Here is a 57,671-nt window from a genome sequence, read left to right as displayed (position 1 = left end):
GGCGGCTGCCTAAGGTGAGCGGATGGCCACGCTCGACTTCCCTTCCCCGCCCACGCCGAACGGGTTCAGCCACGTCGTCGCTGTCGCGCCGGACAGCCGTCTGATCGTCACGTCCGGCCAGGTGCCGGTCGCCGCCGACGGCAGCGTGCCGTCCGGCTGGGCGGTTCACCGAGTGGGGCCGGAGCCGGTGGTCGCGCGAGCGATCGCGACCACCGGCGACCTGGTCAGCCGGCTCACCGCGGGGATCGAGCCGTTCGAGACGGCGGCCGCGGCGAGACTGGCCGCCTACAGCGGTCAGCCGTAGCTGAGCAGCTTGGAGTTGATCTCTTCCCACTTCGCCCGGAGCTCGGCGACGATCTCCGGGTGCTTCGCGGCGAGGTTGGCCTGCTCCCGCGGGTCGGCCTCGACGTCGTAGAGCGCGTCGCTGGTGGAGAGCCGCAGGTACTTCCACTTGCCCCGGCGCAGGGCGCGATTCGCACGGGTACGCCAGAACAGGTCCCGCTCCGGCGCGTCCGCGCCACGCAGCAGGTAGCCGGCGAAGCTCGCGCCGTCGAGCGGGTACTCCGGGCTCGGCGCGGCGCCGGCGATCTCCAGCAGGGTGGCCGTCCAGTCGTGCGTGACCACCGGCTCGTGGCTGACCTGACCGCTGCGGACCCGGGCCGGCCAGCGCAGGATCGTCGGCACCCGGATGCCGCCCTCCTGCAGGCTGCCCTTGTTGCCGGTGAGCGGCCAGTTGTACGAGAAGCGTTCGCCGCCGTTGTCGCTGGCGAAGACCACCAGGGTGTTCTCCTCCTGGCCGGTCCGGCGCAGCGCGGTGAGAACCTGGCCGATCCGCTGGTCCAGGTTCTCCACCATCTTCGTGTAGGTTTCCAGCGACCCGCCGTCGTAGTGGAAGAGCGCGCGCCCGTCACCGGCCTTGACCCTCGCGGTGATCTCCTCGCTCAGCGCCCGGTCGCCGGGGGCCTCCCACGGCCAGTGCGGGCTGGTGAAGTTGAGGTTGAGCAGCCACGGCTTGCGGTGCTCGCGCCGCACGAACTCCTCGGCGCGGTCGGCGATCAGGTCGGTGTAGTACTGGTCCGACTGCACCGGCGTCTCGCCGTCGTAGAGGTCGTGACCGTTTCCGCTGATCTTGGAGTAGTAGTCGAGTCCGCCGGAGTAGTTGCCGAAGAACTCGTCCCAGCCGGCCCGCAGCGGGCTGAAGTAGGGCAGGAAACCGCCGTGCCACTTGCCGATCAGCGCGGTGGTGTACCCGGCCTTCTTCAGCAGCGAGGCGAGCGTCGGGTGGGTGGACGGGATGCCGTCCCGCTCGTTGGCGCTGCCGATCGGCTCGGGCAGCCCGCCCGGGGTACGGCCGGGAAAGCGGCCGGTGTAGAGCGCGACGCGGGTGGGTGAGCACACCGCGCCGGCCGAGTACGCCTGGGTGAACCGCACGCCGCCGCGCGCCAGCCGGTCCAGGTTCGGCGTCTTGATCTCCGGTGAGCCGTAGCTGCTCAGGTCGGCCCAGCCGAGGTCGTCGGCGAGGATGAACAGGATGTTCGGCCGCTTCGAGGAGCCCGGCTTGGCCCGGAACGGGGTCTCCGCGGCTGCCGCGTTCGCGGAGGCGGTCTCGGCGGGCAGGGCGGTCACGGCGGCGGCGCCGGCGAGCGCGCCGATCACTCCACGCCGGGTGGTCCCAGAATTCGTCACATCGTCTCCAGTGGATCGCGGAAGGCGATGGCGACATTATCTATCGGTTCGATGGGAGTAAAGGGCTATCCCATTTCCGGGGTGCGGGCGGTTCTGGGGTGCGGGCGGTTGTCGCGTGCCGGGTGTGCTGTCGTGCCGGCGGTTGTGGCATGCCGGCGGTTGTGGCGTGCCGGCGGTTCTGTCGTACCGGCGGTTCTGTCGTACCGGTGTGCGAGGCTGCGGGCATGCGAGTCGAGTTCGAGGCGAAGTTGTGGATCTGGGACGCGCGGCCGGGGGAGAACTGGACGTTCGTGAGCCTGCCGGTGGAGGAGTCGGACCTGATCCGGGACGCGACGGAGGGGGTGCGGCGCGGGTTCGGGTCGCTGCGGGTGCGGGCCACGGTGGGCGGCAGCACGTGGACGACGTCGATCTTTCCGGGTGGCGGAGAGGGCGCCTACATTCTGCCGATCAAGCGCCAGATCCGGACGGCGGAGTCCATCGAGGCGGGCGACCCCGCCGCGGTGACCGTCGAACTCCTCGACGTGTGAGCTCTGCGTCGCGCCTGTCCCCGGCTGGGTCGCACCCGGGTTCCAGGTGAGTTGAGTCGCATCGCGCGGCGTCCGGCCGTAGCTCAGGGCTGGGATCAAGGGTGGGTAGCCGTCACGGTGTACGGCTCGTGCCGGCCGGCCGTAGCTCCGGGCTGTGATCAAGGGCGGGTAGCCGTTGTGGCCTACGGCTCGCGTCGGCCGGCCGTAGCTGAGCGCTGTGATCAAGGGCGGGTAGCCGTTGTGGCCTACGGCTCGTGCCCGCCAGCCGTAGCTCAGCCATGTCATCGAGCGCGAGTGGCATGCGTGAGCTACGGCTGGCGGGGCAGGGGCGGCGGGATACCTGCGTGGGCTAAGGCTCGCGTGGGGTTGGGGCGCCGGATGCCTGCGTGGGCTACGGCTCCCGTGGGGGTGGGGCGGCGGGATACCTGCGTGGGCTACGGCTCCCGCGGGGGTGGGGCGGGATGCCTGCGTGGGCTACGGCTCGCGCGGGGGTGGGGCGGCGGGATGCCTGCGTGGGCTACGGCTCGGGGGTGAGGGCTTGCGGGGGCGCCGGGGCCGGCGGCGGGGCGCGCCGGGGGGAGGGGCGTCAGGGGTGGGAGCGGCGGGACGGGTGGGGTTGCCGGGGGCGGGGAGGGGCGTACCGGAAAAAGGGGAGTGGGGGAACGCCTGGCTGGACCGGCGGGGGTGGGCGAGCATGAGGGCATGACGAAGCTGACGGCACGGGAGATCGTGGAGCGGGCGCCGGAGGGGTGGGTCTATCTGCTGGGTGTGCTGCGGACGCGGCTGCGGACCGGGGATTTCGCCACCGGGCTGGCGCTGGTCAACGCGATCGGGGCGGCGGCCGAGGCGGCTGATCACCATCCGGATCTGGATCTGCGGTATTCGTGGGTGGACGTCGGGCTGGTCAGTCACGATGCCGGCGCGGTGACCGAGCGGGACATCCGGATGGCTCGGACCATCACCGATCTCGCGGGGCAGGCGGGGGTGGCGCTGCGGCGGGACGGGCTCAGCGCGCTGGAGCTCGCTCTGGACAGTCCGGAGATCGGCGCGGTGCTGCCGTTCTGGGCCGCGGTGCTTGGCGGGAAAGCCGGCGAGGACGATCTGAAGGATCCGAGCGGGGTGCTGCCGACGGTGTGGTTCCAGAAGTCCGGTCGGGAGGAGCCGCGGCAGCGCTGGCACCCGGATCTCTGGGTGGACCCGTCCGAGGTGCGGGGGCGGATCGAGGCGGCCGTGCGGGCCGGCGGGACGCTGGTCAGTGACGAGCAGGCGCCGAGTTTCTGGGTGCTCGCCGATCCGGAGGGCAACAGGGTGTGCCTCTGCACCTGGCAGGACCGGGCGTGAAAGCCCGGCAGGACCGGGCCGGAAACATCGGGCCGGACCGGGCGTGAAGAGGCGGGGTGGCTCGAGCCACCCCGCCTCCCTTCACCGCGTCAGGCCGCGACAGGAGCCTGAGTGGTGACCGGAGCCGTCGCCCCGCCGGACAGGTGCCGAAGATAGGCCGGCAGGGTGAGGAACTCCGGGCAGGTCCGCTCGGTGAGCAGGACGGTCAGCAGCGTCCGGGCCTGGCCGTAACACCGGGCCGCGTCCTCGTCCAGCGCGCCGGTCTCGCTGAGCACGTCCAGTTCCTCGCGGAGCATTCTGGTGACCAGGGCGGCCGTGACCGGCACGCCGTAGTCGGTGAGCGTTCCCGAGGAGATCCACTGCCAGAGCTGTGCGCGGCAGATCTCCGCGGTGGCGGCGTCCTCCATCAGCCCGCCGAGAGCGACAGCGCCGCGGCCGCCGAGCCACGCCGCGATGTAGCGCAGGGCGACCGAGGCGTTGGTACGCAGCGCGACCTCGCTGACCGTGACGTCCGAGTTCCTGACCTCCAGCAACTCGGCGGCGGTGACCCGCACGTCCTCGCGCTTGCGCACGATCTGGTGCGGCTCGTCGCCGAGCCACTGGTCGAACACCTCGCGGCAGGTCTCGACGAGACCCGGGTGCGCCACCCAGGAGCCGTCGAAGCCGTCGCCGACCTCCCGGCGCTTGTCCTGGCGCACCTGGTTGAGCGCGCGCTTCGCGGCGACCGGGTCACGGCTCGGGACGACCGCGGCCATCCCGCCGATCGCGTGGGCGCCGCGCTTGTGGCAGGTGCGGACCAGCAGTTCGGTGTACGCCCGCATGAACGGCGCCGTCATGGTGACCTGCGACCGCTCGGGCAGCACGACGTCCGGACGGTTCTTGATCATGCTGAACAGGTAGTCCCAGCGGCCCGCGTTCAGGCCGGCCGAGTGCTCGCGCAGCTCGTAAAGGATCTCCTCCATCTCGAACGCCGCGTTGATCGTCTCGATCAGCACGGTGGCCCGGATCGTGCCGCGCGGGATGCCGAGGTACTCCTGCGCGAAGACGAAGACGTCGTTCCAGAGGCGGGCCTCCAGGTGCGACTCCAGCTTCGGCAGGTAGAAGTACGGCCCGCTGCCCCGGTCGATCTGCTTCTGCCCGCAGTGGAACAGGTACAGGCCGAAGTCGAACAGGGACGCGGAGACCGCCCGGCCGCCGATCCGCAGGTGACACTCGGGCAGGTGCCAGCCGCGCGGCCGGACCATGATCGTCGGCAACGACGCGCCGATCTGATAACGACGCCCGTCAGCAGCGGTGAAATCGAGCCGGCCGTCCAGCGCGTCGCGTAGGTTGGCCTGGCCGAGGACCACGTTCTCCCAGGTGGGGGACGTGGCGTCCTCGAAGTCCGCCATCCACACCTTGGCGCCCGAGTTCAGCGCGTTGATGGTCATCTTCCGTTCCGGCGGCCCGGTGATCTCGACCCGCCGGTCGGTGAGGTCCGGCGCGGCCGGGGCGACCTGCCAGGACGGGTCGTCCCGGATGTGCCGGGTGGAGATCAGGAAGTCCAGATCGGTGGTCCGGGTGGCCCGGCGGCGCCGGCGGCGCTCCAGCAGCTGCACCCGGCGGGCGCCGAACTCGCGGTCCAGCGCCACGATGAACGCCACGGCCTCGGGGGTGAGGATCTCGGAGTAGCGGCCGTCGGTGGTGCCCGTGATGGTGACCTCTTCGCCGCCCATGTCAGAACTGCTCCGCCTCGGTGCTGCCGGACAGGGCCGTGGTGCTGCTGTCCGGGTTCAGCGCCGTGGAGACGGCGTCGAAGTACCCGGTGCCGACCTCGGCCTGATGCTTGGTCGCGGTGTAGCCGTCGGACTCGGCCGCGAACTCGGCCTCCTGGAGCTTCACGTACGCGGTCATGCCGGTCTCGGCGTAGCCCTTGGCGAGCTCGAACATCGAGTGGTTGAGCGCGTGGAAGCCGGCCAGCGTGACGAACTGGAACTTGTAGCCCATCGCGCCGAGCTCCTTCTGGAAGCGGGCGATGTCGGCGTCGTCCAGGTTCTTCTTCCAGTTGAACGACGGCGAGCAGTTGTAGGCCAGCATCTTGCCCGGGTGCTTGGCGTGCACGGCGTCGGCGAACTTCTTCGCGAACGCCAGGTCCGGCTTGCCGGTCTCCACCCAGAGCAGGTCGGAGTAGTCGGCGTAGGCGACACCGCGGGCGATCGCCGCGTCGTCGCCGGGACGCACCCGGAAGAAGCCCTCGGAGGTGCGCTCGCCGGTGAGGAACGGCTTGTCGCGCTCGTCCACGTCGGTGGTCAGCAGGTCCGCCGCGAGCGCGTCGGTGCGGGCGATGACCAGCGTGGGCACGCCGGCGACGTCCGCCGCGAGGCGGGCGGCATTGAGGGTACGGATGTGCTGTTGCGTGGGGATGAGGACCTTGCCGCCGAGGTGGCCGCACTTCTTTTCGCTGGCCAGCTGGTCCTCCCAGTGCACGCCCGCGGCGCCGGCCGCGATCATGCCCTTCATCAGCTCGAACGCGTTGAGCGGGCCACCGAAGCCGGCCTCCGCGTCGGCGACGATCGGGGCGAACCAGTCACGCTCGTACCGGCCGGCCGCGGTGTCGATCTGGTCGGCGCGCAGCAGCGCGTTGTTGATCCGGCGGACCACCGCGGGAACCGAGTTCGCCGGGTAGAGCGACTGGTCCGGGTAGGTGTGGCCGGAGAGGTTCGCGTCGGCCGCGACCTGCCAGCCGGAGAGGTAGATCGCCTTCAGGCCGGCCCGCACCATCTGGGTCGCCTGGCCACCGCTCAGCGCGCCGAGCGCGTTGATGTAGTCCTCGGAGTGCAGCAGATCCCAGAGGCGGGCGGCGCCACGCTCGGCCAGCGTGTGCCGCTCCTGCACGGTGCCCCGCAGCTTCACGACGTCCGATGCGGTGTAGTCGCGCTTGACGCCGGCCCAGCGGGGGTCACTGGCCCATTCCCGAGTGAGGTCCTCTGCGGTACCGCCACGGTTGTCGGTCAGCTCAGTCATGACGAAGTCCCTTTCCTGCCCTGTCGCGTTCTTCCGGCGTGTTCCGGGGGAAGAACTTCACTCTCAGGGATACGTCCACGGGTCTTGAAGGCCTTTGTCGTGGAAAGAAACGCAGAAATTCTGTTAGGGTCAAATCCGTGACCGCTTCACCTTCTTCCGAGTCCTCCGTCGACCTGGTGACCCTCGGGCAGCGCCTGCGCCACCAGCGACGCACCCGCGGGATGACGCTGGATCAGCTCAGCGACGCGGTCGGTCGGGCGCCGTCGCAGCTGTCGCTGATCGAGAACGGCAAGCGGGAGCCGAAGCTCTCGGTGCTCCAGGCGATCGCGGGCGCTCTGGGCGTACCCCTGCAGGATCTTCTCCGCCCGGAGGCGCCGAGCCGGCGCGCCGGGCTGGAGATCGAGCTCGCCCACTTCCAGCAGAACCCGGCCTACCAGGCCCTCGGCCTGCCCGCGGTGCGTGCCGGGCGGCGGCTGCCGGCCGACGCCCTGGAGGCGCTGATCGGCATGCACCGCGAGCTCAACCGGGTGCTCACCGAGCAGAGCGCCACCCCCGAGGTGGCCCGCCGGGCGAACGCGCAACTGCGCGCGGAGATGCGCAAGCGCGACAACTACTTCGCCGAGATCGAGCAGGCCGCGGCGAAGGTCCTGCGGTCGGTGCGGCACACCACCGGCCCGCTGTCCCAGCGCGGCATCCTCGACATCGCCGCGCAGATCGGCTTCACGCTCCACTACGTGAACGACCTGCCCAGCTCCACCCGGAGCGTCACCGACCTGAAAAATCGGCGAATCTTCCTCCCGCAGGTGGCCAGCGGCAAGGGACACGACCCGCGCGCCGTGGTGCTGCAGACGCTCGGGCACTTCGTGCTCGGCCACAACGACCCGGCCGACTACGGCGATTTCCTGCGCCAGCGGGTCGAGGTCAACTACTTCGCGGCGGCGCTGCTCATGCCGGAGAAGTTCGCAGCCGAGTTCCTCGGCGCGGCGAAGGCGGACAAGGCGCTCGCCATCGACGACTTCCGGGACGCGTTCGGGGTCTCCTACGAGACCGCCGCGCACCGGTTCACGAACCTGGCCACGCATCACTTCGGGATCCCGGTGCACTTCGCGCGGGTGCACGAGAGCGGGATCGTCTACAAGGCGTACGAGAACGACAACGTGCGCTTCCCGTCCGACGTGACCGGGGCGATCGAGGGCCAGCCGGTGTGCCGGAAGTGGGCGTCCCGCACGGTGTTCGAGGCGGACGACCCGTACTCGTCGTTCTACCAGTTCACCGACACGACGGCCGGGACGTACTGGTGCACGGTCCACGTGGAGTCGACGAGCGCCGGGTTGTTCTCGGTGACGGTGGGGACGCCGTACGAGCATGCCCGGTGGTTCCGGGGCGGGGACGTCACCGGGCGTACCGTCTCGAACTGCCCGGACCCGGACTGCTGCCGGCGGCCGCCGGCCGAGCTGGTGGACCGGTGGGCGGGGAACGCGTGGCCGAGCGCGCGGGTGCACTCGCATCTGCTGGCCGCGCTGCCGCCGGGCACGTTCCCGGGCGTGGACAACCGGGACGTGTACGACTTCCTGGAGCGGCGCGCCTGAGGCGGGGTTGAAGCAGGGTTGAGGCGGGGTTGTGCGAGGGGCGCTGACGACCAGTTGGTCCGGCTGGTGCTGGGTGCTGACCCCGCTGGCTAATTAAGAACGTCCCGCTACCAGCAGATATTCGGCTGGGCCTCCGCGCCCCCTTTGCCCCGCCGACCCCTTTTGTCCCAGACACCCCATGTGCCTCTCGCATACCCCGTGTGCCCCGCCGACCCCGCGCTGGCGTCCTACGGCTGGCACCTTGCACCTGGCGCCTGGCACCTCCCGCCTCGCCGATCTTGGAACCCGCGGTCCCGGCCGTAGTTCAGGCGTGTGATCAAGCTCGGGTAGCCGTTCTGGTCTACGGCTGGCGTGGCCCGGCCGTAGTTCAGGCGTGTGATCAAGCTCGGGTAGCCGTTCTGGTCTACGGCTGGGGTGGCCCGGCCGTAGCTCAGGCATGTGATCAAGCTCGGGTAGCCGCTCTGGTCCACGGCTGGCGTGGCCCGGCCGTAGCTCGTGCTGGTTGCTAGCGGAAACACTCCCGTCTTGATCGTTGACACAGTGTTTCGGCTACACGGCTGTCGCGAGGTGGCACCCCGCGCCCTCGCGGTGGCAGTCGATCTGCCGAGCAGGGCCGACGGCAGCACTGGGAGCCAGCTCATCTCGTCCGGCTGGTTGCTAGTGCTGTCGCGCGTTCGTTTCTGAACACTGAGCGCCAGCCCGCATCGACGTTCCACGATCCGCAACCCGGAGGGGCCGCCGACCACCTGCGGGCGTGGAGGGATCGGCAACGCCCGCGGATCCACCCGTACCGAAGATCCCTAAAGAATCCTTAACACTATTTACTGTTAACAAGACTTAATTTACGTTGATGAGCACGCTCCCCATTGATCCCCGAGCTAGGAGCAGTTCATGAAGCGTAGGTTCTCCCTGCCCGCACTGACCGTCGCGGCCGTCACCGGATCGATGTTCGTGGCCGTCTCCCCGGCGTCCGCGCACGGATACATCTCGTCCCCGCCCAGCCGCCAGGCCAACTGCGCGAGCGGCGCGGTCTCCGGCTGCGGCGACATCGTCTACGAGCCGCAGAGCGTCGAGGCGCCGAAGGGCTCCACCCAGTGCAACGGCGGCACCAGCCGGTTCACGGTCCTCAACGACTCCGGCAAGTCGTGGCCGGCCGCGAACGTCGGCAGCAGCGTCACCTTCAACTGGGTGCTCACGGCGCGGCACTCGACGTCGACGTGGGAGTACTTCATCGGCAACAAGCTGGTGGCGTCCTTCAACGACAACGGCGCGCAGCCGGGCGCCAGCAAGTCGCACACGGTCAACTTCTCCGGGTACTCCGGCCGGCAGACCGTGCTCGCCCGGTGGAACGTCGCGGACACGATCAACGCGTTCTACTCGTGTGTCGACCTGAACTTCGGCGGCGGGACCTCCAACCCGGCGCCTAATCCCACCACGCCCACGCCTGCTCCGACCAGCAGTCCCACTCCCGCTCCGACGGCGACCACCAACCCCGGTTCGACGACGTGGGCGGCCGGGGCGGCGTACAAGGTGGGTGACCGGGTGACGTACTCCGGCAAGACCTACCAGTGCCGCCAGGCGCACACCGCTGTCACCGGGTGGGAGCCCCCGTACGTCGCGGCGCTGTGGACCGCCGTCTAAGGCCGGATCTTGCGGCCCGGCGAGCAGCGGGAGGCCTCCTCCTGCTGCTCGCCCTGCTGCTCTCCGGGTGCGGCGCCGAGCCCGCCGCGCACAACGACACCGACGTCATGTTCCTGCAGATGAGCGTCGCCCAGATCGCCGAGGGCGAGCAGGTCGCGGCGGTGGCCGAGCGGTCCGCCGTCCAGCCGGAGCTGCGCGCGCTGGCCACCGAGCTGCGCGGTCAGTGGCAGACCGAGTCCGCCACGATGAAGCAGTGGCTGACCGATTGGGATCAGCCGATGACGGCCCCCTCCGCGTCGTCCCTGCACGCCGGTCACGGTGATCTGCACGCGCTCCAGCCCGGTGACGTCGAGGGGCTGCGGGCCGCGAAGGGCTCCGACCTCGACCGGATCGCGGTGGCGCTGCTGCTCGGCAACCTGCACAACGCCATGGAGACCCTGCGCCTGGAGGCGAGCGGTGGCGCGCACCCGGACGCGAAGAAGCTGGCCGAGACGATGACCACGAACCGCCAGGCCCAGGTCCAGCGGCTGCTCGCGATGGCCGCCGGTTAAATCGCATGATGGGCCCAGGCCCCGATAGTACGGTCGGAGCATGCCTGAGCTGATCAGTCCGACCGTTCGCCTCCACTCGTCATGGCTGGCATCCCGTGACGAGTGGGGGCACGGCGTGCACCAGCCGGGTTCCGGGCTGCGCCCGAAGGACGACGTGGTGTCCCCGGCCGGGTTCGCGGCCTGGGTGAGCCGGCTGCTGGCCGAGGAGGACACGTCGATCCCGGCCGCCGCGGGGCTGGTGCACTGCACGTACCGGTGGATCGTGGACGGCGACGACTACCTGGGCGCGATCTCGCTGCGGCACACGCTCAACGACTTCCTGTTCCGGGCCGGCGGTCACATCGGGTACGGGATCCGCCCCTCGGCGCGCCGCCGCGGCCTGGCGAGCTGGGCGCTCGGCGAGATGCTCGGCGTGGCCGGCAAGCTCGGCATCGACCGGGTGATGATCAGCTGCGACGTGACGAACGAGGTGTCGGCGCGGGTCATCGAGGGGGCCGGCGGCGTTCTGGAGGACATCCGCGACTCCGAGATCGGCCGGGTGAAGCGCTACTGGATCACGCTCTGACGCCCAGCGCCGTCACGGTGTCCGCCAGGAGGCGCATCACCTCGGTGACCAGGGGATTGGGGGAGCGGCGCCGGGGCGTGACGATGCCGACGAACCGGCACGGGCCGGGCGGGGTCAGCCGGATCGCGGTCAGGCCGCTGCGGTCCGCCGTGAGCGCCACCTCCGGGATCATGCTGATCCCGACGCCGGCCCGGACCAGCGACTGGGCGAACTGGTAGTCGGTGCCCCGGCAGGCGGCCCGGACCTCGAACCCGGCCATCGCCGCGTAGTGGTCGAGCATGTCGCCGACGGTGAGGCAGCCGTGCACCCAGCGCTCGCCGGCGAGCTCGGCGATGGTGATCGACGACCGGCCGGCGAGCGGGTGCCCGTCCGGGAAGACGATCCACATCGGATCCTCCACCAGCGGCGTCCAGACCAGGCCCGGCGGCACCGCCGGAGGCCCGTCGTAGTGGTAGGCGAGCGCCATGTCGGCGGCCCCGGTCCGGACCAGCCCGAGGCTCTCCTCCGGCTCGCTCTCGATCACGGTGAGGTCGGCGCCGGGGTACGCGGCGGTGAACCGGGTGAGCGCCGGGGGCAGCAGCCGCTGGCCGCCGCTGGTGAAGGTGGCCACGGTGAGCCGCGCGGTCCGGGCCGCCGCGATCTTCTCGATCTCGCGCTGGGCGCAGAGCAGCTCGGCGGCGATCGACTCGGCGGTCTCGACCAGGACCCGGCCGGCGTCGGTCAGCTCGACGCCCCGGGTGCTGCGCCGCACCACGGACGTGCCGACGGCCCGCTCCAGGGCGCTGATCTGCTGGGAGACGGCGGACGGGGTGAGCCGCAGCTCGGCGGCCGCCCGGTTGAAGCTGCCGTGCCGGGCGACCTCGGCCAGCATCTGGAGGCGACGTGCGTCGATCATCAGTTTTCCTTAACACGCCAACAGAAGGTCGTCACTACCGCTTACCACCGTACGGGGTGAGGCTGAGATCGTGAATCGTCTCGCATGGTTGCTCTTCGTCCTGGTCTCCGTCCTCTGGGGAATCCCGTACTTCCTCATCAAGATCGCGATCGAGGACCTCTCGCCGGTCGTCGTGGTCGCCGGGCGCACCGCGATCGCGGCGGCCGTCCTCATCCCGATCGCCCTGGCCCGGGGCACACTCGGCGCCCTGCGCGGCCGGCTGCGGGTGGTCATGCTGATCGCGATGGTGCACATCGTCGGCCCGTTCCTGCTGATCACGTACGGCGAGCAGCACATCTCCTCGTCGCTGACCGGCATCCTGATCGCCATCGAGCCGGTCGCGATCGCGCTGCTGATGTCCCGCGCCGAGCCGCTCACCCCGATCCGGAGCGCGGGCCTGGTGCTCGGCTTCGCCGGCGTGGTGGTGCTCGTCGGGCTGGACGTCTCCGGCGACAGGTACGGCCTGCTCGGCGCCGGGATGGTCCTGCTCGCCGCGATCAGCTACGCGGTCGCCACGATGCTGGTGCAGCGCAAGGCCTCGGACATCCCGCCGGAGACGCTGACCGTCGGCACCACAGTCATCGCCACGGTGGTGCTGCTGCCGTTCGCCCTGATGCGGCTGCCGTCCGGGCCGGTCAGCGCCGACTCCTGGTCCGCGCTGGTGGTGCTCGGCGTGCTCTGCACCGCGGCGGCGCTGCTCGCCTTCTACCGGCTGATCATCCTGGCCGGGTCGAACCGGGCGGGCCTTGTCACGTACGTCAATCCGGTCGTCGCCCTGCTGCTCGGCGTGGTCCTGCTGAACGAGGAGATCGGTGCCGCGACAGTGGCCGGCTTCGCGCTGATCGTGATCGGCTGCTGGCTCTCCACCCGCCCGGCGCGTGTCCCGGCCAGGGATCTGCACCTTGTCGGTCAAGATTGACAGGTAATTCTCAGCGTCGCGACAGCGTGTGCATCCGCCCTGCACAGACTCTTTGCGAAATCTTTTCCTAGTCCTCAAGATCTTCTGGGTGGCCGGGAAAGGAGCATCATGGCGTCGCGGGGCGGGATAGCACCTATTTACGGTGGTCGTCATGTCCAGTGACCGACCGATCTTCGTGGTTGGCTGTCCCCGGTCGGGCACGACCATGCTCCAGCTGATGCTGCACGCGCACTCGCGGATCGCGATCCCGCCGGAGACCCGCTTCCTGCTGGCCGGGTACGGCAAGCGCGCCGAGTTCGGCGACCTGACCGACGCGGCCCGCCGCCGCGAGCTCGCCGGCTGGATCGTCCGGACGTCGCAGTTCGGCGACCTGGGCCTGGACGCCGACGCCGTGGTGGACGCCATCGTTGCCGCGCCGCCGACGCTCGGCTCCGCGTTCGGCACGGTCTTCAAGATGTACGCGGACCGGTTCGGCAAACCCCGCTGGGGCGACAAGCGGCCGCTCTACCTGCGGCACCTGCCGACCATCCTGCGGCTCTTCCCGGACGCGCAGATCATCAACATCATGCGCGACGGCCGGGACTGCGTCTCCTCGCTGAAGGAGACCCCGTGGAAACCGGCCGAGTTCGACACGCTGATCGACTACTGGTCGCAGTCCGCCGACGCGTCCCTGCTCGCCGCCCGCCGCTACCCGGCGGACGTCTTCCACCAGGTCCGCTACGAGGACCTGGTCGCCGACCCGGAACCCTACCTGCGGAAGATCTGCGCGTTCCTCGGCGAGGAGTTCGAGCCGGCCATGACCCAGCCGAACCAGCTCGCCTCGGTCGCCGTCCCGGAGTGGAAGACCTGGCACACGATGACCCACAAGGCGCCGACCACCGAGCGGGTGGCGAGCTGGCGGTCCCGGCTCAGCGAGGAGGAGGTGCGCCGCTGCGAGACCGCGTTCGGCGACCGTCTCGCCAAGTTCGGCTACCTGCCGTCGCTGCCGGTGCCGCGCAGCGCCAGGATGCGCGCCGAGGCCCGGCTGATCACCCGGCACCGGCTGGGGCCGGCCCGCAACGTCGCGAAGGAGCTGTGGACCCAGGTCCGGACCGGGCACGGCGAGCCCCCGGTGGCGGCCCGCCTGACCACCCGCCAGCGGGGCGGTTAGCGCGCGGGGTGGCCGGCCGCTATCTCCGGACCCCCGGAAAGAGGCCGGCGGCGAATTCCTGTCCCCACGACCGATTCAGCCGAGGAGACGGCGTTCCCAGGCCCAGGCGGCTATCTCCACCCGGTTCCGGGTGCCCAGCTTCGCGTGGACGCTGCCCAGGTGCGTCTTGACCGTGCCGATCGAGATGAAGAGCTCGTTGGCGATCTCGGCGTTGGTGGCGCCGCGCGCGGTCAGCCGCACCACGTCCAGCTCGCGCGGCGACAGCCCGCTGTCGTCCGCCGGTTGCGCGGGCGTCGCCAGGTGCTTGAGCAGGCGTACCGTCACCGACGGGCTGATCAGCGCGTCCCCCGAGACGGCCGCCCGCACCGCCTCGACCAGCAGCGCCGGACCGGAGTCCTTGAGCAGGAAACCGGCCGCGCCGCCGCGGAGCGCGGCATGCACGTACTCGTCGAGGTCGAACGTGGTGACCACGACGACCTTGACCGGCTCGGCGACGCCGGGCCCGGCCAGCAGTTTCAGCGCCTGCAGGCCGTCCATCTTCGGCATCCGGATGTCGAGCAGCGCCACGTCCGGCCGCAGTCGGCGGGCCGCGGCGACCGCCTCCACCCCGTCGGACGCCTCGCCGACGACCTCCATGTCCGGCTGCGCGCCGATGATCATGCCGAAGCCGGTGCGGACCATGGCCTGGTCGTCGGCGATGAGTACGCGGATCACGATTCACTCTCTCCCGGTCAGGGGCAGCGCCACGTCAACGACCCAGCCGCCGTCCACTCCCGGCCCGGCCGAGATCTGCCCGCCGACCGCGCGCACCCGCTCGGTCAGCCCGGCAAGACCGTACCCCGGACGATCACGCGGGCCGGCCGGACGCGGCGGGGGACCGTCGTTCGCCACCCGGACCAGCAACTGGGAGCCGGTTCGGCGCAGCCAGACGTCGACCAGGGTGGCGTGCCGCGCGTGCTGGCGGGCGTTGGTGAGGGCCTCCATCACCACCCGGTACGCCGAGGTGGAGACCTCCACCGGCAACCCGGCGCCGTCGTCGCCGCCGGTGTCGAGCCGGGCCGGCAGACCGCCGGCCGCGGTGAACTGCTCCACCAGCGCGGGCAGGTCGCCGACTCCGGCGACCGGGGCGAGCGGCGCGTCCGGCTCGGATGCAGGGTCGCGCAGCACGCCCACCATCCGCCGCATCGACGCCATCGTCTCGGCGCCGGCCTGCTCGATCTGCTCGAGGGCGACCATCGCCCGTTTCGGGTCCTGCTCGGCGATGAACCGGGCGCCCTGTGCCTGCACCACGATCCCGGTGACGTGGTGGGCGATGAAGTCGTGCAGGTCGCGGGCGAACTCGGCGCGCTGCTCCGACCGTACCGTGTCCAATGCCCTTCGCCGGTTGCCCTCCATGGTCCGCAGCGTGACGCCGGCGCCGATCGCGCCGGCGATCCCGAGCGCCTGGATCAGCCCGAACGTCACATAGATGCTGGACTGCCCGGAGCGCAGCGGCATCAGGCCGGCCGCCAGGCCGACCGCCGCGCAGGCGAGGACCGCCCACCGGGGCGGCGCGTGCCGGGCCACCACGGCGGCGACTCCGAGGAACGCGGCCGCCTCGGCGAGTCCCCAGATCCCGCCGTAGAGGTTCCGGTGCAGCAGCAGCGCGGTGAAACTCAGCGAGAGGCCGGCCGCGAGCAGCGCGGCGATCGGGAGGGTACGGGAGCCGTGCCGGTGCCGGGGCAGCCACACGGCCGCCACCGCCATCGCGACCAGCACCTGGACCGGCACCAGCGCGGACTCGAACCGGCCGCTGGTGATGTCGATGACGCCGAGCAGGGCCAGCAGGCCGAGGGCGGCGATCTGGCCGGCACGGACGAGGAACGTGTTCAGCATCGTGACCCAGCGTAAGCGCCGGCCGGGGCGTCCCCATCGGCCGAAAGGCAGACTCCGGCCCGGCCGGAACCCGGTCCGCGGGCGGATGCCGTGGCCGAACGTATCGATCAAGCTGCGTCCCATGCAGATGAAGGTGGTAGGACACACGGCGGTCGCGGCCGTGGACCTGGTCAAGGTGTACGGCGACGGCGACACGGCGGTGCGCGCGCTGGACGGGGTCACGGTGGGCTTCGACCGGGGCCGGTTCACCGCGATCATGGGACCGTCCGGGTCCGGCAAGTCGACGCTCATGCACTGCCTGGCCGGGCTGGACACCGCCTCCTCCGGGCAGGTGCTGCTCGGCGAGACCGACCTGACCCGCCAGCCGGACCGGGTGCTGACCCGGGCGCGGCGCGAGCGGATCGGCTTCGTCTTCCAGTCGTTCAACCTGTTGCCGCAGCTCACCGCGGCCGCCAACATCACGCTGCCGCTGGACCTGGCCGGGCGGACTCCGGACCCGGAGCTGTTCGACCGCCTGGTGACAGCGCTCGGCCTGGCCGGCCGGCTCACCCACCGGCCCAGCGAGCTCTCCGGTGGCCAGCAGCAGCGGGTCGCGCTGGCCCGCGCGCTGGTGTCGCGTCCCGAGGTGGTCTTCGCCGACGAGCCGACCGGCAACCTGGACTCGCGGTCCGGCGCCGAGGTGCTGCGCCTGCTGCGCGACTCGGTGCGGGACCTGGGCCAGACCATCGTGATGGTCACTCACGATCCGGGCGCGGCCGCGTACGCGGACCGGGTGGTGCTGCTCGCCGACGGCCGGCTGGCCGGTGAGATCGACCGCCCGGACATCGCCTCGGTCACCGACGCGCTGCAGAACCTGGCGGCCGCCCGATGAACGCGGTGCTGCGTACCCAGCTGGCCGGGGTGGCCCGCCGCCCGGCGCGGATGCTGCTCACCGGGCTCGCCGTGCTGGTCGCCGCGTTCGTGGTCTACGCGACGGTGCTCGCCCAGCAGATCACCGAGCGCAGCGTGCTGAACGGCCTGAGCGGCACCCCGGAGGCGGTCGGCCTGGTGGTCCGCAACGGCACGATCACCACCGCGCAGCTGGACCGGATCGCGGCGCTGCCGGGTGTCGCCGAGGCGGCCGGCCGCGCCGAGGCCGGCCTCGAGGTCAGCGGCGGCTACCTCGGCCTGATCGCCGATCCGGGCAGCGGCCCGCTCAGCGTGGTCAAGGTCGAGAAGGGGACGTTCCCGGACGGTCCCGGCCAGATCGCCGTCACGCCGCGCACCGTCGAGCGGCTCGGCCTCACGCTCGGCGCGAGCGTGAGCGCCGACGCGGGCACCGGCACGGCGGCGCGACTCACGGTGGTCGGCATTGTCGCTCCCCGCGACGATTTCGGATCCCAGGGGTACGCCCCGACGAGCACCGTGGCGACGCTGACCGGAAGTGATCTCCTCAATCAGATCGACCTGCGCCTGAACGGCGGCGCCGACCCGGGTGTCGTCAGCGACCGGGTGGCGACGCTGGTAGCGGCCGGTGGGAGTCCGGAGACGCGGCCGGAGGTGGTCACCGGGGCCGACGTCCGGCTGGACGAGGCCCGCACGGCGGCGAGCGAGGTGGACCAGGTCTTCGCCGTGGTCGGCGCGTTCGTCGCGGTCGCCGTGATCGCGGCCGGCCTGATCGCCACGTCCACGTTCCGGATCGTCTTCGCCCAGCGGATGCGCCAGCTCGCGCTGCTCCGGGCGGTCGGCGCCGGCCGGTCCGCGCTGGCCCGCGCGCTGGCCGCCGAGGGGCTCCTGACCGGCCTGATCGCGGGTGTCACGGGTGTGCTCGGCGCGCTCGCGGCCGGCCACGCGCTGCCGGCCCTGCTCGGGGTGTTCGGCTGGACCGTCTCGGCGCCCGGCTTCCCGATCGCCGCCGCCCTCGGCACCGTCGCCCTCGCCGTGCTGATCACCCTCGTGGCCGTCGGCGCGCCGGCGATCTCCGCCTCCCGGGTCGCGCCGCTGGAGGCGCTGCGCAGCGCCGCGACCACCGGCGCCCGGACCGGCATCGGCGGCCTGCGCTGGCTGACCGGCCTGCTGCTGGCGCTGGTCGCGGCGGCCGTGGCCGGGCTGGTCGCGGTCAACCTGCCCGGCCCGGACCCGGAGGACTACGACCCGATGCCGCTGCTGCTGGCCGTGGTCGGCTCCGGCGGCCTGGCGTTCCTCGCGCTGATCGCGCTCGGACCGGCCCTGGTCCGCCCGGTGCTCGCGATCGCCGGCTGGCCGCTGCGCCGGCTCGGGCCGGTCGGCCGGCTCGCGGTCGGCGGGGTCGGCGGAAGCGCCCGGCGGGCCGCCGCGGTGGCGGTGGTGGTCGCGCTCGGCGTCACGATGATCGCCGGGGTGCTGGTCGGCGGCGCGTCGGTGCGGACCCTCGCGGAACGGGAGCTGGCCGCCTCCGCCCCGGCCGACTTCGAGCTCGCCGCGGCCGAGGGTGAGTCGCTGCCCGCGGGGCTCGCCGACCGCCTGCGGACCAGCGCCGATCTGACAGGGGTCACCCCCTACCGGCGGGTCGCCGCGGTCCGTGTCGCCGGCGCCTCCGAGCTGGCGGACGTGGCGGCCACCGACGTGGCGGTCGGCGCGCTGCCCCGGCTGGGCGAGCTCGCCACCGCGTCCGGGTCGATCGGCGATCTGCGGCCCGGCAGCGTCGTGCTCGCCCGGTTCGTCGCCGACCTGGCCGGGCTCTCCGCCGGCGACACGCTGGTGGCCTCCGCCGGCGGCCGGGAGGTCCGGCTGCGGGTCGCCGCGGTGCTCACCGACATGGCGCCGCTGCACGCCGGCCTGCTGCTGGACCCGGCCGACCTGACCGGGCTGGGCGCGCCGGCCGCGCCGACCGGGATCCTCGCCGACGCGGCCCGCGACGGCGAGCGGGCGCGGACCGCCGGTCTGCAGGCGCTGCGCCAGTCCTCGGCGGGACAGCCGGGCCTCGGCGTCGCGGTGCTCGCCGACGAGCGTGACCAGATCAACAGCGCTCTCACCGTGCTGCTGGCGATCGCGCTGGTCCTGATCGGGCTGACCGTGCTGATCGCGATCGTCGGCGTCGGCACCACCACGGCGCTGTCGGTGGTGGAACGGGTCCGGGAGTCCGGCCTGCTCCGGGCCGTCGGGATGTCCCGGGCCGGACTGCGCACGATGCTGACCACCGAGTCGGCCCTGTACGGGGTGATCGGCGCGGCTCTCGGGATCGTGCTCGGTGTCCCGTACGCATGGCTGGCTCTGGAGACCACCGGCGTGAACGCGCCGCTGACGCTGCCGGTGTGGCAGCTGGCCGCGGTCTTCCTCGTCCTGGTGGCGCTGACCGCGCTGGCCGGAGTGCTGCCGGCCCGCCGTGCCGCGCGGGTGAGCCCGGTGCGCGCGCTCGGCACGGAGTGAGCGTGACGTCACAGATAACGATCCCTCGATCAGGGGAGGTACGCGAGCGGACGGTCCGGTAGCGTTCACGCCCGCAAGATCTTCAACTTCATGGGGGACCGGGCTGATGAATCGACGGCTGGCTATCGGGGTGGGCGCCGCGGCAGCGGTGCTCGCCGCCGGCGGGGGAGTGGCCGTGCTGGCCTGGCCGGACAGCGGCACGGGCGGTGCCACGGCGGCCGCGGCGGAGCAGGTCGCCGTGCTGCCGCCCGACCCCGCCGCGGCTCCGCCGAAGGTCAAGACCGAGTTCGCCACTGTCGATTTCGCGGCGCCGTCCGGCGGTGGCGACGCGGAACTGCCGGAGCGCAAGACCAAGCGGTTCAGCATGGTCGGCGTCAGCTGGTCGGATCCGGCCGCGGTCCCGCAAGGCGAGATCCAGGTGAAGACCCGGAGCGTCGCCTCCGGCGCGTGGAGCGGCTGGAAGACCCTCCAGCGCGAGTCCGACGGCCCGGATGGCCCGGAGGCCGGGAACCCGGGGCTCCGCGGTGGCACCGTGCCGCTCTGGGCCGGCCCGTCCGACGGCGTGGCGGCGCGGGTCACCGGCAGCGGATCGGGTCTGCCGGCCGGCCTGCGCCTCGACCTCACCGATCCGGGTGAGGAGAGCGGCGGCCAGGGTGGCGGCGCGGCGGTGACCGAGAGCCCGTCCGCCGAGCCGAGCGACACCCCCACCGTGGATCCCACCACGACGGCCCCGCAGGCCGAGCCGACCACGGACGCCACCACCACGGCGCCGGCGGCCGAGTCCACCCCGACCACCGCGCCGGTCACCACCACGACGCCCGCGCCGGCGGCGACCACTGCCACGAAGGCGACCACGGCGCCGGCCGCGACGAGCGCGAAACCGTCCTCGGCCGGGGTGACCGCGAACGCCGTGCCGACCTCGACCACCCCGGTGAAGGCGCAGTTCCCGTCCTACGTCTCCCGGGCCGCCTGGGGCGCCGACGAACGGATCGTCGGATCGATCAGCGTGGCCGGCGAGGTCCGGGTGCTCTGGGTGCACCACACCGGGTTCGGCGACAACAACTACTCCTGCGCCGACTCGGCGGCGATCGTGCGGAGCATCCAGCTCAACGACGTGAACGGCAGGAAGTACTCGGACATCGGCTACAACTACCTTGTCGACAAGTGCGGCAAGCTCTTCGAGGGCCGTAAGGGCGGCGTGGAGAACGCGGTCATCGGCGCGCACGCCAAGGGCTTCAACACCAACTACGCGGGCATCGCGGTGATCGGCAACTTCGATACCGACCTGGTGTCGAACGCGGCGATCGAGAAGACCCTGGCCCAGGTGGCGGCGGCCCGGCTGGGCAAGTACAACTACAGCCCGACCAGCACCGTGACAGTGGCCGCCGGATCGGACAACGACAAGTTCAAGCTCGGCGACAAGGTGACGCTGAACCGGATCGCCGGGCACAAGGACGGCGACGCCACGGCCTGCCCGGGCAAGAACCTCTACCCGCGCCTGCCGGCCATCCGGGCCCTCGCGTCCGAGCAGATCACCGGTCTCGCGCTGAGCAAGGTCACCGGCGCCACCAAGCTGGGCAGCGTCTACTACACGAAGAAGACCGTGGGCCTGACCTGGTCGGTGAGCACCGCGAACGCGAAGATCGCCCGCTTCGAGATCTACGTCGACGGCAAGAAGGTCGCCTCTCCGGTCAACACCGCCCGGTCCGCCGCTGTCACGCTGGCCGCCGGCAAGCACAGCGTGATCGTCCGTGCGGTGCACACGCTCGGCAGCACCGCGCAGGTCGGCGCCACCGTCGTCGGCGACCCGACCGCGCCGACGTGGACCGCGGGCATGGCGGTCAACCTGCGCCCCGGCACGTACAGCGCCACGTCGGTGCCGGTCACGCTGACGCTGTCGGCGAAGGACAACGCGGCGTTCGCCGGGTTCACCGTGACCAAGCCGCGGGCCGCGACCCTCGGCGCGTCCGCCAAGGGCTGGAACGTCAACGTCAAGCCGGGTGCGACGACGTACGCGGTCACGGCCAGGGACGTCGCCGGCAACACCAGGACCGCGCAGATCGGCCGCAAGCTGGCGATCGTCCCGGAGACCTCGGCGAAGAAGACCGGCACGTGGACCACCGTCAAGAACAAGGGGCACCTGAGCGGCAAGGCGCTCTCCGCGTCCACCAAGGGGCGGAAGCTGACCTGGTCGTTCACCAGCCGGACCGCCGCGCTGGTCTTCCTGAAGACCCCGAAGTCCGGCAAGGTGGCGGTCTACGTCGACGGCAAGAAGGTCAGCACGGTGGACCTCAAGTCCGCCAAGAACACCTACCGCCAGGCGGTCTGGACCCGCAACCTCGCCAGCGGCAAGCACAAGATCATGATCGAGGTGCTGGGCACCAAGGGCCGCCCGACGGTGATCTCCGACGGGCTGGTCGTCGGGAACTGAGCCCGCTCACCCGGAGCGGCGCTGATTGGCGCGCCGCTCCGGCCCGGTGTGCTCCGGGGCCGGGGGCAGGGTGAACCAGAACGTGGCGCCCTTGCCCTCGGTGCTCTCCGCCCAGATCTCCCCGCCGTGCCGCTCGACCGCCCGGTGCACAGTGGTCAGCCCGATGCCGGTACCCGGGAAGTCGCGGGCGTCGTGCAGCCGGGCGAACGGCCGGAACAGCTGACCGGCCTGCTCGGACGGGAAACCGGCGCCGTTGTCGCGGACGTAGAACCGGTCGTCCTCGGCGCCCACCTCGACCGCCGGGTTCTCCACCTTGCGGCTGAACTTCACCGCGTTGTTGATCAGGTTCTCCAGGATCACCCGGACCAGTCCCTGGTCGCCGTCGGCGGTCATCCCCTCGATCACCGTGAACGCGACAGCCCGGTCCGGGTCGCGGGCCGCCAACTCGCCGATCACCTGCCGGGCCGTGGCGGTCATGTCGAACGTCTCCCGCCGCAGCTCGCCGCGACTTGCCCGGGCCAGGATCAGCAGCGACTCCACCAGGTCGGCCATCCGCAGCGCGGCGGCGTGGATCCGGGTGATCCGGTGCCGGGTCGCCTCACCGAGCGGCTCGCCGTCCTCCTCGTCCAGCACGTGCTCGGCGAAGCTGCTGATCACCTGGAGCGGCCCGCGCAGATCGTGCGACACCGATCCGGAGAACGCCTCCAGCTCCCGGTTGCGCCACTCCAGCTCCTCGACCAGCGCGGCGCGGGTCTCGGCGAGGTGCCGGGCCGCGCGTTCCTCGGCGGCGTCCAGCTCGCGGCGCATCAGCTCCTCCCGGATCCGCCGGGCCTCGTCGTGCGACTGCTTGCGGCGGATCTGCGCCCGGACGTGCACCCGCAGGCCCTCCGGCACGTCACTCTCGCCGACGTAGTCGTCGGCGCCGGCGGCCAGGCAGTCGAGCATCTTGTCCTCCTGACCCGTCATGATCAGCGGCAGCTCGCCGACCAGCGGCACCTCGCGGACCCGCCGGCAGGTCGCCTTGGCGTGCTCCAGGTCGCCGTCGAGGCCCAGCACGATGCAGTCGACCGGCTGGGCGGCCAGCAGGTCCAGGGCGTCGTCGATGCCGCTGGCCTGCACGATGTCGTACGCCTCGGTGCGCAGCGAATCCGCCCACCGTTCCCGCTCGGACCGGTCCGGGCTGACCGTCAGCACCTTGCCCGGACCGTGCAGGCTGCCGATCGACTCGATCGGCAGCTGTTCCGCGCTCTGCCGCAGCACCGCGGCCAGCTTCGCGAGCACCACCGCGAGGTCCTGCTGCTTGCGGACGAACGCGTCGGCGCCCGCCTCCAGCATCTGCATCTCGGTGGCGTAGTCGTCGGCGGCCGTCATCAGGATGCACGGCGTGTCCCGCAGCGCCGGGTCCAGGCGGATCCGGCGGATCACCGTCGCGCCGTCGATGCCCGGCATCACGCCGTCCACGATCACCGCGTTCGGCCGCCGGTCGGCCGCCATCCGCAGGCCGTCCTCGCCGCTGGCCGCGGTCAGCACCGCGTACCCCTCCGGCTCCAGCAGATCACGCAGCTGCTCGCGGAACGTGACGCTGTCGTCGATCACCAGCACGGTGGGGTGCCCGGCCGACTGCGGCGCCTCGCCCAGCAACTGCCGGGTACGCGCGACCACGTAACCCGCGTCGTAGGGCTTCCCCACGTACTCGTCCGCGCCGATCCGCAGCCCGGCCAGCCGGTCGGCCACCTCGTGCTCGCTGGAGAGCAGCATGATGACCACGCCGGCCCGGGCGTCGCGCAGCTCGGTGAGCAGTTCCAGCCCGTCCGCGTCGGGCAGGACCACGTCGAGCACCGCCGCGTCGAAGACCGCCGCCGCGAACGCGGCCCGGGCCTCCGCCCCGGTGGCGCAGAGGATGGTGGTGAAGCCGTCGTCGGAGAACGCGTCGTTCAGGTCCATCCGCACGGTGAGGCTGTCGTCGACGATCAGCACGGTCGGTGTCATCGCCGGGACACCGCCGGATGCAGTTCGGCGATCCGGGCGGCCATCCGCCCGGGCGGCAGCACGTGCGCGGCCGCGCCGATCAGCGCCGCCTCCCGCGGCATGCCGTAGACGACACAGCTCCCCTCGTCCTGGGCGAACGTGATCGCGCCCCGGCTGCGCATCTGCAGCAGCCCGGCCGCGCCGTCCCGGCCCATCCCGGTGAGCAGGCAGCCGGCCGCTGTCGAGCCGAACTCGGCGGCCACCGACTCGAAGAGCACGTCCACGGCGGGACGGCAGGAGTGCCGGGGCGGCCCGTCACTGAGCCGCAGCAGCTTGTCCCGTACGTACAGGTGCCGGTCCGGGGGAGCGAGCAGCACCTGGCCGCCGACCCGGCTCACCGGGGTGCCGTCGGCCGCGTACCGCACGTTGCGGCCGGTCTGCCCGGCGAGCCAGTCGGAGAACGCCACCGCGAACTGCTCGCTGGCCGCGATGTGCTGCACCACCAGGACCGGGGTGCCGAAGTTCGGCGGCAGCTCGCGGAGCAGCGTGGTGAGGGCGCCCGGACCGCCGGTGGACGCGCCGATCGCGACCACGCTCAGCGCCGTGGCGGCGGCCGGCACCGCGGGCGGGGACGCCACCGGCGCGGGCCGGGCCCGGCCGCCCAGCCGGGCCCGCGGATGGGTGATCACCCGGATCCGGGAGACGATCCGCAGGGTGGTGCGCAGCCGCTGGCCCCAGTCCGCGTCCGAGTCGTCGCCGCGCGGCTTCTCCAGCACGTCCACCGCCCCGGCGGCCAGGGCGTTGTACGTGCTGAACAACTCCTGCCGGTCCGCCGACGAGACGACCAGGATCGGCGTCGGATGCTCGGCCATGATGTGCTCGGTGGCGTCCAGCCCGCTGATGCCGGGCAGCATCATGTCCATCGTGATCACGTCGGGCCGCAGCCGGCTGGTCAGTTCGACGGCGCGCTCGCCGTCCGCGGCCTCGCCGACGACCTGCAGCTCCGGGTCGGGGGCGAGCGCCTCCCGCAGGTGGTGGCGCATGGTGAGGGAGTCCTCGACGATCAGAACCCGGATCATGAGCGCACCACCAGTCGACGGATGTGTGCCAGCAGCTCTTCCTGGTCGAACTCGCCCTTGACCACGTAGGCGTCGGCGCCGGCGGCCCTCCCGCGCTGCCGGTCCTCGGCGCTCGCCCGCGAGCTGACCAGCACGCACGGGACGGCCGCCAGCCCCGGGTCGGCCCGGATCCGCTCGACCAGGGTGAAGCCGTCGATGCCGGGCATGTCGATGTCGGAGAGGACCAACCCGTAACGGCCGCCGCGGGCCTTCTCCAGGCCCTCCTCACCGGAGGCGGCGAGCTCGACCTCGTACCCGGCCGACTCGAGGATGCTGCGCTCCAGCATCCGGGTGGTGAGCGAGTCGTCCACCACCAGGATCGGCAGCGGCGCGGCGGCGGAGACCGCCGTCCGGGCGCCGGTGTGCTGGCCGCGCAGCACCACCGCGGCCAGTCCGTCCGGGTCCAGCACCAGCCGGGGGCGGCCGTCGGCCTCGATCGAGACGCTGCTGATCACCGGAGACGCCGGGGCGAGCTCGGGGAGCGGCCGGGCCACCAGGGCCGATGTGCCGCAGAGCCGGTCCACCCCGATCGCGAACGTGCCGGCCGAGCAGTCGACCACGATCGCGGCGCCGGTGCCCGGTGTGTCGGGGACCGTGTCACCGGTGTAGAGCACCTCGGCCAGGGGGAGGAAGGGCGCGGCGCTGCCGTCGTACAGGATCTGGCCGCTCTCGGCGGCGGCCGCCGCCTCCCCGGCGCTCAGCCGCAGGCATCCGCGGACCGTGTCCAGCGGAACCGTCGCGGTGGCGCCGCCCGCCTCCACCATCAGGCCGGTCATGCTGAGCAGGGTGAGCGGGATGGTCAGCTCCACCGTGGCGCCCTCGCCGGGGGTGCTGCGGACGTCGACCTCACCGTGCAACTGGGCCGCGACCTCGCGGACCGCGTCCATTCCGATGCCCCGGCCGGACACCTCGGTGACCTGCGCGGAGGTGCTGATGCCGCCCCGCAGCACCAGGCCGAGGAGTTCCTGCTCGGCGGGGGCCTGCTCGCCGTCGCGGAGCAGCCCGCGCTCCCGGGCGGTACGCCGCAGCGCCGCCAGATCGAAGCCGCGCCCGTCGTCGACGCAGCGGAACACCGCCCACCGGCCCCGCCGCTCCACCTCGACCGTGACAGTGCCCTCGGCCGGTTTGCCGGCCGCGAGCCGCACCTCAGCGGGCTCCATGCCGTGGGCCACGGCGTTGCGCACCACGTGCAGGAACGCCCCGCTGACCGGGCCGAGCAGGTGCGCGCCCATCCGGATGTCGGCGCCGCGCGTGACGAACCGTACCTTCCGGCCCTCGGTGTCCGCGGCGTCGCGCACCGCCCGCCGCAGGGCGGTGAAGATGGTGCCGGCCGGGACCAGCCGCAGGCCCTCGGCGCGGGCCCGGACGTCGTCCAGCCCGCGCTCGATCTGGTCCGCCGCGTCGGTGAACCGGCGGCTCGCCGTGCCCAGCTCACCGGCGAGGCGTGCCGCGGCGGCGCGCGCCGCCGCGGGATTTCCGGTACGCAACTGATCGGCGAGCGTCTCGGCGGAGCGATGCAGCCGCTCGATCGTGCCGCAGCCCGCCCGCATCGGGGACATCTGTGCGCTGGTCTCGCTGATCGCGTCGAGCAGCTCGTCCAGATCGCTGGAGGAGGCCCGGCTGGGCGCCACGGCCTCCGGTTCCGGCGTGACCGGCGCGACCGGCGTGGTGAGGGCGTCCGGTACGGCCGGCGGTTCGTCCGGCGGGCTGGGCGCCTCCATCTGGGCGACGTGCGCCAGGATCTCGTCGTTGAGCCGGAGCAGCTCCCGCATCTCCTCGGCCGCCAGGGGACTGTCGTCCGCCCGGTGCGGCACCAGGATCTCCTCGAACGCGTGCGCCCGGTCGGCGATCTCCTTCTGCTTCACCACCCGGGCCGCGCCCTTGAGGGTGTGCGCCACGCGCAGCAGCCGGCCCACCGGCTCCGGCCCGGGCCGCTGGTCCAGGTCGAGCACGCCGGCGCTGATCTGGTCGACCAGTTCCCGCGCCTCCAGCCGGAAGTACCGCAGCGGATCGCGGGCCATCAGCGCTGATCCATCAGTGCTTGCCCGAGCCGACGAGTTCGAGCAGGTCGCCGGAGAGCGCGGAGAGGTGCGCCGCGGTCTGTTTCGTCTGCACCGCGCTGCTCTCGGTCTCCCGGGACACCCGCGCGGTGTCGCCGGCCGCGACGTTCACCTGTTCCACGGCGGTGGTCTGCTGTTTCGTGGAGAGCTCGATCTCCCGGGTCGCGTCGTTGGTGGTGGCGACCAGCTTGACGATCTCGCGGAACGAGTTGGTGGCCTCGTTGAACTGCCGGGCGCCGGAGTCCACCGCCTTGGCCCCGATCTCGGTGGCCATCACCGTGGTGTTGACCGCGCCGCGGACGTCCTCGATCAGCGCCCGGATCTCCTTGGCCGACGCCGCGGTCCGGTCCGCCAGCTTGCGGATCTCCTCGGCCACCACGGCGAACCGCCGGCCCCACTCGCCCGCGCCGCTCGCCTCGATGGTCGCGTTGATCGCCAGGATGTTCGTCTGCTCGGCCAGCTCCGACACCAGGTCGACGACCGAGCCGATCTGCTGCGACTTCTCGCCGAGCGCCAGCATGTGCTGCACGATCTGGTCCACCTGGGTACGGATCGCCGTGATCGACGCCCGGGTCTGGTCGATCGTCGCGTCACCGGCCCGGGCCGCGGCCTCGGTCTCCTCCGCGATCTTGGACACCCGCTGGGCGGACTCGGCGATCTGCCGCGAGGTGATCAGCAGCTCGCTGATCGTGGTGGTGATCTCGCTCATCGCGCTGGCCTGGTCCCGGCCGCCGCTGACCTGCTGCGACGCGGCCGCCTCCAGCTGCGCCGACGAGCTCTGGATGTGGCCGACAGCGGCGCCCACCTCGCGCTTGAGGTCCCGGCTCAGCCGCCAGGCCACCGCGGCGGCACAGACCGTGGCCAGCGCACCCAGGGTGATGATCGCGGTGATCGCCAGGTTGGCCCGCGCGGAGGAGTCCCGGCGATCGGACTCCAGGTCGGCCCGGACCCGGGCGATCAGGTCCGCGAGCGCGGACTGCAACTGCTCCCGCAGCGGCACGGACTGACTGTCGTTGAATCGGAGGATCTCGTCGACGGTCGCCCCACCGGCCCGCTGGGCCATCACCCGGGCGACCGCCTCGGCGTGCTCGGCCTCCAGCTGCTCCACCTCATCGAGCATGGCCTGCATCGCGGCCTCCGGCAGCGCGTCGCGCAGAGCCGCCAGCCGGGTGGCGAACGCCTTGCGGCCGGCCTCGGCCGCGTCGGCGAAATCCTGCGTGCGGTAGAGCAGGTAGCCGCGGAAATCGGCGAGCCGGGTCTCCAGCGTGCGCCCGAGCGCCTCCGCGCCGACCAGGTTCGTGGTGGCGTTCGTGATGACCTGGTCCTTGGAGTTCACCACGAAGATCAGGGCCCCGACAGCGGTGCCGATGGAGAGCAGGGTCAGGGCGATGGTGATGGCGACGCCGAAGGCCAGCTTCCGGCCGTAGGTGCTTCCGGCCATCATGACGACTCCTCAGAATCAGGCTGGTGTCCGGCCAGCTGGTGTACGAGTGCGCGGGTCGCCGGCACGTCCACGACCGGCCGGTTGCCGTCCGGCAGCCGGACCAGCCCCTGCAGGTAGGCCTGCGGCCCGCCGTCGCCGATCGAGCCCTCCACGACGTCGGTCAGCGGCACCCGCAGGTGGTGGTCGAGCTCGTGGAAGGCGAGCGCGAGCGGCGGCGTGCCACACGTCAGCACCAGCCAGCGGGGACGCTCCGCGATCGGGTGGCCGAGCAGGGCGGCCAGGTCGTAGACGGGCACCACGGTCCCGGCGAACCCGGCCACGCCGAGCAGCGCGGGCACCGGCGTGGGCAGGGCGGTCACCGGGCGTTCGGGGTGGACGCCGGCGGCCTGGGCGAGGCGTAGCGCGTACGGCCGGCCGCCCACCCCGATCGCGAGCAGCTCCACGCTGTCCGCGCCGACGGTCCGGGCCGGCTCGGCGAACGATCTGTCGAACTCGGAGCGCAGCCGGCTCACCCGGTCGGCCACCGACGGCCCGGTCACCGCCGCACCCCGCAGGCCTCCAGTTCGGTACGGCAGAGCGTGGTCAGCGCGAGCCGCCCGAATCCGCCGCCGAACAGGACGATCCGCTCCTCGTCCTCGGCCGCGAGCAACCCGAGGGCCGGTTCCAGATGCGCGACCGCGCCCCGGTCGTCGCCGCGCCGCCGGGCCAGCAGGCCGAGCCGCAGCCGGGGCATCGCGAACGCCGGGTCCAGATAGGCGGCCAGCCGGTACTGCCCGACCGCCTGGTCGGCGCAGTCCAGCTCGTGGCAGACGCCGAGCAGGTGGTGCGCGTCCGGGTGCGGCCCGCCGATCTCCATCAGCCGGTGCGCGGCGTCCCGGGCCTCGCCGATCCGGCCGGACTGGGCCAGGAGCACGCCGCGCAGCAGCAGCTCGCGGATCCCGGCCGGGTCGCCGAGCAGGGCGAGCGCGTCGGCGAAACGGTCGTCGCGGAGCAGGCCGAGCGCCCGGTCGTAGGCCTCCTCCGCCGTGGTCTCCACCCGGCGCGGGGCCGGCGGCGTCCGCTGCGACGGCGACGGCGCTGCGGCCGCAGCCGCCGTCGATCGCGGCGACCGGTCCGGTTCGGGTTCGTCGCGCCGGTAGTAGACGGTTCCGCCGTCGTGGCACACCCGCAGGTGCTGCGGATGGCTGCCGAGCGAGTCGGTGTGCCCGAGGAAGAGGTAGCCGCCGGGGGCGAGCGAGTCGGTGAGGCGCCGGATCAGGCGGCCCGCGATGTCCGGGGTCAGGTACATCAGCACGTTGCGGCAGAAGATCACGTCGTACCGGCCGGTCTGCCAGAGGTCCGGCGCCTCCTCGGCCAGGTTCTGCTCGGCGAACCGGACCGTCTCCGCCACCTCCGGCGTCACCCGGAACTCGTCGCCGGACCGGCGGAACCAGCGCTGCCGCACGTCGTCCGGGGTCTCCCGCAGCGACCACTCGGGGTAGGTGGCGCCGCGCGCCTTCGCCAGCATGCGCGGGCTCGCGTCCACCCCGGTCACCGCCACGATCCAATCGCTGCCGGGCCGCGCCCGGTACGCCTCGATGGCCAGCGAGTACGCCTCCTCCCCGGACGAGCACCCCACCGAGATGAGCCGGAGCACCCGCTGTCCCTCGCGGGCCGCCAGCCGTTGCGGGAGGGCCTCCTGCCGCAGGACCCGGAACTGGTCGCTGTGCCGGAAGAAGTAGGTCTCGGTGATGCTGAGCGCGTCGGCGAGCGCGGCGGTCTCGCTCTCCCAGCCGGACCGGGCGAGCCGGGTCAGGTAGGCGCGTTCGCTCAGCCCGTGCGCGGCCGCCCGCTCGGAGAGCACGGCCGCGGTCTGCGTCCCGTCCTGGTCGGTGTGCGTCCACCCGAGCCGGCGCTCGAGGAGCTCCCAGAAGCGGCTGAGGTCCGTCGCGCGGATCATGCGGCGGCCCTCGTGCTGCTGCCGGCGGCGGCCTCCCACACCTCGTCGGGGACGGTCCGGATCCCGCGCAGCAGCACCAGCGGCTCGGTCTCCATCCGCCCGACCGCGGCGATCAGCGCCTTCGACACCACGCCGCTGAGCGCTGCGATGGGTCCCTCGGCCGGTTCCACCTCGACCTCCTGCACGCCGAGGACCGGTCCGGTGGCGCAGGCCACCACACCCCGGCCGGCGCGGACCGCGACGTACCGGCTGATCTCGCCGGCCTCGCCGGTCAGCAGGTGGGTGACGTCGACGACCGGGGACGGCATGCCGCGCAGGATGGCCAGGCCGCGGACGTAGGGCGGCGTCCCGGCGAGCGGCCGCGTCTGCAGCGGCCGCATCGTCTCGACCACCTCGTCCAGGGGGAACGCGCAGAACAGCGGCCCAGCGCGGAACACCAGCGCTGTCACCCGAGCGCCGACCAGTGCCTCCCCCTGCAGCCCTCCCACAAAGTTCAGACTAGCGACCGTATTACCAGCTTTAGCGAGCTTCGCTCGCTTTGCACCCCTGGCCGGTTATCGACGTTCGTCCAGGTGGAACGGGCCGGTCCCGGCGCGTGGCCGCCCTCCGCGCGCCGGGACCGGGCTTTCAGGGGGTGCCGTCGTCCCCGGAGTGACCGGCCCACGGCACGCCGCCGTACCCGGCCTGGTGCTCCGGCGCGGCCTCGTCGAATCGGTACCCCGGCGCCGGCCGCCCGGCCACCGGCATGTCGGCGCCGCCCGGCGTCAGCCGCAGTCCGGGGGTGGCCTGGAAACCGAGCGTGACCGGCTCGGACGGATGGATGGCGGGCGGCCGGGCCGCTTCCGGCCACCCCGCCGGCCCCGGACCGGCGGGACCCGGAGAGCCGGCCGGACCAGCCGGACCGGCCGGATCCGGGAAGCCAGCCGGACCGGTGGAACCAGCCGGGCCGGCCGGGCCCGGGGAGCCGGCCGGATCGGCCGGCTCCGTGCGGGCGGTCGCGGCGGCCGGCCACAGCCGGGGGCGGCGTCTCGCGGCCAGATCCTCGGCCCAGCCGAACAGGACCACGGCGAGGGCGGTCACCGCGAACGTGATGCCCAGCGTCACCGGCGCCTCGAACGAGCCGAGATCCTCCATCGCGATCGCGGCGAGGATCGGCCAGACCGCGGCGATCGCGACACCGTGCCAGAGGTACACCGTGACGGCCCGCGCGTTGAGCAGGTTCACCAGCCGGTCCACGACCGGGGCCGCGACCAGCTTCTCGATCGGCGGCTGCCAGCGGAGGAGCAGCAGGACGAACGCGAGCGAATAGACCGCCTGTGCCTCGGAGACCTCGTTCAGGTCCCAGCCGGTCTCCTCGTGACCCTGGACGAGCCAGCGCAGCCCGAGGCCGGCGAGCGCGGCGAACGCGCCGACCACCAGGACCGGATGGGCCCGGCCGAGCCGGCCGTCCCGGTGTGCGAAACCGGCCAGCCAGCACGCGCCGTAGGTGGCGAGATCCCACAGCGCCGACTCGACCGGCGCCGGCATCCCGAACGAGCCGTGCTCCAGCACGGCCATGAGCAGCAGCGGCAGCGCGAGCAGCGGCCAGCCTGCCCTGCGGAAGAGCGGATAGAGAAGCGGGGAGAGCAGAACCAGCCAGAGGTACGTCCGGACGTACCACAGCGCGTCCCAGACGAAGGCCGCCGCGTCGCTGCCGGGCGGGTCGCCGAGCGGCAGCAGCCAGAAGACCAGTGTGTACGGCTGGAACGGGTGCTCGCCGTCGGTCTCGGCCGGCCACCCGGCGTAGAGCATGACGGGCACCGCGATCAGGCCGAGCAGCCAGACCGGGGGTAGCAGGCGGCGCATCCGGGAGGCCACCACATCACCGGCGGAACGCTTGGCGAGAGACGCCGCGGTGAGCGAGCCGGCCACCGCGAACATGACGCCCATGGCCGGGAACACGATGGACAGGATCGGCCATCCGAAGTGGTGATAGACGATCACCCGGATGATCGCTGCGGCGCGGAGAAGATCCAGGTATCGATTTCGCACCGCGAAAAAGTAGCGGCGGCGGGGGAGCGAACGGGACCGGCCGGGCGGCCGGTAAGAACGCCTGAGCGGATTACCCCGATCGGCGGAATGATCCGGATTCGCGGTGCGATTGTGCGACGCGTGTGCTGCCGGGAAATGACGTTCGCGCAGCTCACCCCGTACCAGAGAAGGGTGTTGATCTTTAAGGCCGGGAAACCGGCGAGTTTCCGGCTCGAATCACCGGCCGTTGGTCAACCGGCGTGCGTCACGGAACGGCCGGGACGCCGGAGATCGACGGGATCGGCAAACGTTATGCGGAGACTTCTGACGGTGGCCGGTGCGGCCGCCGCGATGCTGGCCGCGGGTGGGATGGCCGCGCAGGCGCGGCAGGCGCCGGGCGCGCCACCGGCGCCGGTGCTGGAACGGACGGCACGGGACGCCGTGTCGGTGCGGGACATCTCGGACAGTCCCGCCGCCCCGGTCCAGCAGCAGGTCCTCGCGCTCGTCAACCAGAACCGGCGCGGCCACGGCTGCGACGCGCTGACCCCGGACCGCCGGCTGATCGAGGCCGCGAACCGGCACGCCGCGGACATGGCACGCCGCGGGTACTTCGATCACGAGGACGCCCGCGGCGACCGGGCCGGGGAGAGGGTCGCCCACGCGGGGTATCCGTGGCGGCGGTACGGCGAGAACATCGCCCGGGGTCAGAAGTCGCCGTTCGAGGTGGTCGGCGACTGGATGGCGAGCCCCAGTCACCGGGAGAACATCCTGGACTGCCGCCTGGAGCAGATGGGTGTCGGATTGGCGATCGCCGGTGGTGACACTCCGTACTGGGTGCAGGACTTCGCCACCCCTCGTTGATCGCCTGATCACTCTCCGGATTCTCAAGCGCGTCGCCGGGCTGCCGATGGCATACCGGTTTCGTGTCACGGTCCTTCCCCGTACGCCGGAAGTGGGGCGGCTGTGCTTCGATGTGCGGACAGAACTCCTGGGGAGGATGCAGATTTGGCAGTGAGACGGGTTTCCGCCCGCCTCATCGGCGCCGCGATGGCGGCGCTGGTGGGCGGTGGTCTCGGCGCGTTCGCGCTGACGCCGGCGGGCGCCGGTGCAGCGGCGCCGGTGACCACGTCCGTGGCCACCGCGGTGGTCACCAAGGCGGCTGCCGCGTCGTGCGCGACCGGCAAGTACCAGAAGCAGGTCGAGGGCTACCTCAAGAAACTGGGCGGGTACGGAACGCTCACGGTCGACGGCAAGCAGTCCGCCGCCGACTGTGCCGCGATCGTCAAGTTCCAGAAGCGGTTCGGCATCCAGCCGGCCAAGGGTCTTGCGGGCCCGACCACCTACAACGTCGCCAAGCGACTGGCGTCGACGAAGACGTCGTCCTGCAAGGCGAAGAAGAAGGGCATCACGTTCTGCGTCGATCTGACCAACCAGACGACCTACGTGATGAAGAACGGGAAGGTGCACGTCAAGCCGACGATCACCCGTACCGGCATGAAGGGCTACCGGACTCCGGCGGGCACCTTCAAGATCAACAAGCGGACCAAGAAGGAGTGGTCGGACCCGTACGAGGTGTGGCTGCCGTACTGGCAGCGTTTCATCGGCGGACGTGGCTTCCACCAGACCACCACCTACATCCACGACATGTGGCGTGGTTCGCACGGTTGCGTCAACCTGCTCCCGCAGGATGCCAAGAAGTACTGGAGTCTCGGCAAGATCGGTTCGACGGTGAAGGTCTACGGGCGCCGTCCCGGCACCTGATCCACCCGGGCCGTCCCCGCGTCGGGGGCGGCCCGTTCCGTCTCTTGAGGACATAGAGTGGCCTCTGTGTCCCGACGCTCACGGATCGTGATCATCACCGCCGGCGCCCTGCTGCTCCTGTCCATGACCGCCGCCTCCTGTGACGACGAGCCCAGCGTGGTCCGGCTCGGCACGGCCGCCGTCGGCGACGTCGAGGAGATCGTCGAGGCGCCCGGGACGGTGACCGCGCGGACCGCCGCCACGCTGACCGCGCCGGCCGCCGGGACGCTCACCGAGCTGCGCGTCGAGTCCGGTGACCGGGTGGACAAGGGCGACCTGCTCGCCGTGATCGACTCACCCGAGGTGGAGCGACGCCGGGATCTCGCGGAGCGGAGCCTGGACAGTGCCGACGAGGTCACCGTCCCCGGCGGGACCTCGGCCTTCGCGGCGGTGCGGCACCGCACCGACAAGCAGGCCGATGAAGCGTTCGAGCACGCCGCCGAGGCAGCCGACAAGATCGCTGACCCGGAGCTGAAGGCGGCGCTGAAGCATCAGATCACCGCGGCGAGGCAGCAGTACGCGGCGGTGTCCGAGGCGGCCGGCGAGGCGGTCCGGTCGGTCCAGCGCGGCGTCGCCTCGCTGAGCCGGGCGGTGGGCGCCCTGAGCGCGGCGCAACGGCTGCAGGCCGAGCAGGCGTACGCGCTGGCGGACGCGGCCGTGGAGGCCCTGTCGCTGCGCGCCCCGGTCGCCGGGACGGTCCAGTTCGGCGGTCCCGCCCCCGTTTCCGCAATACCTGATTTGTCCAGTGTGCTGGAGGGCGGCTCACTCGCACAGCCGGCCGCCGCGCCGGCCGGTGTCGACAGCGCCGTCCCGGAGGGCGCCCACGTCACCGCCGGCGCCCCGGTGCTGACCGTCGTCGACACCAGCGAGCTGGGGCTCTCCGCCGACGTGGACGAGACCGACGTGCTGCTCGTCGAGCCGGGCGTGCAGGCGGAGGCCGAGCTGGACGCGGCGCCCGGCGTCGTCTACCCGGCGACAGTGCGCTCCGCCGACCTGCTGCCGGTCACCTCCGCGCGCGGCGGCGTCTCCTACACGGTGCGCCTCTGGATCGGGGCCATCGGCGACGACGCCCCGCGCCCGCTGCCCGGGATGAGCGCGGTGATCCGCCTGAAGGTCCGCGAGGCCAGCGGCGCGGTCACCGTCCCCGCCTCCTCGGTGATCAGCGTCGACGGCCGGGACACCGTCTGGGCGGTCCGCCGCGGCCGCTACGAGTCCGTCCCGGTGACCCTCGGCGTGCAGGGCGACGAGACCGTCCAGGTCGTCGGCGGCATCGACGCGGGCGAGCGAATCGTGGTCGCCGGCGCCGACCAGGTCACCGCCGGCGACGAGGCGCCGTGACATCAGCCGTGACATCAGCCGGGACAGGCGCCGCGATCGTCGCCGAGGACGTGACCCGCACCTACCAGCTGGACGGCTTCGAGGTGCCGGCGCTGCGCGGCGTCTCGCTGACCGTCGGGCCCGGCGACTACCTGGCGATCGTCGGCACCTCGGGCTCCGGCAAGTCCACCCTGATGCACCTGCTCGGCGGCCTGGACCGGCCGACCGGCGGCACCCTGCTGATCGGCGGGCGGGACGTGTCGAAGCTCAGCCCGAACGAGATGGCCGAGCTGCGCAACACCACGATCGGCTTCGTCTTCCAGTCGTTCCACCTGCTCTCCCGCACAACCGCGCAGGACAACGTGGGCCTGCCGCTGGTCTACCGCGGCGCCGGGCGGCGGGAGCGGCGGGAGCGGGCGGCGGCGATGCTGGAACGGGTCGGGCTGGCACACCGGATGACCCACCGGCCCAACCAGATGTCCGGCGGGGAGCAGCAGCGGGTCGCGATCGCCCGGGCCCTGGTGACCGGGCCGTCGGTGCTGCTCGCGGACGAGCCCACCGGCAACCTCGACTCGGCGACCGGGCAGTCGGTGCTGGCGTTGCTGGAGTCGCTCAACGCCGAGGGGGTGGCGCTGGTCCTGGTCACCCACGACCCGTCGGTGGCGGCGCGAGCGCACCGGCGGATCGTCGTGAAGGACGGCCTGATCGCATGAGACTCGCGGAGGCGTGGCGCGTCGCCCTCGAAGCGCTGCGCGCGAACCGCCTGCGGAGCCTGCTCACCATGCTCGGCGTCATCATCGGCGTGGCCGCCGTCGTGGCGCTGGTGGGGATCGGCACCGGCACGAAGGAGCAGATCGAGCGGCAGGTCGAGGGCCTCGGCTCCAACCTGCTGATCGTCGTACCCGGACGGCTCGAAGCCGGCGCCGCGCCCACCTCCTCGCCGCTCACCCTCGACGACGTGGAGGCGGTGACCAGGGTGGTCGGCGACCGGTCCCGGGTCGCCGTCACGATCAGCTCCGGGGAGACGGTCCGTGCCGGTCAGAACTCCGGGTTCGCCAGCATGCAGGGCGTCCTGGAGACCACGCCCAGTGTCTTCGTCCGCCGCCTGGACCGGGGCGCCTACCTGACCAGGACCGACGTGAGCACCGGCCGCCGCGTCGCGGTCCTCGGCGCCGGGCTGGCCCGGAACCTGTTCGGCGAGCGCGACCCGATCGGTCGGCAGATCACCATCGGCGGCGTGCGGTTCCGGGTGATCGGCACGTTCGAGCCGCTCGGGCAGAGCCTCGGAGTGGACCGGGACGGCGAGGTGCACGTACCGGTCACCGCCGCGCAGCGGCTGCTCGGCACCGAGCGCATCGACGGCCTCGCGATCCGCGCCCCGGACCGGGACCGGATCGACGAGCTCAGCGCGGCCGTCACCCGGACACTCACCGACCGGCATCCGGACACCGACTTCTCCGCGGTCACCCAGGAGCAGATCCTCGGCGTGCTCGGCGACATCCTCGGGGTGCTGACCGGGGTGCTCGCCGCGATCGCCGGGATCAGCCTGCTCGTCGGCGGCGTCGGCGTCTCCAACATCATGCTGGTGTCGGTGCGCGAGCGGACCAGGGAGATCGGCCTGCGCAAGGCGGTCGGCGCGCGTCCCCGCGACATCGGCGTGCAGTTCCTGCTGGAAGCGGTGCTGCTGACCACGACCGGCGGCGTGCTCGGGATGCTGCTGGGCGGTTCGGCCGCGCTCCTGGTGGACCGGCTCTCCCCGGTCCCGGCCGCGCTGACCTGGTGGTCGATGGCCCTCGCGTTCGGGGTGTCCGCCGTGGTAGGCATCGTCTTCGGGGTGGTGCCGGCGCAGCGGGCCGGCCGCCTCGACCCGGTGGTGGCGCTGCGGACGGAGTGACGGCTCAGGTCCGGCCCGGCCGCGCCGATGAGGGAAAGCCAGCCTGCGAGGAGAACGACGTGCCGTTTCAGATACGCGACACGCACGGAGCTGCCCGTGCCGTCGCCTACCTGATGCTGGCCGCCGGCGCCTACAACCTCGTCACCGGCGTCCTGATGAAGCTCGGCGACCCGGTCTCCGAGCTGATCGCGCTCGGTGTCGCCTCGGTCGCCTTCCTGGTCGTCGGCGTGCTCTGCCTGCGCCGGCCGCAGGCGCTGCCCCGGGTGTTCTGGCCGCTGGTGCCGCTGCTCTCGGCCGCCGTCATCACCGGGCTGAACTACGCCACCCACGACACCACGATGGGCCCGCAGCTGTTCTACCTCTGGCCGCTGCTCTTCGCGGCGTCGTTCCTGAGCCGCCCGCTGATCGGCGCGACCGTCGCCGCCATCTCCGCGGGCCACGCCCTGGTGGCGTTCACCTTCGCCCCGGACACCCGGCACGCCCTCAACGACTGGATCGCGATCACCGTCGCCATGACGATGACCGCGCTCGTGGTGACCGGCCTGCGCGAACGCAACGACCGGCTCCGCGAGGTCCTCGAAGCGCAGGCCGGCTCCGACTCGCTGACCGGGGTGGCGAACCGGCGCGCGTTCGACCACGAGCTGACCCGCGCGGTGAACGGCCCGCAGCCGGTCGCCCTCGTGATGGTCGACGTCGACCACTTCAAGAGCATCAACGACACCTGGGGCCATGCCGCCGGCGATCGCGCCCTGCAGGCCGTCGCCGGCGCGCTGTGCGACTCCGCCGCCGGCGGCTGTTTCGTCGCCCGCCTCGGCGGTGACGAGTTCGCGGTGCTGCTCCGGGCCGGTCCGGCCGAGGCGCTCCGGTACGCCGAACACGCCCGCTCCGAGATCGCCGCGCTCCCCGGCCTCGCGTCCGGCCCGCCGCAGCTCAGCATCGGCGTCGCCGTCCTCCCCGACCACGCGCGGTCGGCCGAGGACCTGCAACGGGTCGCCGACGACGCTCTCTACCAGGCGAAACAGCGCGGACGAGGGCAGAGCGCCCTGGCCGTCACCGCGGCGTGACGACCTGCTGCTCGGCGGTCGCCTCGTCGAGCGCCTCCGGCTTGCGGACCACGCCCTGGATCTCCCCGCCACCCCGCGGGTACGGCCCCCACCCGTCCCGCAGCACGTGGATGTAGACCGACTCCAGGCACACCCCGATCCGCTCCACCAGGTCGGTGTCCTCCGGCGCGCCGAGCCGTACCGCACGGGCGAAGTGGTCGAGCGCCTCCATGTGCCGCCCCTGGTCGAAGCAGCACCGCCCGGCGTTCTCGTGCACCACGCTGCGCACCGCAGCCGGCACGTCGGCCTCGAGGGCCCGCTGGAAGAGCCGGTCCGCCTCGATGAAGTCCCCGCGCAGCCGCAGCACGTGCGCCAGCTCCGCCTGAGCGATCACGATCGACTGCAGGTCCTGAGCCGACTCCGCGTGCGCGAGCGCCAGCCGGCTCGCCGCGGCGGCCATCCCCAGCTCACCGAGGAGCCGGTAGACCTCCGCCCGCACGCTGAGCAGCCCCGCCTTGACGATGTTGTCGGCCTCGTCGGCGAGCGGCCCGTCCAGCCGTTCCCCGAGCGCGCGCAACGCGTCCCGGTTGTCGACGACCTCGCGCAGCGTCGCCCCGTCCAGCCGCCACCGGATCGCCGACAGGTCGGCAGCGGTGAGCGGCAGATGAGGAGCGAGCTCCGGCCCGGCCGGCTCATCTGGGCTTTTGCCGTTTTTGTCCCCCGGTGGGGCGGCGTCCCCGGCAGGAGTCTCGGCGTCACCCTGTGAGGCCGTGGCCTCACTAACGGTGCCGGTCTCACTGGCGTTGGCGGCCTCACTGACGTTGCCGGCCTCACTGGCGTTGGCGGTCTCACTGGCGTTGCCGGCGTTGCCGGTCTTACTGGCGAACCACCCGCCACCGAACGCGGTGTCCGCATATCGCCGAGGCTCGACATCCGGCCCGCTCAGCTCAAGCTTCGCGATCGGCTTGAGGTTGTGCCAGGTCCCGTCCGCATCCATGTAGGGCGCGTCCGAACCCCGGGCCTCCGTCGCGGTCGAGCCGGGCGGCGAGGTCCAGGCATTGCCCGGTCCTTCTCCCCTTTCCGGTACGACCGGAGCAGGAGTCCCGTGACCCCCCGCGTTCCTCTCCGTCCCGCTCCCATCGGGCAGAGCCGATCCCAGCCCCCCACCCGAAACCGGGGCCGCCGCCCCCGGAGCAGCAGGTCCCCGCGTCCCCTCGCCCGTCCCCGTCCCCGTCCCCGTCCCCGTCCCAGCGTGCCCAGCAGCGGGTCCGGTCCCGCCGTGTGCTGCGTCGCCGTGCCCGGTCCCGCCGTGCTCTGCGTCGCCGTGTTCCGGCCCGTCGTGTGCGGTCCCGTTCCGTTCCTGATCGCGCGGCCCGGGCTGAACCGGGACCGCGACCCGCCGACCTCCGAGCGGAACCGTAGGCCCTTCCGCAGCCCGAGCCTCCGCACCGGAAGAAGTCGATGCCCCGGGCGGCTGCCACCCCGGAGGTGCGGGCTGCGCCACCGGCTGCGAACGCACCGGCTGCGAACGCACCGGCTGCGCGGGCGCCACCTGCGCAACCTGCGGCTGCAGCGGCTGCAAAGGCACCGGCTGCAAAGGCACCGGCCGCGCCTCGGCCGGCTGTGCAGGCATGGTCTGCGCGGGCACCTGCTGCGTCGGCCTGGGCTGCTCGGGCGCCGACTGCACGGAACCGGCCTGCCGATCGGCGATCCCGTCGTCGAACCCGGCGTGCCGCGCAACGGGCGGCCACGCGGTGGCCGCAGCGGGCTGCCCCGCGCCACCAGCGGGAACAGCGGTCCCCGACCGGCTCCCGGCCTGTCCCGGCACGCCCTGTCCCGGTCCGGCCTGTCCCGGCACTCCCTGGCCCGGCACTCCCTGGCCCGGCACGCCCGGTCCGGGCACGCCCTGTCCCGGTCCGGCCTGACCCGGCTCGGCCGGTTGGCGAACCGGCGGCGGCCACGCGGTCGCCGCCGCCGGCACGGATGCGTCCTGCGGGCGGTCCCAGCTCGCCGGGGACACCGGCCGCGACCCGGCCGGCGGCTGATGAGCCTCGTCCGGAACGATCGACCACGGACCGTCCCCACCGGAGAGAACCACATGCGCGGTCCGCGGCGACTTCCGCGAACGCTGCTGCGGCACATCCATCTCTCCACCCCCGAAGGGCGCCGGGACGGTCGGCCGCCCGGCAGCGGACGGTGCCGCCGGGACGGCCGGCCCGGCCGGGGGAGCCAGCACTGCCGGCGCACCCTGGAAAGCCGCTGCCTGCGGGTGCGACGGCCCAGCAGGCGAAGAGGGAACCGCCTGAGCATCCGGCGCAGCCGGCGATACCGGCCGCTCCCGCCCCGACAAATCCGACGAATAAGACGCTCCCGCGACCACATCAGTCTGCGACCGCCCCGCCCCGCCGTCGGGCCGGGGTTGCGGCCACGACACGCCCCCGCCCGAGTCAGCTTGCGGCCACGGCGTGCTCTCGCCCGGGTTGCCTTGCGGCAATGGAGTTCCGCCGGCCGGGTTGGCGTGCGGCCATGGAGTACCGCCGTCCGGGTTGGATTCCGGCCGCGATCCACCGGCGTCCGGGTCGGCGGCAGGAGTGGATTGCGGCCACGACTGGCGCGGTACCGCCCCTGGCTGCGCTGGTCCGGACCGTGCCGCTCCGTGCTGTGCCGCTCCGGACTGTGCCGCTCCGTGCTGCGCCGCTCCGGACTGTGCTGCTCCGTGCTGCGCTGCTCCGTGCTGCGCTGCTCCGTGCTGTGCCGCTCCGGACTGTGCCGGAACGGTCGGACGCCCCTTGGCGGCGGGCGCCGTCGCGGGCGCCGCGGCCGCCGGAGGGGCACCCTCCGCGGGACCGATGACGCGCGCCGGCGGAACCGGCGCCGGCGCGGCCACGACCCGCGGCGTTACCGGCGGGTCCGCCTTGATCACGCGAGGCACCGGCGGGGGAGTGGCCCGGCTCAGAACCTTCGGGGGTACGGGCGTCCCCGCCCGCCGCAGCACCCGCGGCCCGTCACCGTCGTCATCCTCCCGGCCACTACCCGAAGCATCCCCAGTTCCACCGGAGGCAGTCCCACCGGAGGCAGTCCCACCGGAGGCAGTCCCACCGGAACCAGCCCCGTCGGAGCCAGTTCCGCCGTCACTCTCCGGTCCGTTCTCCTCGCGAACCTGCCCGGCCCACGACTCCTCGCGCGGCGAACCCGAATTCCCCACGCCGTCCCGCTCCGGCCGGGAAGCCTCCGCCTCGTATCCGTCCCCGCGCACGCCTTCCGGCCGCCGGACCCCGATGGTCGGCCCCTCGAAAAGCTCGGCATTGTCCGCGGCCGGCACCTGTGCCCGCCCCTCGGCCGAGACCGCGGCCCGCCCCTCGGCAGGCGCCGGAGTCCGCCCGTCAACCGGCTCGCGCGAATCGTAGGAGGCAGCCGCCTTCCGCCGTTCCGGCTCGGGCCGGTACAGCTCGTAGGGGTCCGTGTCCGGCACCGGCGCCCGCCCGGCCACCGCCGCGTCGTCCCGGCGGACCGGCGCGGATCCCCGGCTCTCCACCACGTCGTCCCGGCGGACCGGCCCGGCGCCCCGGCTCTCCACCGTGTCGTCCCGCCGCGGCCGGCGCCCACCGACCGGCCGGATCGGCCCGAAGTCCGCGTCGTCCCAAGGCCGGCCGCGCCCGTCGGGCCGCTCGCCGTCCTCCCAGGCCCGGCCGCGCCCGTCGGGCTGCTCGCCGTTCTCCCGGCCCCGGCCACGCCCGTCGCCCCGGCCATCGCCCGGCCACTCGGAACCCCGGATCGGACCGTCGAAGCGCTCGCTCCCGTCGCGGGCCGGGACCCGCCTGCGACCGTCGGCGTCCGGCCCGCTCCGGACGTGGCGTTCGTCCTGCTCGTAGCGGCCGCCGCGGCGCCCGTACCCGTCAATCTCGTCCTGGGATCCGGAAGCGCGACGCGCCCCGCGATGGTCTCCGTCGCGGGCCCGGCGTCGCGCGGGGTCGACGTCGATGACGTCGCGGCCGGCGTCGCGGCGGCGCTCGTCCTCCCAGTACTCGTCGGAGCGCAGTTCGATGGTGCGGCCGTTCGGGGGCACACGCCGGTCCGGGTCCTCCCAGGTGTCCCAGGTGCCGTCGGGCCGGGACGCCGGGCCGGACGACTGGCGCTCGCGGCCGCCGGGCGCCCTGCGCCGCAGGTCGGGCCGGGCGTCCGGGTCCTGGATGGGGAAGTCGGGCTTGTCGAAGTCGACGCCGAGCTCCGGACGGTTGAAATCCACGTCGTCGAAGTCGTTGCCGGCCAGGTTCGGCCTGGAGGTGTCGATCGGCTCGAAGTCGGGATCGTCCAGCCAGCTGGGCCGCCGCTCGTCGAAGGCGGCGCGGCGGGTCGCCGGCGCCTCGCCGTCGCCGCGGGTACGCCGGGTCGGGATGACCGGGTCCGGCGCGGTACGCCGGGCGTAGTGCTTCTCCTGGACCACCGCGGACTGGGGCATGAAGGAGTACTCGTCGTACTCGTCCGCCCAGTATTCGTCGTCTTCGAAGCTCATGAGGAGGCCCCGAACCGGCTCGGGGTTGTCCCGCTGCCCCCATGCCGCATCCGCGCCACCGTCCTCACGCTGTTCCACCTCCACGCTCCGGTGCCCGCCCCTCGCGCCCCGGATTGATGCCTGCCACGTGGTGGATGTGGAAGGTTAATCACGGATTTGCGTAGTGCGCTACCGCGCTGCGGACCTCTGCCAGGGGACCCGCGGGAGTCCCGCGGGGACCGACCGTCCCGGCGCCGCAGCCCGCCGAGAGTCGTCGATCATCGGGGTATACGTCCGGGAGGCGCTCCCGGTTCAACATGTTCAGCAGTGATAACGCCGGCGATCCGCCGGATCGGGACGGGACGCGGCGCCGGTACACAGCATCAACGATGATCATTGGCTGGCGGTGACGGCGGCGGTTACGGCTTAAAAGCTTTTTAAGGTTCCCTTCAGGACAGCTAAGGACTTGCGGGCGACCCTGAACAGGTGACGTCCGAGGGTGGTGAAGGACACTCACGTTATTCGCGGATCAAGGGGGGTCCACCTGGCACGGTTGGTGAGGCGCCTGATGACGGGCGCCGCAAGCCCGAAGACTCCCCGGCCGGCGGCCGCCGCCCCCCAGTTCAGCGGCCGTCACGCGCCCGAGACAACCCGCGGGGAACGACGCCCCCCGATGTTTCCTCGTGGGTGTGCGGCAAAGGCGCTATGCCGGGACGAGAGACGGCGGCGGGACACCGGTCCCGCCGCCGTTTCCCTTTCCGGGGAATCAACCGGGTCTCAGAGGCGGCCGTCCGTGGTGAACTGCCCGAAACGGCCGGGCAGCGCGAGCCCCGCCGCGGCCAGTTCGGCGAGCAGCACCGACAGCTCGGCCGGGGTCAGCGTGGCGGCCCGCGCCGGCGGCGGATGGCGGACGCCGAGGGCGGTGGCCGCCTCGATCGCGCGCGTTCCGATCGCGGCCTCGACCGCCCACAGCCGGTGCGCGCACAGGGCGGCGTGCGCCGACGCGGCGAGCTCTCCGTGCAGGCGGAGCAGCCGGCGCAGGTCAGCGGCGAGTCTCTCGATCGGGAGCCCGGAGGGTTGCGGCACGGGCACCCGGCGCCACCAGCGGATCATGGCACACCTCACGACCAGGGTCTCCCTCGACGATCCGCCGCGCTGCCCGAGGCGTCAAGCGGGTTCCGCGTACCGTCAGGGAGGTCCTGCCCTGTTGCCGGCGTCCGCCACCATGGCGGCATGGCGACCACTTTGAGCGCGTCCGCCGCGATCGCCGCAGCGGTCATCAGCCTGGCCACCCTGCTCGTCACCACCCTCGTGACCGGCCATCGTGAACAACGCAAATGGGTCCGGGACTCGCTGACCGACGCGTTCACCGCGTTCCTCGACGCCAGCTGGCGCGGTAGCGACGCGATGATCCGGTCGGAGGACCCGGATCCGGCGTACGCGGACATGCGCTCCCAGCTGACCCGGCTGCGCCTGCTGGCGTCCCCGGCGGTGGTGGCAGCGGGTGAGGAGCTGCTGCGCCGCCAGCGCGCGGCGATGGTCGCGGCTGCGGCCGATCGCGGGCCGGCGCTGGCCGGGTGCAGCACGGCGCGCCGGGACGTCATCGCGGCGGCGCGCAAGCAGATGGACCTGCGCTGATCGTTACGCGGCCGGGGTTCGCGACACGAGGCTGCGGCCGATCTCTCCCCGGATCCACTCCCTGATCTTGTTGAGTGTGGAACGCACGTCCGGTGCCGGGGGACGCGGAGGGGTGATCTGGCGGAGATTTTCCGGCCGGAACCGGTGCCGCCTTGGGACCGTGGCGAGAACGATCACTGACCAAGGGGGATGACATGCCGGATGTGGTCCGGCGGCGGCCGTACTGCTCGCAGCCGCCGCGGCGGCTGCCCGTTCTGCCGCCCGACATGCCGGCGGCCCGGCAGCACGCCATCGTGGTGGGGCGCGCCAAGTGGGTGAACGGCACGCCGCTGCGGTACGCCTTCCTGCCGCGGACCCGCGACCACGCGCAGGAGGAGGTGGTCCGGGAGGCCTTTGACGAGTGGAAGGACCTCGGCATCGGCCTGGACTTCTGGGAGGTGCAGGAGCCGGGCGAGGCGCAGGTGCGGATCGGGTTCCGGCCGGGCCGGTCGTGGTCGTTCGTCGGGCGCGACATCCTCGCCGTCCCGCCGGACCAGCCGACCATGAACTTCGGGTGGGACCTGCGGACCGAGTACGGCCGGACCACCGCCCTGCACGAGATCGGCCACACCCTCGGCCTGCCGCACGAGCACCAGAACCCGGACGCCGGCCTTCGCTGGGACGAGCCGGCCCTGCACCGTTTCCTGGCCGGCCCGCCGAACTTCTGGGAGCCGGCGGACGTGCTGCGCAACGTGCTGCGCCCGCTGGAGCCGGCCGCGGCCGAGGCCGGTCACTGGGACCCGGACTCGATCATGGGGTACGAGTTCCCGCCCGGCCTGGTGATCGCCCCGGAGGAGTACCGGACCGGCATCGAGCCGCCCGGCACCATCTCCAAACTGGACGCCGAGCGGATCCTGTTCTGGTACCCGCCCTGCCTTCAGGAGTGGCTGCCCCGGCTGGAGGAGTTCGAGTCCCGTCCGCTGACCCTCGCGCCGGGCGAGCAGTACGACGCCGAGCTGCTGCCCGAACAGAGCCGGACTTACCGGGTCGGCGTGTTCGGCGCCGCCGACGTGGTGCTGGTGCTCTTCGAGGACGTCGACGGCGAGTTGCGTCAGGTCGGCGCGGACGACGACAGCGGCGAGGACCGCAACGCGGTGATCGAGGCCGAGCTGCGGGCCGGCCGCCGCTACGTGGTCCGCGCCCGGATGTACCACGCGTGGCAGAACGGCACGACGGCCGTCATGTACTGGTGAGCCTCATGTGCTGGTGAGGGACGCCGAGCCCAGGATCCGGGTGATCGTCACTTCGATCACCACCCGGGCCGGGTTGGGGCGGGGCGTGCGGTACCGCTTCGCGTAACGCTGCTCCGCCTCGGTGACCGCCTCGGGCGACGACCGGACCACCGCGAGGCCCTCCAGGGTGCTCCACCGGGGGCCGTCGACCTGGCAGATCGCGATCCGCTGCTGGTTCCGGATGTGCCGGACGTGCGCCGAGGTGCTGGACGAGATCACCCGGGCCAGCCCGGCCTCCGGATCCAGCGTGGCGCCGACGGCGACCACGTGCGGTGATCCGTCGGCCCGCAGGGTGGTCAGGGTGCAGAGGTGGCGCTCGGTCCAGAACTCGGCCAGGGCCGGGGAGTCGATCGGAATCTTGCCGCTCATGACTCCGTACCCTATTGATCTGCCGGAAGCTCGCCGCGCCGCACCGCCGCGACCAGCGCGGCATGGTCGCGTTCCACCTGGTCGGCGTAGGCGCGGGCGAACCGGCAGAGCGAGTCGTCCAGCTTGTCGTTGCTGCCCACGTAACCCGCGATGATCGACGCCCCGCTGGTCCGCGCGTGCGACTTGGCCAGCAGGTACCCGCAGATCCCGGCGTAGTCGGCGAGCGCGCCGGCGTTGAGGTCGTCGACCAGGATCGCGCCCTTCATGTCGCGGAACTGGCGCACGTAGAACTGCTGGTCGCCCACGGTGGTCCAGCCGAGCAGCGGATCGCTCGTGGTCTGCAGCGCCTGCTGGTACTCGACGACCCGCTGGCCCTGGTGCCGGTGCCAGGCGAGCTCGCCGTGCTGGTGCTTCGCGACGACCGAGCGGCGAGCCTGCTTGAGCTGGAGGAACACCACGTCGTCGGGACTGCTGCCCTCGCAGAGCGCGACGTACGCCCGCAGGCCCACCGATCCGACGCCGACCACCTTGTGTGCGATGTCGACGATCCGGTAGCCGCCGAGGATCCGGGCCCAGTGCGGCTTGAGCGTGTTGAGGTAGCCGTCGAGGGCCTCGGCGAGCTGCTCGCGCTCCTGGTCGTCGATCCGGGTGATCAGCGGCGGCTCCTCGATCAGGCGGGCGGTGCCGTCGCGCCGTTCGGTGAAGCGGGGGAGCGCCCGGTCGCTGGTGCGCCGGCGGGCCCGGCGGGCGGCGCGCTCGATCTCGTCGCGGAAGCTGGCGCGGCTGGCCGCCGAGCGCATCGCCTCGACGTTGAGCTGGTCGAAGGAGCGGGCCAGCAGCGGCTGGTCGGCCAGGAACGAGAGCTGCTCGCGGTACTCCTCGACGCAGTGCCGCACCGCGTCGCCGCAGGCGCTCTCCCGGAACCCGTTGACCCGCCCCGCGACGTAGACGCTGACGACCAGCCGGCGCAGGTCCCACTCCCACGGCCCGGTGTGCGCCTCGTCGAAGTCGTTGAGGTCGAAGACCAGCTCGCGTTCCGGGGAGGCGTAGAAACCGAAGTTGCCGAGGTGCGCGTCACCGCAGATCACCGGCGTGATGCCGGTGTGCGGCAGGCCCGCGAAGTCGTCGGCCATCAGCCCGGCGGTGCCGCGCAGGAACGCGTACGGCGAGGCGATCATCCGGCCGATCCGGACCGGGATGAGGCGGGGCACCCGGCCGGCGTGGGACTCGGTCACGGTCGTCACCGGATCGGGCCGATCGGCGGGCGGGCGCCAGTGCGCCATCTCCGAACGGGGGGAGTGGTCGCGCAGCGCGCGGCCCGCCTCGTAACGTTGCGCGCGAGGGGCTGCGGCGCGGCGCAGCGAGGTGAAGCCTTCGTCGTTTACGCTGCCGAGCACGACGTGGCCGCTGAGTGTCGGTGACGCGTCCATCGCTGCTGAGGGTACGTCCTCGTCAACAGGGGCTCGTTAAGACCGGGTGTTATCGATAACATTCCCGTTACGTGGCGGCTACCCACCAGCCTCCAACCGGACCGACGAGGTGCGCAAGTGGACAGAATATCCCGCAGCCCGGCGATGACCGACGTGGCCCGGCTGGCCGGCGTCTCCCACCAAACCGTATCTCGCGTCCTCAACGATCATCCGAACGTCAAGGAGCAGACCCGGAACCGGGTGCGCGCGGCGATCGCCGAGCTCAACTACCGGCCGAACCGGGCGGCCCGCGCCCTGGTCACCGGCCGGTCCCAGCTGATCGGCGTGGTGGCCCGCAACAGCACCCTCTACGGCCCGGCCTCGATGCTCACCGAGTTCGAGCAGGCGGCCGCGGACGCCGGCTTCGCGGTGAGCGTGGGCAGCGTCCGTGAGCTGGACCGGTCCACCATCTCCGCGGTGGTGGACCGGCACCTGGACCAGCGGGTGGCCGGCCTGGTCGTGATCGCGAACGTGGCGTCGGCGGCCGAGGCGCTCGCCGAGATCCCGTCCGACCTGCCGGTGGTCTTCATCGACGGCGACCCGGCCAGCGGCCGGCCGGTGGTCACGGTGGACCAGGTGGCCGGCGCCCGGGCCGCCACCCGGCACCTGCTGGACGCCGGGCACGAGACGGTCTGGCACGTCTCCGGGCCGACCGACTGGTTCGACTCGGCGGGCCGCATCCAGGGCTGGCGGCAGACCCTGGAGGAGGCGGGCGCCGAGGTCCCGCCGCTGCTCTCCGCGGACTGGTCGGCCGCCGAGGGCTACCGGGCCGGTCAGATGCTGGCCCGGATGCCCGAGGTGACGGCGATCTTCACCGCGAACGACCACCTGGCCCTGGGCATCCTGCGGGCGCTCTGGGAGCGGGGCCGGCGGGTGCCGCACGACGTGAGCCTGGTCGGTTTCGACGACGTGCCGGAGGCGGCGTTCTTCATCCCGCCGCTGACCACGGTCCGGCAGGCCTTCGGCGACGTGGCGCGGGCGGCGCTGAGCCTGCTGCTGGGCCAGATGCGTGACGAGCCGGGCACCGCCGATCACGTCGTGGTGCCGCCGCGACTGGTGGTCCGGGAGAGCGTCGGGAGGCCTTTACCCTCGGCGGGTTAAACGGCCGTTACCTCGTTGTTGCCAAGGGGCGTTGACACAGGTTTTGTTAGCGATAACACTAGGGCCTGCTCCGCTGGAGTGTGGCCCCCGCCACCCTCCGGCCCCCCTTCGGAGGTACACCCCCAATGTCGAAACCGCAGATCTGGTTTCTCACCGGCAGCCAGCACCTCTATGGCCCGGAGACCCTCCAGCAGGTGGCCGACCAGTCCGCTGAGATCCAGCGGACCCTGGCCGCCGGCGGCCTGCCCGCCGAGATCGTCGGCAAGCCGGTCCTGACCGACTCGGCCGCGATCAAGCGCCTGATGCTGGAGGCGAACGCCGACCCGAACTGCATCGGCATCATCGCCTGGATGCACACGTTCTCGCCGGCCAAGATGTGGATCGGCGGCCTGGACGCGCTGCGCAAGCCGTTGCTGCACCTACACACCCAGCACAACGTGTCGCTGCCCTGGTCGTCCATTGACATGGACTTCATGAACCTGAACCAGGCGGCGCACGGCGACCGCGAGTTCGGCTTCATCCAGGCCCGCCTCGGCGTGCCGCGCAAGGTGGTCGCCGGGCACGCCTCCGACCCGGCGATCGTGGCCCGGGTCGAGTCGTGGACCCGTGCCGCCATGGGCTGGCAGCACCTGCGCACGCTGCGGGTGGCGCGCTTCGGTGACAACATGCGCGACGTCGCGGTCACCGAGGGTGACAAGGTCGAGGCCGAGCTGAAGTTCGGCGTCTCCGTGAACACGTACGGTGTCAATGATCTTGTCGCCTACGTGGACGCCGCGGAAGAGGCCGAGGTCGACAAGGTCGTCGCCGAGATCTCCGACATCTACGAGATCTCGAGCGAGCTCCAGGGCCGGACCGACGCCTTCCGGTACGCCGCACGCATCGAGGTGGGACTCCGCCGCTTCCTCACCGAGGGCGGCTTCGGGGCCTTCACCACCAACTTCGAGGACCTCGGCGGCCTGCGCCAGCTGCCCGGCCTGGCCGTGCAGCGGCTGATGGCCGACGGCTACGGTTTCGGCGGCGAGGGCGACTGGAAGACCTCGGTGCTCGTCGCCACCGTGAAGGCGATGGGTTCCGGAACCGGGCGTGGCACCTCGTTCATGGAGGACTACACCTACCACTTCGGGCCGGGCGAGCCTAAGATCCTCGGCGCGCACATGCTCGAGGTCTGCCCGTCCATCGCGTCCGCCACGCCCCGCGCCGAGATCCACCCGCTCGGCATCGGCGGCCGTGAGGACCCGGTCCGGCTGGTCTTCGACGCCGCGTCCGGACCCGCCGTGGTCATGGGCATGGCCGACATGGGTGACCGGTTCCGCCTGGTCGCCAACGAGATCGAGGTGATTCAGCCGGACGAGCCGCTGCCGAACCTGCCCGTGGCCCGGGCGGTCTGGAAGCCGGCGCCGTCGCTCTCCACCTCGGCCGAGTGCTGGATCACCGCGGGCGGCCCGCACCACACGGTTCTGACCCAGGCGGTCGGCGCGGAGACCCTCCGCGACTTCGCCGAGATGGCGCAGACCGAGCTCCTTCTGATCGATGACCGCACCACCCCGGCCGACTTCGCCGACCGGGTCCGCTGGAACCAGGCGTACTACCGCCTCAACCGGCCTCTGTAACACCGTTTCTCAAAGAGGAGATCCACAGTGAAATACCCCCGGCTCGCGGCGGTGCTGACCGCTGCCTCCCTGGTCGCCACGATGGCTGCCTGCGGCTCGGCTGAGAAGACCGTCGACAAGGAAGCCGCCGGCGGCGGCGACAACGCCGGCGCCCTGATCGGCATCACCATGCCGACCCGTTCCTCGGAGCGGTGGATCGCCGACGGCGACAACCTGAAGAAGCAGCTGGAAGGCCTCGGCTACAAGGTCGACCTGCAGTACGCCGAAGACAGCATCCCCACGCAGACCCAGCAGCTGGACAACCAGATCACCAAGGGCGCCAAGCTGCTGATCATCGCGTCGATCGACGGCACCGCGATCACCACGCAGCTGGAGAACGCGAAGGCCAACAACATCCCGGTCATCGCGTACGACCGCCTGATCCGCAACAGCCCGAACGTGGACTACTACGCCACCTTCGACAACTTCAAGGTCGGCGTCCAGCAGGCCACCTCGCTGCTGACCGGCCTCAAGGTGCTCAACGCCGACGGCAGCAAGGGCAGCGCGAAGGGCCCGTTCAACGTCGAGCTGTTCGCCGGCTCGCCGGACGACAACAACGCGACCTTCTTCTTCAACGGCGCGATGAGCATCCTGGACCCGTTCATCAAGGACGGCACCATCGTCGTCAAGAGCGGCCAGACCAAGTTCGAGACCGTCGCGACGCTCCGCTGGGACCCGGCCACCGCGCAGAAGCGCATGGAGAACGTCCTGACCTCCACCTACAAGGGTGGCGTCAAGGTCGATGGCGTGCTGTCCCCCTACGACGGCATCTCGATCGGTATCCTCTCCGCGCTGAAGTCGAACGGCTACGGCACCGGCGCGCAGGCGTACCCGGTCGTCACCGGCCAGGACGCCGAGGTCGCGTCGGTCAAGTCGATCGTCGCGGGTGAGCAGTACTCCACCATCTACAAGGACACCCGCCAGCTGGCGAAGGTGACCGGCGAGATGGCCGACGCGGTGCTCAAGGGCCAGACCCCGGCCACCAACAACAACAAGGACTACGACAACGGCAACAAGGTCGTCCCGGCCCAGCTGCTCGAGTCGGTCATCGTCGACAAGGCCAACTACAAGGCTCAGCTCGTCGACTCGGGTTACTACACCGAGGCTGACCTGAAGTAATCGGGCTCCGCGCCCCGCCCGACCCCAGCGGGCGGGGCGCGGCCTCCACGGCTGAACAGCAACAAAGGCCCATAGGAGGGTCCATGACCGACACGATCCTGCGGATGAGCGGCATCACCAAGACGTTCCCGGGCGTCAAGGCGCTGCAGGACGTCAACCTGGAAGTCCGCCGAGGAGAGATCCACTCCATCTGCGGCGAGAACGGGGCCGGCAAGTCGACCCTGATGAAGGTGCTGTCGGGTGTCTACCCGCACGGCACGTACGAGGGTGACATCGAGTTCGACGGCGAGACCTGCGAATTCTCCGGCATCCGGGACAGTGAGCACCGCGGCATCGTCATCATCCACCAGGAGCTGGCGCTCGCGTCCAACCTGTCGATCGCCGAGAACATCTTCCTCGGCAACGAGCAGGCCAAGCGGGGCTGGATCGACTGGAACCGGACCAACCACGCGGCCGACGAGCTGCTGCGGCGGGTCGGTCTGGCGGAGAGCGCGGTGACACCGGTCATCGACCTGGGTGTCGGCAAGCAGCAGCTGGTGGAGATCGCCAAGGCGCTCTCCAAGAAGGTGAAGCTGCTGATCCTCGACGAGCCCACCGCGGCGCTCAACGACGAGGACTCCGAGCACCTGCTCGGTCTGCTGCGCGGCCTGCGTGACGAGGGCATCACCTGCGTGATCATCTCGCACAAGCTGAACGAGGTCATGAGCATCTCGGACCGGGTCACCATCCTGCGGGACGGCAAGACCATCTGGACCGAGGAGACCGCGGACCTCACCGAAGACAAGATCATTTCGGGCATGGTGGGCCGCGATCTGGAGCACCGCTACCCGGAGCACACGCCGAACATCGGCGAGGAGGCTCTGCGGATCGAGGACTGGACCGTCTACAGCCCGACCCAGCCGGACCGTGCGCTGGTCCGCGGCGTGAACCTGAACCTGCGCCGGGGCGAGATCGTCGGCCTGGCCGGGCTGATGGGCGCCGGCCGCACCGAGCTGGCGATGAGCGTGTTCGGCCGTTCCTACGGGGTGAACATCAGCGGCCGTCTGATCAAGGACGGCAAGCCGATCCAGGCCCGGAACGTCCGCGAGGCGATCGAGAACGGTCTCGCGTACGCCACCGAGGACCGCAAGCGCTACGGCCTCAACCTGATCGAGGACATCAAGCGCAACATCTCGGCGGCCGGGCTCGGCAAGCTCGCCAAGGGCGGCTGGGTGGACGGCAACGAGGAGCACAAGGTCGCCGACGAGTTCCGCGCCAGCATGAACATCAAGGCGCCGACCGTCGAGTCGATCGTGGGCAAGCTGTCCGGCGGTAACCAGCAGAAGGTCGTGCTCTCGAAGTGGATCTTCACTGACCCGGACGTGCTGATCCTCGACGAGCCGACCCGTGGTATCGACGTCGGTGCGAAGTACGAGATCTACACGATCATCAACCGGCTTGCCGACGAGGGCAAAGCCGTCCTGGTCATCTCGTCCGAGCTGCCCGAGCTGCTCGGTATCTGTGACCGCATCTACACGCTCTCGGCCGGCCGGATCACCGGCGAGGTGACCCGGGCCGAGGCCACGCAGGAGGGCCTGATGACCCTCATGACGAAGGAAGAACAGGAGGTAGCGCCGTGACGGTCGCACCTACCAACGCCGACCTGACCGTCGGTAAGGGGCCGGCCGCTGCCGCTGGTGGCAAGGCGCCCTTCAAGCTCAACTTCAACCTGAAGCAGTCCGGCATCTACATCGCGTTCGCGCTGATCGTGCTGCTCTTCACGGTGCTGACCGGTGGCGACATGCTCGCCCCGCAGAACATCAGCAACATCATCGTCCAGAACTCGTACATCCTGGTTCTGGCGATCGGCATGATCCTGATCATCATCGCCGGGCACATCGACCTCTCGGTCGGCTCGGTGGTCGCCGCGTGTGGCGCGCTCGCCGCGGTCATGATGGTCAACTGGGACCTGCCCTGGCCGATCGCGGTCCTCGGCACGCTCGTCTTCGGCGCGATCATCGGCGCGTGGCAGGGCTACTGGGTGGCGTACTTCGGCATCCCGGCCTTCATCGTCACGCTCGCCGGCATGCTGCTGTTCCGCGCGATCACGCTGATGATCCTGGGCAACAAGGGCATCGGCCCGTTCCCGGAGGAGGTCCGCACCCTCGCGAACGGCTTCACCGACGGGTTCCTCGGCAACATCGCGCTCGGCGCGCTGGGCGGCGCCGACCTGTTCAGTATCCTGGTCGGCCTGGCCGTCGTCGCCGCGATGGCGTTCGTGCAGTACCGCACCCGCGCCGCCCGGCTCAAGTACAACCAGACCGTCGACCCGATGTGGCTGTTCATCACCAAGGTCGCCGTCCCGGCCGTACTGATCATGTTCGTGATCGTGCAGCTGGCCCGCTTCCGCAACCTGCCGTGGGTGCTCGTGCTGCTCGCGGTCCTGGTGGTCGGCTACACCCTGGTCACCAACCGGGCGGTCTTCGGCCGCCAGATCTACGCGGTCGGTGGCAACCTGCAGGCCGCGACGCTCTCCGGCGTCAAGGTCAAGTCGGTCGTCTTCTGGCTCTTCGTCAACATGGGCGTGCTCTCCGCGCTGGCCGGCCTGATCTTCGCCGGCCGCCTCAACCAGGCGAACCCGACCGCCGGCAACAGCTTCGAGCTGGACGCCATCGCGGCCGCGTTCATCGGTGGCGCGGCCGTCCAGGGCGGCGTCGGCAAGGTCGTCGGCGCGATCACCGGCGGCCTGATCATGGGTGTCATCAACAACGGCATGGGTCTGCTCGGCGCACAGTCCGAACAGGTCATGCTCGTCAAGGGCGCGGTGCTCCTCGCCGCTGTCGCCTTCGACGTCTGGTCCAAGCGGCGGACCTCGACCGCCCGCTGACCGGCATGCCGTCCTGACCGGGCCTTGGCAGGACGGCGCGTGAGGGCCGGCGCTTCTCCAGAAGCGCCGGCCCTTTCTCTTTCCCGGGTACGCCCCACAACTCCCACAACAGCACCGGACCAGTCCCCGAGAGTCCGCGCGGCCGTGTGCCCACTCCAGGCCGTCCGGCGCCTTTCGCTACCGGTGCATGGTCACCCTCGGACCCACGTGTGGATTTCAGGCGCGTGCCTCATTTCCACACGCGGGCTCGCCGCCACGGGGGTGTGTTGAGTCCGGGCGTTGAGTTCGGGCGCGGTGCGGGCCTGCCGCCGCCGGCCTCCCCGCGAGCCGTAGCCCACGCCGGTTCCCCCCGCTCCCGCCCTCCTGAGCCGTAGCTGGCGCAGGTCATCGGGCCGGATAACTTGTCTGCGCTACGGCTGGGTCGCGCCAGCCGTAGCTGGCGCATGCTATCTGGGCGTGATCACGTGTCTGGGCTACGGCCGGCAGGTGTGAGCCGTAGCTGGCGCAGGTCATCGGGCCGGATAGCCTGTCTGCGCTACGGCTCGGCCCGTCCGAACTTCATACGCTCCGCGATAACCCTGGCTGCGTGTGTGGCCTTTGGGGGCGGAGCGTGCGGTGCGAGCCTGAAGTCCACACGCGGGAGGGGACGCCGGGGCCGGCGGCGGCGGGCGCCGGCGGAAGGGGCCGTCAGGTGGCGGATGCTGCGGGACGGTTGCGGTGCGTCGGGGGACGGCGGTGTGCGTACCCGGGACGGCGGTGTGGGTACCGGGACGGCGGTGTGGATATCCGGGACGGCGGTGTGTGCCCCGGAGAAGGGCTCAGCGGGCGGCGGCCAGGCCGAAGCGGGAGGGCTTGACGCCGGGGAAGATCGTGGAGAGGTCGCCGACGCCGCAGCGTTTCTGGAGGATCTCGCCGATCACCGAGCGGTAGTCGGTGGTGGCCGCCAGGTCGCCGTCGACCAGGGCGGACGTGGCGAGCGTCGGCCAGCGGGTGTAGACCTTGCCGCCGCGGATGCCGCCGCCGAGCAGGAGCATCGCGTTGCCGTGGCCGTGGTCGGCGCCGCGGGAGCCGTTCTCGGCCACCCGGCGGCCGAACTCGCTGATCGTCAGGACCGTCACCCGCTTCATCGCCTGCGGGCCGAGGTCGGCGGTGAACGCCGCGAGAGCCTTGGCGAAATCGGTCAGGTTGTCGAACATCCGCTCGCCCTTGACGGCCGGGCCGAGCGCCTCGTGCATGTCCCAGTCGCCGCAGTCGACGGTCGCCGTGACCAGGCCGGCGTTCGATTTGATCAGGCGGGCCACGTCACGCAGCGCGCCGCCCAGGTCGGTGCCCGGATAGCCGGAGCGGGCCTCGGCCGCCCGCGGCGCGCCCATCGCGGCCAGCGCCCGGTCGGCGGCCTTCGCCGGGGCCGCGAGGTGGGCGGGGGCGTCGGCGTACATCGCCCGGAGCGCGGCCGCGATCGGGCGTTTCCCGTCACCGGCCAGGGTGAGGTCGTCGACGGAGAGCATCGAGATGTCGTTCGCCGGGCCGGCCAGCAGACGGGCCGGCATGGTGCGGCCCATCGCGACGCCGGCCAGGGGAGAGGTGGCTCCGGTGCCGCCGAGCATCCGGTCCAGCCAGCCGCTGCGGATCGAGGTGCCGGGCGCGGCGTTCTCCATCGCCTCCATCGCGGCGAAGTGCGAACGCGTCGGGTTGGGCTGGCCGACGGCGTGCACGGCGGCGAGGGCGCCGGACTTCCACTGCGGGAGCAGCGGGGCGAGGGCGGGGTGCAGGCCGAACGTGCCGTCACCGGCGATGACCCGGCTCTTCGGTACGGCGATGCCGGGGCGGGCCCGGTAGTAGTCGGGGTCGCCGATCGGGACGATCGTGGAGAGCCCGTCGAACCCGCCGTGCATCGAGATCACCACGAGGGTGTCGCCGGCGTACTTCTCGGCCGCGAAGGCGAGATCCACGGAGACGGCGGACGAGGCCACCCCGGCCGCCACCCCACCCAGAACCGTCCGGCGACTGATCAGGTTCGAGTGCTCGACGCAGGATTTCATGATCACCTCAGCTGGAACGACGGCGAGTCGAGGACGAGCGCGATCAGGTACGGCGCGGCGCCGGCGAGCGACTTGTCCTTGCTGTTCAGCGGAGTGTTCGGCAGTTTCGACGCGACACTGAGCACGGCGGCGGTGTGCGCGGCCGGCAGCCTCGTCCCGATCAGGCGGGTGGCCAGCGCGTCGACGAGCGCGCCGTACGTGGCCGGCAGCACCGGGACCAGTGATCTCAGCAGGTCGGCCGGACGGGTGAGCTGCTTCGGGTACCAGCCGGTCGCGAGGTTCAGGTGCAGGTTGCACCGCTGAACGAAACCGGACGGCGACGCCCAGGCCGCCGCGACGTCCGGGAAGCCGTTCGGCGGGCTCCAGCGGAACGGCGCGTTGCCGGCGTCGACCATCTCGTTGTAGAGCGCGTCGAGCGCCGCGGTGCCGCCGCTCTCCGGCTGCAGGCCGAGCAGGCGGATCGTGGCGATCATGTCCTCGAACGGCGTGCGGGTCTTCTGCCCGGTGGCGGCGGCGAACTCGGCCGAGGTGAAGAGCGCGCGCAGCACCGGCACGATAGCGGTGTCGTTCTTCAGGTAGACGTCGGCCAGCTTGGTGACCAGCGACGCGGGCGCCTGGTCGGCGACGAACCGGAGGCAGAGCTTCTCCGCGATCCGGGTGGCGGTGGCGCGGTGCCGGGCCAGGTGGTCGATGAAGGCGAGGGCGGCGGACTCGCCGTCGGCCTTCGCGTTGGCGTGCCGGAAACCGAGGATGTCGACGGCGCCGGTGGCGTGCTCCGCGGCGTCGTAGACGTATCCGCCGGACGCGCCCACGGTCATGCCGGTGAGCAGCCGGGACGCCGCCTTCACGTCGGCCTCGGAGTATTCGAGGCCGACCGTGTGCAGCTCCATCAGCTCACGGGCGTAGTTCTCGTTCGGGTGCGCCTTCGTCGACGACCGCTGGTCCAGGTAGGTGAGCATGGCCGGGTGCCGGGCGCTGGCCTTGAGCAGGTCCGCGTACGTGCCGAGGGCGTGCTTGCGGATCACCCGGACGTCGTAGTCCGCGCGGGTGTCCCAGACGCCGCTGGACGGGGCCGCGATGTGCAGGTGGTTGGCCCAGAACATCACGACCGACTCGAAGAGCTGCCGGTTGCTCCACGCGGCGCGGGCGATCGCGGCCCGGCCCAGCTGGCCGAACGCCTCGTAGGAGTGGGTCTTCACGGCGGCCCGGACCGCCGCCGGGGTGGCGCCGGCCAGCGGGAGGCGGCGCAGCACCGTGTCGCAGACCGGGTCGGCGATCGCCGCCGGGTCGAGCTGCCGGTCCAGCCAGCCCGTGACGCCGAGCTTGCGCGCCTGCGCCAGATCCGCCGGGGTGGCGCCGAACGTGGCGCGGCGCAGCAGGTGGGCGACCGGGTCCCGGTCCAGCAGCGCCGTCGTGGCCGTCGTGGCCGTCGTGGGCGCGGCCTGGGCCGGCGTCTCGACGAG

The 57,671-nt window shown here is 72.0% G+C and carries 45 protein-coding genes and 1 pseudogene (2 of these 46 running past the window's edge); 26 read left to right on the top strand and 20 right to left on the bottom strand.

Annotated features, from left to right (window positions below; translation table 11 throughout):
* Both AB0F72_RS28545 and AB0F72_RS28540 read left to right on the top strand, forming a co-directional pair.
* On the top strand, positions 1–104 hold the final stretch of the coding sequence (locus AB0F72_RS28545) for a phosphatase PAP2 family protein (RefSeq protein ID WP_360437093.1). 649 nt of this gene lie to the left of the window's left edge; the window shows 104 of its 753 coding nt (coding positions 650–753); its start codon lies off the left edge, out of view; it ends in the stop codon at positions 102–104.
* A complete protein-coding gene (locus AB0F72_RS28540; RefSeq protein WP_360437090.1) occupies positions 23–304 on the top strand; it encodes a hypothetical protein in 282 nt (93 codons plus the stop codon). Before AB0F72_RS28545 ends, AB0F72_RS28540 begins: the two co-directional genes overlap by 82 nt.
* On the opposite strand, the gene AB0F72_RS28535 is transcribed toward AB0F72_RS28540, so the two are convergent.
* Positions 295–1,686, bottom strand: coding sequence for a sulfatase-like hydrolase/transferase (locus AB0F72_RS28535; protein ID WP_360437087.1), 1,392 nt, complete (start codon positions 1,684–1,686; stop codon positions 295–297). The genes AB0F72_RS28540 and AB0F72_RS28535 overlap by 10 nt on opposite strands.
* A gap of 224 nt (positions 1,687–1,910) precedes the next feature.
* Here AB0F72_RS28535 and AB0F72_RS28530 point away from each other — a divergent pair, with 224 nt between their 5' ends.
* Together AB0F72_RS28530 and AB0F72_RS28525 are read left to right on the top strand one after the other, a co-directional pair.
* Positions 1,911–2,213 (top strand): DUF1905 domain-containing protein, encoded by a 303-nt coding sequence (locus AB0F72_RS28530; RefSeq protein ID WP_360437084.1) that lies wholly within the window; start codon positions 1,911–1,913, stop codon positions 2,211–2,213.
* Positions 2,214–2,915: 702 nt separating this feature from the next.
* Positions 2,916–3,554 carry a VOC family protein gene (locus tag AB0F72_RS28525; protein WP_360437081.1) on the top strand — a complete coding sequence of 213 codons (639 nt, stop codon included), beginning with the start codon at positions 2,916–2,918 and terminating at the stop codon, positions 3,552–3,554.
* 89 nt (positions 3,555–3,643) lie between these two features.
* Here AB0F72_RS28525 and aceB read toward each other — a convergent pair whose 3' ends face one another.
* Both aceB and aceA read right to left on the bottom strand, forming a co-directional pair.
* The gene (gene aceB, locus AB0F72_RS28520) at positions 3,644–5,269 is read right to left on the bottom strand and encodes a malate synthase A (RefSeq protein ID WP_360437078.1); all 1,626 of its coding nucleotides are present in this window, start codon (positions 5,267–5,269) and stop codon (positions 3,644–3,646) included.
* Position 5,270: 1 nt separating this feature from the next.
* Positions 5,271–6,557 carry an isocitrate lyase gene (gene aceA, locus AB0F72_RS28515; RefSeq protein ID WP_360437075.1) on the bottom strand — a complete coding sequence of 429 codons (1,287 nt, stop codon included), beginning with the start codon at positions 6,555–6,557 and terminating at the stop codon, positions 5,271–5,273.
* Positions 6,558–6,694: 137 nt separating this feature from the next.
* Here aceA and AB0F72_RS28510 point away from each other — a divergent pair, with 137 nt between their 5' ends.
* From AB0F72_RS28510 to AB0F72_RS28495, 4 genes are all read left to right on the top strand, one after another.
* Positions 6,695–8,146, top strand: a complete 1,452-nt coding sequence (locus tag AB0F72_RS28510) for a helix-turn-helix domain-containing protein (protein ID WP_360437072.1) — start codon at positions 6,695–6,697, stop codon at positions 8,144–8,146.
* A gap of 891 nt (positions 8,147–9,037) precedes the next feature.
* Positions 9,038–9,787, top strand: coding sequence for a lytic polysaccharide monooxygenase (locus AB0F72_RS28505; RefSeq protein WP_360437069.1), 750 nt, complete (start codon positions 9,038–9,040; stop codon positions 9,785–9,787).
* Positions 9,772–10,338 carry a DUF305 domain-containing protein gene (locus tag AB0F72_RS28500; protein ID WP_360437066.1) on the top strand — a complete coding sequence of 189 codons (567 nt, stop codon included), beginning with the start codon at positions 9,772–9,774 and terminating at the stop codon, positions 10,336–10,338. The genes AB0F72_RS28505 and AB0F72_RS28500 overlap by 16 nt, the downstream gene beginning before the upstream one ends.
* Positions 10,339–10,378: 40 nt before the next feature.
* Positions 10,379–10,903 carry a GNAT family N-acetyltransferase gene (locus tag AB0F72_RS28495; protein WP_360437063.1) on the top strand — a complete coding sequence of 175 codons (525 nt, stop codon included), beginning with the start codon at positions 10,379–10,381 and terminating at the stop codon, positions 10,901–10,903.
* On the opposite strand, the gene AB0F72_RS28490 is transcribed toward AB0F72_RS28495, so the two are convergent.
* Positions 10,893–11,798 carry a LysR substrate-binding domain-containing protein gene (locus AB0F72_RS28490; protein ID WP_360437060.1) on the bottom strand — a complete coding sequence of 302 codons (906 nt, stop codon included), beginning with the start codon at positions 11,796–11,798 and terminating at the stop codon, positions 10,893–10,895. The two genes, AB0F72_RS28495 and AB0F72_RS28490, sit on opposite strands and share 11 nt — an antisense overlap.
* 70 nt (positions 11,799–11,868) lie before the next feature.
* Here AB0F72_RS28490 and AB0F72_RS28485 point away from each other — a divergent pair, with 70 nt between their 5' ends.
* Complete coding sequence (locus AB0F72_RS28485; protein ID WP_360437057.1) at positions 11,869–12,756, top strand: DMT family transporter; 888 nt, start codon at positions 11,869–11,871, stop codon at positions 12,754–12,756.
* A 151-nt stretch (positions 12,757–12,907) separates the two neighbouring features.
* Positions 12,908–13,906 carry a sulfotransferase gene (locus tag AB0F72_RS28480; protein WP_360437053.1) on the top strand — a complete coding sequence of 333 codons (999 nt, stop codon included), beginning with the start codon at positions 12,908–12,910 and terminating at the stop codon, positions 13,904–13,906.
* A 75-nt stretch (positions 13,907–13,981) separates the two neighbouring features.
* Here the strand turns inward: AB0F72_RS28480 and AB0F72_RS28475 are convergent, their stop codons facing one another.
* Together AB0F72_RS28475 and AB0F72_RS28470 are read right to left on the bottom strand one after the other, a co-directional pair.
* Positions 13,982–14,620 (bottom strand): response regulator transcription factor, encoded by a 639-nt coding sequence (locus AB0F72_RS28475; RefSeq protein WP_360437050.1) that lies wholly within the window; start codon positions 14,618–14,620, stop codon positions 13,982–13,984.
* A 3-nt stretch (positions 14,621–14,623) separates the two neighbouring features.
* Positions 14,624–15,781 carry a histidine kinase gene (locus tag AB0F72_RS28470; protein WP_360437047.1) on the bottom strand — a complete coding sequence of 386 codons (1,158 nt, stop codon included), beginning with the start codon at positions 15,779–15,781 and terminating at the stop codon, positions 14,624–14,626.
* A 121-nt stretch (positions 15,782–15,902) separates the two neighbouring features.
* Here AB0F72_RS28470 and AB0F72_RS28465 point away from each other — a divergent pair, with 121 nt between their 5' ends.
* The 3 genes from AB0F72_RS28465 to AB0F72_RS28455 all read left to right on the top strand — a co-directional run bounded on the left by AB0F72_RS28465 (position 15,903) and on the right by AB0F72_RS28455 (position 21,599).
* Positions 15,903–16,652, top strand: a complete 750-nt coding sequence (locus AB0F72_RS28465; protein ID WP_360437044.1) for an ABC transporter ATP-binding protein — start codon at positions 15,903–15,905, stop codon at positions 16,650–16,652.
* Positions 16,649–19,168: an ABC transporter permease gene (locus AB0F72_RS28460; RefSeq protein WP_360437041.1), complete on the top strand. Its 2,520-nt coding sequence runs from the start codon at positions 16,649–16,651 to the stop codon at positions 19,166–19,168. Before AB0F72_RS28465 ends, AB0F72_RS28460 begins: the two co-directional genes overlap by 4 nt.
* A 106-nt stretch (positions 19,169–19,274) precedes the next feature.
* Positions 19,275–21,599, top strand: a complete 2,325-nt coding sequence (locus AB0F72_RS28455; protein WP_360437038.1) for an N-acetylmuramoyl-L-alanine amidase — start codon at positions 19,275–19,277, stop codon at positions 21,597–21,599.
* A 6-nt stretch (positions 21,600–21,605) separates the two neighbouring features.
* Here the strand turns inward: AB0F72_RS28455 and AB0F72_RS28450 are convergent, their stop codons facing one another.
* From AB0F72_RS28450 to AB0F72_RS28415, 8 genes are all read right to left on the bottom strand, one after another.
* Positions 21,606–23,588 carry a response regulator gene (locus AB0F72_RS28450; RefSeq protein ID WP_360437035.1) on the bottom strand — a complete coding sequence of 661 codons (1,983 nt, stop codon included), beginning with the start codon at positions 23,586–23,588 and terminating at the stop codon, positions 21,606–21,608.
* The gene (cheB, locus tag AB0F72_RS28445) at positions 23,585–24,646 is read right to left on the bottom strand and encodes a chemotaxis-specific protein-glutamate methyltransferase CheB (protein ID WP_360437032.1); all 1,062 of its coding nucleotides are present in this window, start codon (positions 24,644–24,646) and stop codon (positions 23,585–23,587) included. The genes AB0F72_RS28450 and cheB overlap by 4 nt, the downstream gene beginning before the upstream one ends.
* Positions 24,643–26,706, bottom strand: a complete 2,064-nt coding sequence (locus AB0F72_RS28440) for a response regulator (RefSeq protein WP_360437029.1) — start codon at positions 26,704–26,706, stop codon at positions 24,643–24,645. Before AB0F72_RS28440 ends, cheB begins: the two co-directional genes overlap by 4 nt.
* 13 nt (positions 26,707–26,719) lie before the next feature.
* On the bottom strand, positions 26,720–28,189 hold the full coding sequence (locus AB0F72_RS28435) for a methyl-accepting chemotaxis protein (protein ID WP_360437025.1): 1,470 nt from the start codon (positions 28,187–28,189) through the stop codon (positions 26,720–26,722).
* Complete coding sequence (locus AB0F72_RS28430) at positions 28,186–28,728, bottom strand: chemotaxis protein CheW (RefSeq protein WP_360437022.1); 543 nt, start codon at positions 28,726–28,728, stop codon at positions 28,186–28,188. Before AB0F72_RS28430 ends, AB0F72_RS28435 begins: the two co-directional genes overlap by 4 nt.
* Positions 28,725–30,128, bottom strand: a complete 1,404-nt coding sequence (locus tag AB0F72_RS28425) for a protein-glutamate O-methyltransferase CheR (protein ID WP_360437019.1) — start codon at positions 30,126–30,128, stop codon at positions 28,725–28,727. The genes AB0F72_RS28430 and AB0F72_RS28425 overlap by 4 nt, the downstream gene beginning before the upstream one ends.
* Entirely contained in the window at positions 30,125–30,616 is a 492-nt protein-coding gene (locus tag AB0F72_RS28420) for a chemotaxis protein CheW (RefSeq protein WP_360437016.1), read from the bottom strand. Before AB0F72_RS28420 ends, AB0F72_RS28425 begins: the two co-directional genes overlap by 4 nt.
* A 139-nt stretch (positions 30,617–30,755) precedes the next feature.
* Positions 30,756–32,159, bottom strand: coding sequence for an acyltransferase family protein (locus AB0F72_RS28415; RefSeq protein WP_360437013.1), 1,404 nt, complete (start codon positions 32,157–32,159; stop codon positions 30,756–30,758).
* Between the two features lie 291 nt (positions 32,160–32,450).
* On the opposite strand from AB0F72_RS28415, the gene AB0F72_RS28410 reads away from it, so the two are divergent.
* From AB0F72_RS28410 to AB0F72_RS28385, 6 genes and pseudogenes are all read left to right on the top strand, one after another.
* Complete coding sequence (locus tag AB0F72_RS28410) at positions 32,451–32,999, top strand: CAP domain-containing protein (RefSeq protein WP_360437010.1); 549 nt, start codon at positions 32,451–32,453, stop codon at positions 32,997–32,999.
* Positions 33,000–33,185: 186 nt separating this feature from the next.
* Positions 33,186–33,899, top strand: coding sequence for a L,D-transpeptidase family protein (locus AB0F72_RS28405; protein ID WP_360437121.1), 714 nt, complete (start codon positions 33,186–33,188; stop codon positions 33,897–33,899).
* Positions 33,900–33,965: 66 nt separating this feature from the next.
* On the top strand, positions 33,966–35,276 hold the full coding sequence (locus AB0F72_RS28400) for an HlyD family efflux transporter periplasmic adaptor subunit (protein WP_360437007.1): 1,311 nt from the start codon (positions 33,966–33,968) through the stop codon (positions 35,274–35,276).
* Positions 35,277–35,284: 8 nt separating this feature from the next.
* Positions 35,285–35,965: pseudogene (locus AB0F72_RS28395) on the top strand (ABC transporter ATP-binding protein); the annotation flags it as partial.
* Positions 35,965–37,149 carry an ABC transporter permease gene (locus AB0F72_RS28390; protein WP_360437004.1) on the top strand — a complete coding sequence of 395 codons (1,185 nt, stop codon included), beginning with the start codon at positions 35,965–35,967 and terminating at the stop codon, positions 37,147–37,149. The pseudogene AB0F72_RS28395 and the gene AB0F72_RS28390, both read left to right, overlap by 1 nt.
* 59 nt (positions 37,150–37,208) lie before the next feature.
* Entirely contained in the window at positions 37,209–38,213 is a 1,005-nt protein-coding gene (locus AB0F72_RS28385) for a GGDEF domain-containing protein (protein ID WP_360437001.1), read from the top strand.
* Here AB0F72_RS28385 and AB0F72_RS28380 read toward each other — a convergent pair.
* Entirely contained in the window at positions 38,200–42,705 is a 4,506-nt protein-coding gene (locus AB0F72_RS28380) for a tetratricopeptide repeat protein (protein ID WP_360436998.1), read from the bottom strand. The genes AB0F72_RS28385 and AB0F72_RS28380 overlap by 14 nt on opposite strands.
* A gap of 756 nt (positions 42,706–43,461) precedes the next feature.
* Positions 43,462–43,797: a hypothetical protein gene (locus tag AB0F72_RS28375; protein WP_360436995.1), complete on the bottom strand. Its 336-nt coding sequence runs from the start codon at positions 43,795–43,797 to the stop codon at positions 43,462–43,464.
* Positions 43,798–43,917: 120 nt separating this feature from the next.
* Between AB0F72_RS28375 and AB0F72_RS28370 the strand changes: the two genes are divergently transcribed.
* Both AB0F72_RS28370 and AB0F72_RS28365 read left to right on the top strand, forming a co-directional pair.
* On the top strand, positions 43,918–44,322 hold the full coding sequence (locus AB0F72_RS28370) for a hypothetical protein (RefSeq protein ID WP_360436992.1): 405 nt from the start codon (positions 43,918–43,920) through the stop codon (positions 44,320–44,322).
* Between the two features lie 194 nt (positions 44,323–44,516).
* Positions 44,517–45,554 (top strand): M12 family metallopeptidase, encoded by a 1,038-nt coding sequence (locus AB0F72_RS28365; protein WP_360436989.1) that lies wholly within the window; start codon positions 44,517–44,519, stop codon positions 45,552–45,554.
* A gap of 3 nt (positions 45,555–45,557) precedes the next feature.
* Here AB0F72_RS28365 and AB0F72_RS28360 read toward each other — a convergent pair whose 3' ends face one another.
* Together AB0F72_RS28360 and AB0F72_RS28355 are read right to left on the bottom strand one after the other, a co-directional pair.
* On the bottom strand, positions 45,558–45,962 hold the full coding sequence (locus AB0F72_RS28360) for a TIGR03618 family F420-dependent PPOX class oxidoreductase (RefSeq protein WP_360436986.1): 405 nt from the start codon (positions 45,960–45,962) through the stop codon (positions 45,558–45,560).
* A gap of 11 nt (positions 45,963–45,973) precedes the next feature.
* Complete coding sequence (locus AB0F72_RS28355; RefSeq protein WP_360436983.1) at positions 45,974–47,392, bottom strand: DUF2252 domain-containing protein; 1,419 nt, start codon at positions 47,390–47,392, stop codon at positions 45,974–45,976.
* 144 nt (positions 47,393–47,536) lie between these two features.
* Between AB0F72_RS28355 and AB0F72_RS28350 the strand changes: the two genes are divergently transcribed.
* From AB0F72_RS28350 to mmsB, 5 genes are all read left to right on the top strand, one after another.
* Positions 47,537–48,532 carry a LacI family DNA-binding transcriptional regulator gene (locus AB0F72_RS28350; RefSeq protein WP_360437118.1) on the top strand — a complete coding sequence of 332 codons (996 nt, stop codon included), beginning with the start codon at positions 47,537–47,539 and terminating at the stop codon, positions 48,530–48,532.
* 125 nt (positions 48,533–48,657) lie between these two features.
* Positions 48,658–50,142, top strand: a complete 1,485-nt coding sequence (gene araA / locus AB0F72_RS28345) for an L-arabinose isomerase (protein WP_360436980.1) — start codon at positions 48,658–48,660, stop codon at positions 50,140–50,142.
* 27 nt (positions 50,143–50,169) lie between these two features.
* Positions 50,170–51,300: a multiple monosaccharide ABC transporter substrate-binding protein gene (gene chvE, locus AB0F72_RS28340; RefSeq protein ID WP_360436977.1), complete on the top strand. Its 1,131-nt coding sequence runs from the start codon at positions 50,170–50,172 to the stop codon at positions 51,298–51,300.
* 83 nt (positions 51,301–51,383) lie between these two features.
* Positions 51,384–52,919, top strand: coding sequence for a multiple monosaccharide ABC transporter ATP-binding protein (mmsA, locus tag AB0F72_RS28335; RefSeq protein ID WP_360436974.1), 1,536 nt, complete (start codon positions 51,384–51,386; stop codon positions 52,917–52,919).
* Positions 52,916–54,166, top strand: coding sequence for a multiple monosaccharide ABC transporter permease (gene mmsB / locus AB0F72_RS28330; RefSeq protein WP_360436971.1), 1,251 nt, complete (start codon positions 52,916–52,918; stop codon positions 54,164–54,166). The genes mmsA and mmsB overlap by 4 nt, the downstream gene beginning before the upstream one ends.
* Before the next feature lie 818 nt (positions 54,167–54,984).
* Here mmsB and AB0F72_RS28325 read toward each other — a convergent pair.
* A complete protein-coding gene (locus AB0F72_RS28325; protein ID WP_360436968.1) occupies positions 54,985–56,208 on the bottom strand; it encodes a DUF1501 domain-containing protein in 1,224 nt (407 codons plus the stop codon).
* Between the two features lie 2 nt (positions 56,209–56,210).
* On the bottom strand, positions 56,211–57,671 hold the 3' portion of the coding sequence (locus tag AB0F72_RS28320) for a DUF1800 domain-containing protein (RefSeq protein ID WP_360436965.1). It continues 54 nt past the right edge of the window; 1,461 of the gene's 1,515 nt are visible here — the last part of the coding sequence; the start codon falls outside the window, past its right edge; its stop codon occupies positions 56,211–56,213.

Origin of the sequence: Actinoplanes sp. NPDC023936, assembly GCF_040639325.1 — a bacterium.
Classification (GTDB): domain Bacteria; phylum Actinomycetota; class Actinomycetes; order Mycobacteriales; family Micromonosporaceae; genus Actinoplanes.
Note: the sequence above shows the minus strand (reverse complement) of the source record. Positions and strands in the feature narration are given on the sequence as shown.

Excerpts from the sequence above, each read along its gene's own strand:
- AB0F72_RS28540 (WP_360437090.1), top strand. The coding sequence starts at position 23 with ATGGCCACGCTCGACTTCCCTTCCCCGCCCACGCCGAACGGGTTCAGC.
- AB0F72_RS28530 (WP_360437084.1), top strand. The coding sequence starts at position 1,911 with ATGCGAGTCGAGTTCGAGGCGAAGTTGTGGATCTGGGACGCGCGGCCG.
- AB0F72_RS28525 (WP_360437081.1), top strand. The coding sequence starts at position 2,916 with ATGACGAAGCTGACGGCACGGGAGATCGTGGAGCGGGCGCCGGAGGGG.
- aceB (WP_360437078.1), bottom strand. The coding sequence starts at position 5,269 with ATGGGCGGCGAAGAGGTCACCATCACGGGCACCACCGACGGCCGCTAC.
- aceA (WP_360437075.1), bottom strand. The coding sequence starts at position 6,557 with ATGACTGAGCTGACCGACAACCGTGGCGGTACCGCAGAGGACCTCACT.
- AB0F72_RS28505 (WP_360437069.1), top strand. The coding sequence starts at position 9,038 with ATGAAGCGTAGGTTCTCCCTGCCCGCACTGACCGTCGCGGCCGTCACC.
- AB0F72_RS28495 (WP_360437063.1), top strand. The coding sequence starts at position 10,379 with ATGCCTGAGCTGATCAGTCCGACCGTTCGCCTCCACTCGTCATGGCTG.
- AB0F72_RS28490 (WP_360437060.1), bottom strand. The coding sequence starts at position 11,798 with ATGATCGACGCACGTCGCCTCCAGATGCTGGCCGAGGTCGCCCGGCAC.
- AB0F72_RS28480 (WP_360437053.1), top strand. The coding sequence starts at position 12,908 with ATGTCCAGTGACCGACCGATCTTCGTGGTTGGCTGTCCCCGGTCGGGC.
- AB0F72_RS28470 (WP_360437047.1), bottom strand. The coding sequence starts at position 15,781 with ATGCTGAACACGTTCCTCGTCCGTGCCGGCCAGATCGCCGCCCTCGGC.
- AB0F72_RS28465 (WP_360437044.1), top strand. The coding sequence starts at position 15,903 with ATGCAGATGAAGGTGGTAGGACACACGGCGGTCGCGGCCGTGGACCTG.
- AB0F72_RS28460 (WP_360437041.1), top strand. The coding sequence starts at position 16,649 with ATGAACGCGGTGCTGCGTACCCAGCTGGCCGGGGTGGCCCGCCGCCCG.
- AB0F72_RS28455 (WP_360437038.1), top strand. The coding sequence starts at position 19,275 with ATGAATCGACGGCTGGCTATCGGGGTGGGCGCCGCGGCAGCGGTGCTC.
- AB0F72_RS28450 (WP_360437035.1), bottom strand. The coding sequence starts at position 23,588 with ATGACACCGACCGTGCTGATCGTCGACGACAGCCTCACCGTGCGGATG.
- cheB (WP_360437032.1), bottom strand. The coding sequence starts at position 24,646 with ATGATCCGGGTTCTGATCGTCGAGGACTCCCTCACCATGCGCCACCAC.
- AB0F72_RS28440 (WP_360437029.1), bottom strand. The coding sequence starts at position 26,706 with ATGGCCCGCGATCCGCTGCGGTACTTCCGGCTGGAGGCGCGGGAACTG.
- AB0F72_RS28435 (WP_360437025.1), bottom strand. The coding sequence starts at position 28,189 with ATGATGGCCGGAAGCACCTACGGCCGGAAGCTGGCCTTCGGCGTCGCC.
- AB0F72_RS28425 (WP_360437019.1), bottom strand. The coding sequence starts at position 30,128 with ATGATCCGCGCGACGGACCTCAGCCGCTTCTGGGAGCTCCTCGAGCGC.
- AB0F72_RS28410 (WP_360437010.1), top strand. The coding sequence starts at position 32,451 with ATGCGGAGACTTCTGACGGTGGCCGGTGCGGCCGCCGCGATGCTGGCC.
- AB0F72_RS28405 (WP_360437121.1), top strand. The coding sequence starts at position 33,186 with ATGGCGGCGCTGGTGGGCGGTGGTCTCGGCGCGTTCGCGCTGACGCCG.
- AB0F72_RS28390 (WP_360437004.1), top strand. The coding sequence starts at position 35,965 with ATGAGACTCGCGGAGGCGTGGCGCGTCGCCCTCGAAGCGCTGCGCGCG.
- AB0F72_RS28380 (WP_360436998.1), bottom strand. The coding sequence starts at position 42,705 with ATGAGCTTCGAAGACGACGAATACTGGGCGGACGAGTACGACGAGTAC.
- AB0F72_RS28375 (WP_360436995.1), bottom strand. The coding sequence starts at position 43,797 with ATGATCCGCTGGTGGCGCCGGGTGCCCGTGCCGCAACCCTCCGGGCTC.
- AB0F72_RS28370 (WP_360436992.1), top strand. The coding sequence starts at position 43,918 with ATGGCGACCACTTTGAGCGCGTCCGCCGCGATCGCCGCAGCGGTCATC.
- AB0F72_RS28365 (WP_360436989.1), top strand. The coding sequence starts at position 44,517 with ATGCCGGATGTGGTCCGGCGGCGGCCGTACTGCTCGCAGCCGCCGCGG.
- AB0F72_RS28360 (WP_360436986.1), bottom strand. The coding sequence starts at position 45,962 with ATGAGCGGCAAGATTCCGATCGACTCCCCGGCCCTGGCCGAGTTCTGG.
- AB0F72_RS28355 (WP_360436983.1), bottom strand. The coding sequence starts at position 47,392 with ATGGACGCGTCACCGACACTCAGCGGCCACGTCGTGCTCGGCAGCGTA.
- AB0F72_RS28350 (WP_360437118.1), top strand. The coding sequence starts at position 47,537 with ATGACCGACGTGGCCCGGCTGGCCGGCGTCTCCCACCAAACCGTATCT.
- araA (WP_360436980.1), top strand. The coding sequence starts at position 48,658 with ATGTCGAAACCGCAGATCTGGTTTCTCACCGGCAGCCAGCACCTCTAT.
- mmsA (WP_360436974.1), top strand. The coding sequence starts at position 51,384 with ATGACCGACACGATCCTGCGGATGAGCGGCATCACCAAGACGTTCCCG.
- AB0F72_RS28325 (WP_360436968.1), bottom strand. The coding sequence starts at position 56,208 with ATGAAATCCTGCGTCGAGCACTCGAACCTGATCAGTCGCCGGACGGTT.